At 63.7% G+C, this 56,303-nt stretch carries 54 protein-coding genes (2 of these 54 only partly in view); 24 read left to right on the plus strand and 30 right to left on the minus strand.

What is annotated here, in order from left to right:
- The 7 genes from N5A93_RS12675 to N5A93_RS12705 form a co-directional block, all read left to right on the plus strand.
- On the plus strand, positions 1–709 hold the 3' portion of the coding sequence (locus tag N5A93_RS12675; RefSeq protein ID WP_268955477.1) for an N-formylglutamate amidohydrolase. 71 nt of this gene lie to the left of the window's left edge; 709 of the gene's 780 nt are visible here — the last part of the coding sequence; the start codon falls outside the window, past its left edge; it ends in the stop codon at positions 707–709.
- Entirely contained in the window at positions 702–1,298 is a 597-nt protein-coding gene (locus N5A93_RS12680; protein WP_268955478.1) for a TRAP transporter small permease subunit, read from the plus strand. Before N5A93_RS12675 ends, N5A93_RS12680 begins: the two co-directional genes overlap by 8 nt.
- Positions 1,298–2,620, plus strand: coding sequence for a TRAP transporter large permease (locus N5A93_RS12685; protein WP_268955479.1), 1,323 nt, complete (start codon positions 1,298–1,300; stop codon positions 2,618–2,620). The genes N5A93_RS12680 and N5A93_RS12685 overlap by 1 nt, the downstream gene beginning before the upstream one ends.
- Before the next feature lie 55 nt (positions 2,621–2,675).
- Positions 2,676–3,713, plus strand: coding sequence for a TRAP transporter substrate-binding protein (locus tag N5A93_RS12690; protein WP_268955480.1), 1,038 nt, complete (start codon positions 2,676–2,678; stop codon positions 3,711–3,713).
- Positions 3,714–3,783: 70 nt separating this feature from the next.
- Positions 3,784–5,145, plus strand: a complete 1,362-nt coding sequence (locus N5A93_RS12695) for a glutamine synthetase family protein (RefSeq protein WP_268955481.1) — start codon at positions 3,784–3,786, stop codon at positions 5,143–5,145.
- 16 nt (positions 5,146–5,161) lie between these two features.
- Positions 5,162–6,541, plus strand: coding sequence for an aldehyde dehydrogenase family protein (locus N5A93_RS12700; RefSeq protein ID WP_268955482.1), 1,380 nt, complete (start codon positions 5,162–5,164; stop codon positions 6,539–6,541).
- Positions 6,538–7,683, plus strand: a complete 1,146-nt coding sequence (locus tag N5A93_RS12705; RefSeq protein WP_268955483.1) for an iron-containing alcohol dehydrogenase — start codon at positions 6,538–6,540, stop codon at positions 7,681–7,683. Before N5A93_RS12700 ends, N5A93_RS12705 begins: the two co-directional genes overlap by 4 nt.
- A gap of 52 nt (positions 7,684–7,735) precedes the next feature.
- On the opposite strand, the gene N5A93_RS12710 is transcribed toward N5A93_RS12705, so the two are convergent.
- The 5 genes from N5A93_RS12710 to N5A93_RS12730 form a co-directional block, all read right to left on the minus strand.
- A complete protein-coding gene (locus N5A93_RS12710) occupies positions 7,736–11,050 on the minus strand; it encodes an error-prone DNA polymerase (protein WP_268955484.1) in 3,315 nt (1,104 codons plus the stop codon).
- Positions 11,047–12,525: a Y-family DNA polymerase gene (locus N5A93_RS12715; protein WP_268955485.1), complete on the minus strand. Its 1,479-nt coding sequence runs from the start codon at positions 12,523–12,525 to the stop codon at positions 11,047–11,049. The genes N5A93_RS12710 and N5A93_RS12715 overlap by 4 nt, the downstream gene beginning before the upstream one ends.
- Positions 12,440–13,021, minus strand: coding sequence for an ImuA family protein (locus N5A93_RS12720; RefSeq protein ID WP_268955486.1), 582 nt, complete (start codon positions 13,019–13,021; stop codon positions 12,440–12,442). The genes N5A93_RS12715 and N5A93_RS12720 overlap by 86 nt, the downstream gene beginning before the upstream one ends.
- A 63-nt stretch (positions 13,022–13,084) precedes the next feature.
- Positions 13,085–14,125 (minus strand): YeiH family protein, encoded by a 1,041-nt coding sequence (locus tag N5A93_RS12725; protein WP_268955487.1) that lies wholly within the window; start codon positions 14,123–14,125, stop codon positions 13,085–13,087.
- A gap of 25 nt (positions 14,126–14,150) precedes the next feature.
- Positions 14,151–15,782, minus strand: coding sequence for a GMC family oxidoreductase (locus N5A93_RS12730; RefSeq protein ID WP_268955488.1), 1,632 nt, complete (start codon positions 15,780–15,782; stop codon positions 14,151–14,153).
- A gap of 116 nt (positions 15,783–15,898) precedes the next feature.
- Between N5A93_RS12730 and N5A93_RS12735 the strand changes: the two genes are divergently transcribed.
- The 6 genes from N5A93_RS12735 (at position 15,899) to N5A93_RS12760 (ending at position 22,265) form a co-directional block, all read left to right on the plus strand.
- Positions 15,899–17,134, plus strand: a complete 1,236-nt coding sequence (locus N5A93_RS12735; protein ID WP_268955489.1) for a TRAP transporter substrate-binding protein — start codon at positions 15,899–15,901, stop codon at positions 17,132–17,134.
- Positions 17,135–17,232: 98 nt separating this feature from the next.
- The gene (locus tag N5A93_RS12740; protein ID WP_268955490.1) at positions 17,233–17,901 is read left to right on the plus strand and encodes a TRAP transporter small permease; all 669 of its coding nucleotides are present in this window, start codon (positions 17,233–17,235) and stop codon (positions 17,899–17,901) included.
- Between the two features lies 1 nt (position 17,902).
- Positions 17,903–19,261, plus strand: a complete 1,359-nt coding sequence (locus N5A93_RS12745) for a TRAP transporter large permease (protein WP_268955491.1) — start codon at positions 17,903–17,905, stop codon at positions 19,259–19,261.
- 13 nt (positions 19,262–19,274) lie between these two features.
- Positions 19,275–20,060: an IclR family transcriptional regulator gene (locus tag N5A93_RS12750; RefSeq protein WP_268955492.1), complete on the plus strand. Its 786-nt coding sequence runs from the start codon at positions 19,275–19,277 to the stop codon at positions 20,058–20,060.
- A 31-nt stretch (positions 20,061–20,091) separates the two neighbouring features.
- The gene (locus N5A93_RS12755; RefSeq protein WP_268955493.1) at positions 20,092–20,814 is read left to right on the plus strand and encodes a sulfite exporter TauE/SafE family protein; all 723 of its coding nucleotides are present in this window, start codon (positions 20,092–20,094) and stop codon (positions 20,812–20,814) included.
- Between the two features lie 56 nt (positions 20,815–20,870).
- Positions 20,871–22,265, plus strand: coding sequence for a hypothetical protein (locus tag N5A93_RS12760; protein WP_268955494.1), 1,395 nt, complete (start codon positions 20,871–20,873; stop codon positions 22,263–22,265).
- 182 nt (positions 22,266–22,447) lie between these two features.
- Here the strand turns inward: N5A93_RS12760 and N5A93_RS12765 are convergent, their stop codons facing one another.
- The gene (locus tag N5A93_RS12765) at positions 22,448–23,275 is read right to left on the minus strand and encodes an SDH family Clp fold serine proteinase (RefSeq protein WP_268955495.1); all 828 of its coding nucleotides are present in this window, start codon (positions 23,273–23,275) and stop codon (positions 22,448–22,450) included.
- Between the two features lie 172 nt (positions 23,276–23,447).
- Between N5A93_RS12765 and N5A93_RS12770 the strand changes: the two genes are divergently transcribed.
- The gene (locus N5A93_RS12770) at positions 23,448–23,798 is read left to right on the plus strand and encodes a hypothetical protein (protein WP_268955496.1); all 351 of its coding nucleotides are present in this window, start codon (positions 23,448–23,450) and stop codon (positions 23,796–23,798) included.
- A 15-nt stretch (positions 23,799–23,813) separates the two neighbouring features.
- Here the strand turns inward: N5A93_RS12770 and N5A93_RS12775 are convergent, their stop codons facing one another.
- A complete protein-coding gene (locus N5A93_RS12775) occupies positions 23,814–24,617 on the minus strand; it encodes an ABC transporter permease (protein ID WP_268955497.1) in 804 nt (267 codons plus the stop codon).
- A gap of 126 nt (positions 24,618–24,743) precedes the next feature.
- On the opposite strand from N5A93_RS12775, the gene N5A93_RS12780 reads away from it, so the two are divergent.
- Positions 24,744–25,337, plus strand: a complete 594-nt coding sequence (locus tag N5A93_RS12780; RefSeq protein WP_268955498.1) for a GcrA family cell cycle regulator — start codon at positions 24,744–24,746, stop codon at positions 25,335–25,337.
- A gap of 68 nt (positions 25,338–25,405) precedes the next feature.
- Here the strand turns inward: N5A93_RS12780 and N5A93_RS12785 are convergent, their stop codons facing one another.
- Positions 25,406–27,436, minus strand: coding sequence for an AsmA family protein (locus tag N5A93_RS12785; RefSeq protein ID WP_268955499.1), 2,031 nt, complete (start codon positions 27,434–27,436; stop codon positions 25,406–25,408).
- Positions 27,437–27,539: 103 nt separating this feature from the next.
- Here N5A93_RS12785 and rimO point away from each other — a divergent pair, with 103 nt between their 5' ends.
- The 3 genes from rimO to cutA all read left to right on the plus strand — a co-directional run bounded on the left by rimO (position 27,540) and on the right by cutA (position 30,049).
- The gene (gene rimO / locus N5A93_RS12790) at positions 27,540–28,919 is read left to right on the plus strand and encodes a 30S ribosomal protein S12 methylthiotransferase RimO (protein ID WP_268955500.1); all 1,380 of its coding nucleotides are present in this window, start codon (positions 27,540–27,542) and stop codon (positions 28,917–28,919) included.
- Between the two features lie 82 nt (positions 28,920–29,001).
- Positions 29,002–29,652 (plus strand): PAQR family membrane homeostasis protein TrhA, encoded by a 651-nt coding sequence (trhA, locus tag N5A93_RS12795; protein ID WP_268955501.1) that lies wholly within the window; start codon positions 29,002–29,004, stop codon positions 29,650–29,652.
- 85 nt (positions 29,653–29,737) lie between these two features.
- Complete coding sequence (gene cutA, locus N5A93_RS12800) at positions 29,738–30,049, plus strand: divalent-cation tolerance protein CutA (RefSeq protein WP_268955502.1); 312 nt, start codon at positions 29,738–29,740, stop codon at positions 30,047–30,049.
- Positions 30,050–30,076: 27 nt separating this feature from the next.
- Here cutA and N5A93_RS12805 read toward each other — a convergent pair whose 3' ends face one another.
- From N5A93_RS12805 to N5A93_RS12820, 5 genes are all read right to left on the minus strand, one after another.
- Complete coding sequence (locus N5A93_RS12805; RefSeq protein WP_440590576.1) at positions 30,077–30,388, minus strand: DUF6455 family protein; 312 nt, start codon at positions 30,386–30,388, stop codon at positions 30,077–30,079.
- Positions 30,352–30,624 carry a DUF6455 family protein gene (locus N5A93_RS19570; protein WP_372920850.1) on the minus strand — a complete coding sequence of 91 codons (273 nt, stop codon included), beginning with the start codon at positions 30,622–30,624 and terminating at the stop codon, positions 30,352–30,354. Before N5A93_RS19570 ends, N5A93_RS12805 begins: the two co-directional genes overlap by 37 nt.
- A 1-nt stretch (position 30,625) precedes the next feature.
- Positions 30,626–30,892, minus strand: a complete 267-nt coding sequence (locus tag N5A93_RS12810) for a DUF6455 family protein (RefSeq protein ID WP_268955504.1) — start codon at positions 30,890–30,892, stop codon at positions 30,626–30,628.
- An 85-nt stretch (positions 30,893–30,977) separates the two neighbouring features.
- Positions 30,978–31,337 (minus strand): YigZ family protein, encoded by a 360-nt coding sequence (locus N5A93_RS12815; RefSeq protein ID WP_268955505.1) that lies wholly within the window; start codon positions 31,335–31,337, stop codon positions 30,978–30,980.
- The gene (locus tag N5A93_RS12820) at positions 31,337–32,047 is read right to left on the minus strand and encodes a M48 family metallopeptidase (protein WP_268955506.1); all 711 of its coding nucleotides are present in this window, start codon (positions 32,045–32,047) and stop codon (positions 31,337–31,339) included. The genes N5A93_RS12815 and N5A93_RS12820 overlap by 1 nt, the downstream gene beginning before the upstream one ends.
- A 120-nt stretch (positions 32,048–32,167) precedes the next feature.
- On the opposite strand from N5A93_RS12820, the gene N5A93_RS12825 reads away from it, so the two are divergent.
- A complete protein-coding gene (locus tag N5A93_RS12825; RefSeq protein WP_268955507.1) occupies positions 32,168–32,410 on the plus strand; it encodes a DUF8831 family protein in 243 nt (80 codons plus the stop codon).
- Here N5A93_RS12825 and N5A93_RS12830 read toward each other — a convergent pair.
- A complete protein-coding gene (locus tag N5A93_RS12830; RefSeq protein ID WP_268955508.1) occupies positions 32,407–32,676 on the minus strand; it encodes a DUF167 domain-containing protein in 270 nt (89 codons plus the stop codon). The genes N5A93_RS12825 and N5A93_RS12830 overlap by 4 nt on opposite strands.
- Before the next feature lie 112 nt (positions 32,677–32,788).
- On the opposite strand from N5A93_RS12830, the gene N5A93_RS12835 reads away from it, so the two are divergent.
- Positions 32,789–33,367, plus strand: coding sequence for a nitroreductase family protein (locus N5A93_RS12835; RefSeq protein ID WP_268955509.1), 579 nt, complete (start codon positions 32,789–32,791; stop codon positions 33,365–33,367).
- Positions 33,364–34,080, plus strand: coding sequence for an EI24 domain-containing protein (locus tag N5A93_RS12840; protein ID WP_268955510.1), 717 nt, complete (start codon positions 33,364–33,366; stop codon positions 34,078–34,080). The genes N5A93_RS12835 and N5A93_RS12840 overlap by 4 nt, the downstream gene beginning before the upstream one ends.
- 131 nt (positions 34,081–34,211) lie before the next feature.
- Here N5A93_RS12840 and N5A93_RS12845 read toward each other — a convergent pair whose 3' ends face one another.
- Positions 34,212–34,517 (minus strand): DUF1467 family protein, encoded by a 306-nt coding sequence (locus tag N5A93_RS12845; RefSeq protein WP_268955511.1) that lies wholly within the window; start codon positions 34,515–34,517, stop codon positions 34,212–34,214.
- The gene (gene mce, locus N5A93_RS12850; protein ID WP_268955512.1) at positions 34,517–34,921 is read right to left on the minus strand and encodes a methylmalonyl-CoA epimerase; all 405 of its coding nucleotides are present in this window, start codon (positions 34,919–34,921) and stop codon (positions 34,517–34,519) included. Before mce ends, N5A93_RS12845 begins: the two co-directional genes overlap by 1 nt.
- Positions 34,922–35,068: 147 nt before the next feature.
- Between mce and N5A93_RS12855 the strand changes: the two genes are divergently transcribed.
- On the plus strand, positions 35,069–35,803 hold the full coding sequence (locus N5A93_RS12855; RefSeq protein ID WP_268955513.1) for a response regulator: 735 nt from the start codon (positions 35,069–35,071) through the stop codon (positions 35,801–35,803).
- Between the two features lie 80 nt (positions 35,804–35,883).
- Here N5A93_RS12855 and N5A93_RS12860 read toward each other — a convergent pair whose 3' ends face one another.
- The gene (locus N5A93_RS12860; RefSeq protein ID WP_268955514.1) at positions 35,884–36,537 is read right to left on the minus strand and encodes a GNAT family N-acetyltransferase; all 654 of its coding nucleotides are present in this window, start codon (positions 36,535–36,537) and stop codon (positions 35,884–35,886) included.
- A gap of 105 nt (positions 36,538–36,642) precedes the next feature.
- Positions 36,643–38,421, minus strand: coding sequence for an aspartate--tRNA ligase (aspS, locus tag N5A93_RS12865; RefSeq protein WP_268955515.1), 1,779 nt, complete (start codon positions 38,419–38,421; stop codon positions 36,643–36,645).
- A 249-nt stretch (positions 38,422–38,670) separates the two neighbouring features.
- On the opposite strand from aspS, the gene N5A93_RS12870 reads away from it, so the two are divergent.
- Positions 38,671–39,900 carry an SAM-dependent methyltransferase gene (locus N5A93_RS12870; protein WP_268955516.1) on the plus strand — a complete coding sequence of 410 codons (1,230 nt, stop codon included), beginning with the start codon at positions 38,671–38,673 and terminating at the stop codon, positions 39,898–39,900.
- A 3-nt stretch (positions 39,901–39,903) separates the two neighbouring features.
- On the opposite strand, the gene N5A93_RS12875 is transcribed toward N5A93_RS12870, so the two are convergent.
- From N5A93_RS12875 to N5A93_RS12885, 3 genes are read right to left on the minus strand one after another with little or no spacing between them, the layout of a single operon-like run.
- On the minus strand, positions 39,904–40,545 hold the full coding sequence (locus N5A93_RS12875; protein ID WP_268955517.1) for an aminotransferase class IV family protein: 642 nt from the start codon (positions 40,543–40,545) through the stop codon (positions 39,904–39,906).
- Positions 40,500–41,624 (minus strand): aminodeoxychorismate synthase component I, encoded by a 1,125-nt coding sequence (locus N5A93_RS12880; RefSeq protein ID WP_268955518.1) that lies wholly within the window; start codon positions 41,622–41,624, stop codon positions 40,500–40,502. The genes N5A93_RS12875 and N5A93_RS12880 overlap by 46 nt, the downstream gene beginning before the upstream one ends.
- Positions 41,625–41,658: 34 nt before the next feature.
- Complete coding sequence (locus tag N5A93_RS12885; protein WP_268955545.1) at positions 41,659–41,850, minus strand: hypothetical protein; 192 nt, start codon at positions 41,848–41,850, stop codon at positions 41,659–41,661.
- On the opposite strand from N5A93_RS12885, the gene carB reads away from it, so the two are divergent.
- Positions 41,813–45,109, plus strand: a complete 3,297-nt coding sequence (carB, locus tag N5A93_RS12890) for a carbamoyl-phosphate synthase large subunit (RefSeq protein ID WP_268955544.1) — start codon at positions 41,813–41,815, stop codon at positions 45,107–45,109. The genes N5A93_RS12885 and carB overlap by 38 nt on opposite strands.
- A 447-nt stretch (positions 45,110–45,556) precedes the next feature.
- Here the strand turns inward: carB and N5A93_RS12895 are convergent, their stop codons facing one another.
- From N5A93_RS12895 to rpsK, 9 genes are all read right to left on the minus strand, one after another.
- Positions 45,557–47,239 (minus strand): ABC transporter ATP-binding protein, encoded by a 1,683-nt coding sequence (locus N5A93_RS12895; RefSeq protein WP_268955519.1) that lies wholly within the window; start codon positions 47,237–47,239, stop codon positions 45,557–45,559.
- Positions 47,240–47,241: 2 nt separating this feature from the next.
- Positions 47,242–48,483, minus strand: a complete 1,242-nt coding sequence (locus N5A93_RS12900) for an ABC transporter permease (protein WP_268955520.1) — start codon at positions 48,481–48,483, stop codon at positions 47,242–47,244.
- Positions 48,484–48,498: 15 nt separating this feature from the next.
- Complete coding sequence (locus N5A93_RS12905) at positions 48,499–49,455, minus strand: ABC transporter permease (protein ID WP_268955521.1); 957 nt, start codon at positions 49,453–49,455, stop codon at positions 48,499–48,501.
- Between the two features lie 206 nt (positions 49,456–49,661).
- A complete protein-coding gene (locus tag N5A93_RS12910; RefSeq protein ID WP_268955522.1) occupies positions 49,662–51,272 on the minus strand; it encodes an ABC transporter substrate-binding protein in 1,611 nt (536 codons plus the stop codon).
- Positions 51,273–51,567: 295 nt separating this feature from the next.
- A complete protein-coding gene (locus tag N5A93_RS12915; RefSeq protein ID WP_268955523.1) occupies positions 51,568–52,881 on the minus strand; it encodes a replication-associated recombination protein A in 1,314 nt (437 codons plus the stop codon).
- 4 nt (positions 52,882–52,885) lie between these two features.
- A complete protein-coding gene (locus N5A93_RS12920; RefSeq protein WP_268955524.1) occupies positions 52,886–54,265 on the minus strand; it encodes a trypsin-like peptidase domain-containing protein in 1,380 nt (459 codons plus the stop codon).
- Positions 54,266–54,426: 161 nt separating this feature from the next.
- Entirely contained in the window at positions 54,427–54,849 is a 423-nt protein-coding gene (rplQ, locus tag N5A93_RS12925) for a 50S ribosomal protein L17 (RefSeq protein WP_268955525.1), read from the minus strand.
- A gap of 193 nt (positions 54,850–55,042) precedes the next feature.
- Complete coding sequence (locus N5A93_RS12930; protein ID WP_268955526.1) at positions 55,043–56,059, minus strand: DNA-directed RNA polymerase subunit alpha; 1,017 nt, start codon at positions 56,057–56,059, stop codon at positions 55,043–55,045.
- 111 nt (positions 56,060–56,170) lie between these two features.
- A protein-coding gene (rpsK, locus tag N5A93_RS12935) for a 30S ribosomal protein S11 (RefSeq protein WP_007817184.1) crosses the window boundary here: on the minus strand, positions 56,171–56,303 show its final stretch. 257 nt of this gene lie beyond the right edge of the window; 133 of the gene's 390 nt are visible here — the last part of the coding sequence; its start codon lies off the right edge, out of view — the gene reads right to left on this strand; the stop codon is at positions 56,171–56,173.

A 56,303-nucleotide genomic window follows, 5' to 3' on the forward strand; every position in this document is an offset into this window, starting at 1 on the left:
CATCTGCGAACATGCCTCCAACCACATCCCCGCGCGTTACGACGGGCTGGGCCTCGATGACGCCGCCCGCGCCAGCCACGCCGCCTGGGATCCCGGCGCCGAAGCGGTGGCACGGCTGCTCGGCAAGGCGCTTGACGCGCCACTGATCGCGGGCCGGATCTCGCGGCTGGTCTATGACTGCAACCGCCCGCCCGACGCGCCCAGCGCCATGCCCGCGCAAAGCGAAACCATCGCCATCCCCGGCAACGCGGCCCTCTCCGAAGCTGACCGCGCCGAACGCGTCCGCACCGTCTATGCGCCCTTCACCCAGGCGGTCTCCGACCTGATCGCGCAGCGCAAGGCGCAGGGCACGCCTTTCGCGCTGATCACGATGCACAGCTTCACGCCGCTCTGGTTCGGAACGCCGCGCAGCGTCGAGATCGGCATCCTTCATGACGATGACAGCCGCCTTGCCGATTCCATGCTGGCCGAAGTCCACCGCCTGCCTCACCGCCAGATCGAGCGCAACGCGCCCTATGGCCCGGCCGACGGCGTGACCCACACGCTGCGCCTGCACGGCCTGCAAAATAACCTGCCCAACGTGATGATCGAACTGCGCAACGACCTGCTGACCACCCAGGCAGACGAACGCGCCATGGCGCAGGAGCTGGCCACCCTTCTGCGCCCCGCGCTCGCGCATCTCGGCCTTCAGGAGCAAAGCGATGCCTAAGGCGATGCTGGCCTATATCCGCATGATCGACGGGATGAACCGCTTCATCGGGCGGATCGCGATGTATCTGATCTTCGCGCTGATCGGCGTGCTGCTGTGGTCGTCGGTCTCCAAGACCTTTCTCTCGCCATCGCTCTGGACGCTGGAAACCGCGCAATTCGTGATGGTCGCCTATTACATCCTCGGCGGCCCCTATTCGATCCAGCTCGGCTCGAATGTGCGCATGGACCTTTTCTATGGCGAATGGTCACCCCGCACCAAGGCGTCGGTCGATGCTTTCACGATCTTCTTCCTGATCTTCTACCTTGGCATCCTGCTTTACGGCGCGATCAGTTCGACCGCCTATTCGCTGGGCTATTTCGGCATGGAGCCGTTTCAGTTCTTCTGGGATCTTCTCGTGACCTTCCTCACGCAGGGACAGACCGCCGCAGGTGACATGGTGGGTCATCTCGAGGTCAGTTCAACCGCCTGGCGGCCACAGATCTGGCCGATCAAGGTGCTGCTCTGCGTCGGGGTCTTCCTGATGATCCTGCAATGTCTGGCGGAATTCTTCCGCGATCTCGGCCGCATCCGGGGAGTGGAGGTCTGATGTCCCAGGAACTCATCGCCGTTGTCATGTTCTCCGGCATGATGCTGATGCTGATGACCGGACAGCGCGTGTTCGGTGCAATTGGTTTCGTCGGTGCGTTGGCCGGGCTGATGCTTTGGGGCACCGGCGGAGCGGAAATTCCGTTTTCCGCCGCCATGAAGCTGATGAAATGGTATCCGCTGCTGACGCTGCCGATGTTCATCTTCATGGGCTACGTTCTGTCCGAAAGCCGCATCGCGGACGACCTCTACAAGATGTTCCACGTCTGGATGGGGCCGGTGCGCGGCGGGCTTGCCATCGGCACGATCGGGTTGATGGTGCTGATCTCGGCGATGAACGGCCTCTCGGTGGCCGGCATGGCGATCGGCGCCACCATCGCCCTGCCCGAATTGTTGCGGCGCAATTACGACAAGCTGATGGTAACCGGCGTGATCCAGGCGGGGTCCTCACTGGGTATCCTCGTGCCGCCATCCGTGGTGCTGGTGCTCTATGCGATGATCGCGCGCCAGCCGGTCGGACAGCTTTGGCTGGCCGGGATCGTGCCGGGGCTGATGATGGCCACGCTCTTCATCGTTTACATCTGGCTGCGCTGCCGCATTCAGCCCGAACTGGGGCCGGTCCTGCCCAAGGAAGAGCGCAACGTTCCTATGTCTGAAAAACTGCGCCTCTTACGCGCGGGGCTGCTGCCGCTGTTGATCTTCGCCACCATGATGGTGCCTTTCGTCAAGGGCTGGACCTCGCTCGTGGAAAGCTCGGCCATCGGCGCGATGACGGCCTTTATGGCCGCGGTGCTCAAGGGGCGCATGACCCGCGCCGTGTTTGAAAAATCCGTGCGCAGCACGCTGGCGATCTCCTGCATGTTCATGTGGATCATCCTCGCCGCGCTCGGTTTCGGCGCGATCTTCGACGGGCTGGGCGCGGTGCGCGCCATCGAGGATCTCTTTACCGCGCAGCTTGGCCTTGGGCCCTGGGGCATCCTGATCCTGATGCAGCTCAGCTTCATCATCATGGGCACGTTTCTTGACGATACCGCCATGCTGGTCATCGTCGCCCCGCTCTATGTGCCGCTGGTGGGCGCATTGGGCTTCGATCTGATCTGGTATGGTGTGCTTTACACGATCACCACGCAGATCGCCTACATGACCCCGCCCTTCGGCTATAACCTCTTTCTGATGCGCGCCATGGCCCCGCCGGAAATCCGCCTGCGCGACATCTACCGCTCGATCATTCCCTTTGTGGCAATCATGGCCGGGGCGCTGGCGCTGGTGATGCTGTTTCCGCAGATCGCGCTCTGGCTGCCACACTACGTTTACGGCAAATAACCCCAAGAAGAAGCCTCGCCAAACGGGGCCGAAACATAACAAGGAGAGAAAGAAAATGACCACGACAAGACGCAAGTTCCTCAAAAGCGCCGGCATCGGCATCGCCGCAACGCCGCTGGCCGCCCCGGCCATCGCGCAATCCACCATCACATGGCGCATGCAGACCTATGCCGGCGCCGCCCTGGCCGAGCATGTGGTGAAACCCGCGATCGACACCTTCAACAAGATCGCCGGCGACCGCATGCAGATCGAACTCTATTTCGCCGATCAGCTGGTCCCCACCGGCGAGCTCTTTCGCGCTCTCCAGCGCGGCACAATCGACGCGGTGCAGTCGGATGACGATTCCATGGCCTCGCCCACCGAAGTCACCGTGTTCGGCGGCTACTTCCCGTTCGGCTCGCGCTATTCGCTCGATGTGCCGGTGCTGTTCAACCAGTATGGCCTCAAAGAGATCTGGGACGAGGAATATTCCAAGGTCGGCGTCAAACATATCAGCGCCGGGTCCTGGGACCCCTGCCATTTCGCGACCAAGGACCCGATCAACAGCCTCGAGGACCTCAAGGGCAAGCGGGTCTTCACCTTCCCCACCGCGGGCCGCTTCCTGTCGCAGTTCGGCGTCGTGCCGGTGACCCTGCCCTGGGAGGACATCGAAGTCGCCGTGCAGACCGGCGAGCTTGACGGCATCGCATGGTCGGGCATCACCGAGGACTATACCGTCGGCTGGGCCGACGTGACCGACTACTTCCTCACGAACAACATCTCGGGTGCCTGGGTCGGCCATTTCTTCGCCAATATGGGCCGCTGGGAAGAACTGCCCGAGGATCTGCAACTTCTGCTGGCGACCTGCATGGAGCAGTCGCATTACTATCGCCAGTGGTGGTATTGGGGCGGCGAGGCGCGGCTGCGCGTCAACGGCGAGAAAATGAAGCTCACCACGATCCCCGATGCCGAGTGGGCGACGGTCGAATCCGCCGCGCGCGAATTCTGGGACGAGATCGCGGCCGAGTCCGAAACCAAGGCGAAGGTCGTCGAGATCTTCAAGCAATACAATGCCGACATGGAGAAAGCGGGCCGCCCCTACCGCTACACCTGAACCGGCACCACACTGACCCGAGGGGGCCGCTTCATGGCCCCCTCCCCTTGTATGAACGGAGCGAATGCACATGGCTGCCCTGACCCTGGACGAGCTTAAAACCAAGGCCGCAAGCGGCGAAATCGACACGGTGCTGGTCTGCGCCGTCGACATGCAGGGCCGGCTGACCGGCAAGCGGTTCCATGTGTCGAATTTCCTCGAAACCGCGCATGAGGAAACCCATTGCTGCAACTATCTCCTCGCCACCGATCTCGAAATGGCGACGCCGGACGGTTATGCGGCGACAAGCTGGGCCTCGGGCTATGGCGACTATGTCATGAAACCCGACCTCTCGACGCTGTGCCCGGTCCCCTGGCTCGAAGGCACCGCGCTGGTGCTGTGCGACTATCTCGATCACCATCACCACGCGCCCGTCCCCCACTCGCCCCGCCAGGTGCTTCAGGCGCAGGTGGCGCGCGCAAAGGCCATGGGCTTCACCCCGATGATGGCGACCGAACTGGAATTCTTCCTGTTCATGAAAAGCTATGACGAGATCCGCGCCAGCGGCTATCGCGACCTCGAGACGCTGGTGAAATACAATCAGGATTACTCGATCCAGTTCACCAGCCGCGAAGAACATGTCATGCGCCCGGTGCGCAACGCGCTCTATGCCATGGGCATCCCGGTCGAGAACACCAAGGGCGAGGCCGAAATCGGCCAGGAAGAGCTGAATATCCGTTACGGCGATGCGCTCACCGCCTGCGACCAGCACATCCTGGCAAAACACGCGGTCAAGGAAATCGCCCACCAGCATGGCCATGCGGCGACCTTCCTGCCTAAATGGCGCGCCGACAAGGTCGGCAGCGCCGCCCATATCCACCAGTCGCTTTTCGCCGACGGGGCCAATGTCTTTCACGACCCGAAGGGCGCTCATGCCATGTCCGGGACCATGGGCCATTACGTCGCCGGCCTGCTCAAATACGCGCCCGACTGCATGTTGCTCATGGCGCCCTATATCAACAGCTACAAGCGCTTCGTGCCCGGTACCTTCGCCCCTACCAAATCCGCCTGGTCGGTGGATAACCGCACCGCCGGTTTCCGCCTTGTGGGCGAAAACACCAAGGGCGTGCGCATCGAATGCCGCATCCCCGGCTCGGACATGAACCCCTATCTCGCCTGCGCAGGCCAGCTCGCCGCCGGGCTTGCCGGCATCGAGGAGAAGCTCGAACTCCCCGCGCCGGTCCAGGGCGATCTCTACAGCATGGATGACGTGGCCGAGGTACCCTACACGCTGAGCGCCGCCACGGGGGCCTTCCGCAACTCCGCCATGCTGCGGCGCGCGCTTGGCGACGATGTCGTCGACCACTACACCCGCGCCGCCGAAGTCGAACAGGAAGACTTCGACCGCACCGTCACCGATTACGAAATCCAGCGCGGCTTTGAACGCGCCTGATCCCCAGAGGACTCGCATGACCACCCTGACCTGCACATCGCCGATCGACGGATCGGTCTTCGCCACCCGAGAGACCCTGACCGCGGACGCGGCCCGCGACGCCATCGCCAAGACCCGCGCCGCGCAGGCCGACTGGGCCGCGCACCCGCTTCAGGAACGCATCGACCTTGTGATGGCCGGTGTCGCCGCCATCGGAGAGATGAACGACGAAATCGTCCCCGAACTGGCCCGGATGATGGGCCGCCCCGTCCGCTATGGCGGCGAATTCGGCGGCTTCAACGAACGCGCGTCATACATGGCCGAAATCGCCCATGAGGGGCTGGCCGATATCGAAATCTCGGATGACGCGACGTTCCACCGCTATATCCGGCGCGTGCCGCATGGGGTGGTCTTCGTGGTTGCGCCCTGGAACTATCCTTACATGACGGCAATCAACACCGTCGCCCCGGCCCTGATCGCGGGCAACGCGGTGGTGCTGAAACACGCCACGCAAACCCTGCTGGTGGGCGAACGCATGGCGCGTGCCTTCCATGACGCGGGCGTGCCCGAAGACGTGTTCCGCAACGTCTTTCTTGATCACGACACCACCTCGCAACTGATCTCGGAAAGCTGCTTCGATTTCGTCAACTTCACCGGCTCGGTGGGCGGCGGCAAGGCGATGGAACGCGCCGCCGCAGGCACCTTCACCGGGCTCGGGCTGGAACTTGGTGGCAAGGATCCGGGCTATGTGATGGAGGATGCCGATCTCGACGCGGCGGTCGATACGCTGATCGACGGCGCGATGTTCAACTCGGGCCAGTGCTGCTGCGGGATCGAACGCATCTACGTCCATGAAAGCCTGTTCGACGCCTTCGTCGAAAAGGCCGTGGCCATCGTCAACGGCTACAGGCTCGGCGACCCGCTCGACCCCGAAACCACCATCGGCCCGATGGCCAATGCCCGTTTCGCCGCCGAAGTGCGCGCCCAGATATCCGAGGCCTGCGACGGTGGCGCAACCGCCCATATCGACACCTTCCCGCAGGATGACGGCGGCACATACCTGACGCCCCAGATCCTGACCGGCGTCACCCACGAGATGCGCGTCATGCGCGACGAAAGTTTCGGCCCCGTGGTCGGCATCATGCCGGTGCGCGACGACGCGCAGGCCATCGCGCTGATGAATGACAGCCCCTTCGGCCTCACCGCCTCGCTCTGGACCGCGGATGCGGCGCGCGCGGCGCGGATCGGCGACGCCATCGAGACCGGCACGATCTTCATGAACCGGGCCGATTACCTCGATCCGGCGCTCTGCTGGACCGGCTGCAAAAGCACCGGCCGGGGCGGCGCGCTCTCGGTCATCGGCTATCACAACCTCACCCGCCCGAAATCCTACCACCTCAAGAAGGTCACATCATGAGCCTCACCGCAAACTGGTCCTATCCGACCGCCATCCGCTTTGGCGCAGGCCGCATCGCGGAACTGCCCGACGCCTGCCGCCAGTCGTCGATCACCAAACCCCTGCTCGTGACCGACCGCGGGCTTGCCGGGCTGCCAATTACCGCACAGGCGCTCGACGTCCTGCGCGAGGCCGGGCTTGATGCCGGGCTGTTCGCCGATGTCGATCCCAACCCCAATGAAACCAACCTCGCCGCCGGTGTCGCCGCCTATAACGCGGGCGGCCATGACGGCGTGATCGCCTTTGGCGGCGGCTCGGGGCTCGATCTGGGCAAATGCGTGGCCTTCATGGCCGGCCAGACCCGCCCGGTCTGGGATTTCGAGGATATCGGCGATTGGTGGACCCGCGCCGATGCCGACGCCATCGCGCCCATCATCGCGGTGCCCACCACCGCCGGAACCGGCTCCGAAGTGGGCCGCGCGGGCGTGCTGACCAATTCCGAAACCCACGAGAAGAAAATCATCTTCCACCCCAAAATGCTGCCCGCCGTGGTGATCTGCGACCCCGAACTGACCGTCGGCATGCCGCGCGCCATCACTGCCGGGACCGGGCTTGACGCCTTCGCCCATTGCGTCGAGGCGTTCTCCTCGCCGCATTACCACCCGATGAGCCAGGGCATCGCGCTCGAAGGGATGCGGCTGGTGGTCGAATACCTGCCGCGCGCCTATGAGGACGGCACCGATATCGAGGCCCGCGCCCAGATGATGAGCGCCGCCGCCATGGGCGCCACCGCCTTTCAGAAGGGGCTTGGCGCGATCCATGCCATGAGCCACCCCATTGGCGCACATTTCAACACCCATCACGGCACCACCAACGCCGTCTGCATGCCCGCCGTTCTGGACCTCAACGAACCGATGATCGCCGCGCGCTTCGACCTTGCCGCGAGCTACCTGGGGATCGAAGGCGGCTACAAGGGCTTCCGCGCCTTTGTCGACAGCTTCAACGACCGCCTTGGCGTGCCCAAGGGGCTGGCCGCGCTTGGCGTGAACGAAGCCGCCATTCCCGATCTGGTCAAAGGCGCGATCAAGGACCCGTCCTGCGGCGGCAATCCGGTGAAACTGACCGAAGAGAACCTGACCGCGCTCTTCCGCGCGGCGATGTAAGCAGACCGGGGCGGGCAGGTGCTGTCCGCCCCCGCCCTTCCCCGGTTTCGCATCAATGGAAATCCCGGCTTGGAAACAGCCGCTTGGCCTGCTCGCGCGGATGGCGCGCGCGCGGCGGATAGCGCGCGGGGCGGGGCGCGTCGTCGGCCTCTGGCCGGGTGACGCCGACCGCCTCGTCCAGCGGATGCCCCAGTTCGGCGAGGCGCGGCGACAGGTCTTCGACCTGCTGCGCGATCACATGCACGATGATGCCCTCGCGCTGAAGATAACCGCGCACCCGCAACAGCCGCCCCCCCATGACGACCCGGCGGAATTGCTCGTATATCCTGGGCCAGACCACGATATTCGACACCCCGGTCTCATCTTCCAGCGTCAGGAATATCACCTCCGACGAGGTGCCGGGGCGCTGGCGCGTGATGACCAGCCCGCAGACGCTCACCTGTTTCAGCGGCGTTGTCGCCAACCGGTCATGCGGCGTCAGGTCAGGGATCGCCGGGCGCAGGATCTCCATCGGATGCGCCCGCAGGGTCAGCCGCGTCGAGACGTAATCCTCCACCACCTCCTCGCCCAGATGCATCGCCGGCAGCTCGACCACCGGCTCGCGGATCGCCTCGCCGTCGATCGGGTCGTTGAACAGCGGCAGCGGCGCCTGCCCGCGCACCGCCTTCACCTGCCAGAGCGCATCGCGCCGGGTCAGCCCCATATCGGCAAAGGCATCCGCCTCGGCCAGCCGCGCCAGCACCGCGGGCGCGATCCCCGCCCTCAGCCAGACCGCCTCGGGATCGCGATAGCCATTGCCGCGCGCCGCGACGATCCAGCCCGCATCCTCCTCGCGCAGACCCTTGATCTGGCGAAACCCCAGCCGCAAGGCCAGCCGCCCGTCGGCGCGCCGCTCCAGCAGATTGTCCCAGCCGCTCGCATTCACGCAGACCGGCCGCACCTCCACATGATGCTCGCGCAGATCGCGCACGATCTGGGCGGGCGCATAGAACCCCATCGGCTGCGCATTCAGCAGCGCACAGGCAAAGACCGCCGGATGATGGCATTTCAGCCAGGCCGAGACATAGGCCAGCATGGCAAACGCCGCCGCGTGGCTTTCGGGAAAACCGTAATCGGCAAAGCCCTCGATCTGGTCGAAACAGCGCTCCGCCACCGCCTGGCTGTAGCCATTGCCCAGCATCCCGGCGATGAACTTGTCCCTGAACGTGCCGATCGTGCCCATCCGCCGGAACGAGGCCAGCGAGCGGCGCAGATGGTCGGCCTCTTCGGCCGTGAACCCGGCCCCGACCACCGCGATCTGCATCGCCTGCTCCTGAAACAGCGGCACGCCAAGGGTACGCCGCGTCACCTCTGCCAGCGCATCGCCGAAGGGCTCAGGGCGCTCCAGCCCCTGGCGCCGCCTGATATAGGGCTGCACCATGCCACCCTGGATCGGACCGGGGCGCACGATGGCCACCTCGATCACCAGGTCATAGAAGGTCGCAGGCTTCATCCGGGGCAGGAAATTCATCTGCGCGCGGCTTTCCACCTGGAACACGCCCACCGCATCTGCCCGTTGCAGCATCTCATAGGTCGCCGGGTCCTCCTGCGGGACGCTCTCGATGGTCATGCGCTGGCCCTCATGCCGCTCCAGCAGGTCAAAGGCCTTGCGGATACAGGTCAGCATCCCCAGCGACAGGATATCGATCTTGAGAATGCCCAGCGTGTCGATATCGTCCTTGTCCCACTCGATGACGGTGCGATCCTCCATCGCCGCGTTCTCGATCGGGCACAGCTCATCCAGCCGCCCCCGCGTGATGACAAACCCGCCCACATGCTGCGACAGATGCCGCGGAAAGCCGATGATCTCGCCGATCAGGCGGATGGTCTGCGCCAGCCTGCGATCCTCGGGATCAAGCCCCAGCTCCCGGATCCGCTCGGGCTCCGCCCCGCCATTCGACATGCCCCAGATCTGCCCCGACAGGTTGGCCGTCACATCCTGGCTGAGGCCCATCACCTTGCCCACTTCCCGGATCGCCGCCCGGCTGCGGAAATGAATGACCGTGGCGCATAGCCCCGCCCGGTGGCGACCGTAGCGTTCATAGATCCACTGAATCACCTCCTCGCGCCGCTCATGCTCGAAATCCACGTCGATATCGGGCGGCTCGCCCCGGTATTTCGAGATGAACCGCTCGACCACCATGGCGATCTGGTCCGGCCCCACATCGGTGATCCCGAGCAGGTAACACAGGATAGAATTCGCCGCCGAGCCGCGCCCCTGGCACAGGATGCCCCGCGAACGCGCATAACAGACGATATCGTGAACGGTCAGGAAATAGGCCGCGAAACCCAGCTCCCCGACCAGCTTCAATTCCTTTTCCAACAGCGCATGCACCCGTTCGGGCGCGTCGCCGCGCGGATAACGCCGCTTCACCCCCTCGCGCGCCAGCCTGTCCAGCCGCGCCTGCGGGGTCTCGCCCCCGGACATCTCGTCGGGATATTCATAGCTCAGCTCGCTCAGGCAGAAACTGCACCGCGCGGCGATCTCCAGCGTGCGGCGCAACGCGGCGGGATGATCGCGAAACACCCGCGCCATGTCGTCATGCCCCTTCAGGCGCCGCTCGGCATTGGGCAGCGCGCGGGTGCCGATCTCGTCGATGGTGATATGTTCGCGCATGCAGGTCAGCACATCCGCCAGCTGGCGGCGCGCGGCCCGGTGCATCAGCACATCGCCCACCGCCACCATCGGCGCCGAGGCCCGGTGCGCCAGCCGCGCACAGGCCCGCAGATAGGCCTGATCCGACCCGTCATAGCGCGGCGCAGCGCCCAGAAACACATGCCCCGGAAACCGCCGCTGCATCTTTTGCAAAGGCCCCAGCACCCCCGACAGCCGCCCCTGCGGCAGCGCCACAAGGATCATCCCCGCGCAGCCCTCCAGCAGATCGGCAAGGTCCAGGTGGCATTCCCCCTTCCCGGCCCGCCGCTTGCCCAGGGTCAACAGCCGGGTCAGCCGCTGATACCCCGCCCTTTCGCAAGGCAGCGCAAGCCACTCCACCGGACTGTCGCGCAACACAAGACGACAGCCCGTGATCAGCCGCGGCAGGCGCGGCGCTTCGGGCCGTGCGATCGGCGCCGCCTGCCCCACCTCCTGACGCGAACAGGGGTCGATCCGGTGCTGCGAGCGTATCCGTATCGCCGCCTCGTCCGCCTCGCGCCGCAACGCCTTCAGCGCCGCATAAGCCCGCACCACACCGGCCAGCGAATTGCGGTCGGTGATGGCGATCGCCTCAAGCCCCAGCGCCGCCGCGCGCGTCACCATCTCTTCGGGATGCGACGCGCCGGTCAGAAAGGTGAAATTCGTGGTCACGCAAAGTTCCGCATAGCTCATGCGAATTCCCCCTGCACGAACCAGCCCGGCCTTTGGGGCGTATGAAACAGCCAGAGCCGCCGCCCCTGCCGGGTCTCCACATGCCAGTAATCGCGCAGGCCAGAACGCCAGTTGTCATCCTCCAGCCACCATTCCGGCGCGATCCTCTCCGGCCCCGTGGCCCGCGCCGTCACAAGCCGCATCCGCCGCCAGCGGAAATGCTGCGGCGGGCGCGGCCCGCTGCCCGCGATCGGCTCGGGCGCGAACAGGCGCAACGGACGCGGGCGCAAACTGACCCAAGACCCCTCCGGCCGGCTGTAAGCCGCCGGGGCGACGATGAAACCGCGCTCGGGGATATGGCTGTCGGCGGGCAGGAAACGGCGGATATTCTCCAGCCCGATCCGGGTGCCCAAACGGCTGACCAGATCGTCCAGCCGCGCGCGGCTGTCGGTGGAAACATGGCTCAGCTGCTGCACCGGCAAGGGCTCGACCCGCGTCGCCTCCAGCCGCATCTGGTCGATCCCGTAACCCGCTTCCACCTTGCCCACGCCGCGCTCGAACAGCGGCAGGATACGGGCCGGGTCGCGCAATGGGCGCGCCAGCCGCAATTCCACGCTCTGCGCCTCCTGATCGACCCGGCGCAGCGTCAGGCACAGCGCCCGCGCGCCCGCCTCCTGCGCCTTCAGCCTGTCGCAGACCCGCTCCAGAAGCCGCGCCGCGCCCGCCATCACATCGCCCTGCAAGCCAATCGGTTCGGGCAGGGTCATGCGCACGCCGTAATGGGGCGGCTCGGCCAGCGGGGTGATCTGCTCCGGCTGGCGGCCCAGCGCCTGATCCAGCCGCAACAGCGGCTCCGGCCCGAACCGGCGCGCCAGCGGCGCGCGCGCCGTGGCCTCCAACTCGGCAATGCTGCGCAATCCCAGCCGTTGCAGGGCGGTGACGGTGCCCTCGTCCAGCCGCAGCGCGGCGACCGGCAGCGCCCCCAGCGCCGCCATCGGCGCGCCCGGCGCGGCCAGCCCTTCGCCATGACGCGCCAGCGCCCAGGCCGCGCCGCGCGTATCCGCCAGCCCGATCCGCCCCGAGACCCCGCCCCGCGCAAGCTGTTGGCGCATATCCGACAGCATCATTGCCTCGCCGCCGAACAGATGCGCCGCCCCGGTGATATCCAGCACCAGCCCCGAATCGCCCTCAAGGCCCACCCAGGGGCAATAGCGCGTCGCCCAGCGTCGCAGCACATGCAGGAATCGCATGTCGCCCCGCGGCTCCGCCGGGCGGCTTTGCAAATCGGGGCAGAACGCCCGCGCATCCGACACCGACATGCCCCGGTGCAGCCCCAGCCGCTCAGCCTGCGCATTGAGGCAATATATGCGGTTGGCATTGTTCTGCTTCAGCGTCAGGGCAAACGGCCCGTCAACCGGATGCGCGCGCAGAACCCGGTCGCTCGCCAACCGGGGAAACCACATCGAGACGACGCGACGCCCTATCCCATCGAACATGCCAGACACCCAATGTTCCTGCTTTGTTCTTGATAATTTCCCATGCCATCAGAGTCGAGTCCTGCGCATCGAAAACCGGCGCGCAGCGCCAGCGGGTTTCGGCCGCGTTGCTGCCCATCTCCTCGGAAATCAGGCACAGCCCGGTCGTGTCCCCGTCCTTCGCCGCAAGCTGCAAGCGCCGCCCGGCGGTCAGGGTCAAGGGCTGGCTCAACTCGATCACCACCAGCGGGATCGCCCCGTCGCGCAAGGTTTCTTCCGCCACGCCAAGGGCTTCCAGCTGGGTCTTCACCTGCGCGACCAGCACTTTCGCAGGGTCGCAAAAAGCGCTCAGCCCGACCGGGTTGAGCACCTCGGGGCGCCAGGTCTCGTGGATCCACAACACATCCGACGCCGCCCGCGCGGCGGTGATCGCGGCAAAGCCGCTCGCCCCGGCCCCGCACGCCTCATGGACACGGGCCTTTCGCAAGGGAAACGAGTCGAAAAGATCGGACATCATGAATCCGAACATAACGTGAACATTTGGCATTTCAACGAGGCGATGCACACCCTGCGCCGCGCCTCAGCCCACCGCCAGCAGGTCCAGCCAGATCAGCGCCGCCAGCACCAGCCCGGCCAGGAAAAGCGTCTCGGCCACGATCAGCGCGATCGCGCCGCCCCCCACCTGGATCACGTTGCGCAGGTCGGTCTTCATCCCCACCGCCGCGATCGCCGCCAGCAGCGCCCAGGATGACAGCTTCGCCAGGAACACGCCCGCCGCCTGCGGAATGAGCCCGAATGAATTCAGCCCCGCCAGCACCAGGAACCCCAGCACGAATCCAGGTATGATCGGCGGGCGCTTTTCGCCCGCGCCGCTTTCGGGGTCGCGCCACCACAGCGCGATCAGCACCACCACCGGCGCCAGGAACGACACCCGGATCAGCTTGACCAGGGTCGAGGTCTCCCCGGCCGTGTCGGAAATCGAGAACCCCGCCCCGACCACCTGCGCCACGTCATGCACCGTCGCCCCGATAAAGGCCCCTGCCGTCAGCTCGTCAAAGCCCAGCGCATTGGTCAGGATCGGGTAAAGGATCATCGCCAGCGTCGACAGCACCGTCACCCCCAGCACCGTGAACAACAGGTTGCGCTCGGATCGCTCGTCCTTGGGCAGCACCGCCGCGATCGCCATCGCCGCCGAGGCCCCGCAGATCGCCACCGACCCGGCCGTCAGGATCGCAAAGCGCGGCCCCTGCCCGATCAGCCGCGCGAAAACCACGCCGAAAAGGATCGTCGCGACCACCCCGGCCACCAGCAGCGCTATCATCCCCCAGCCAAGCGAGGTCAGCATCTCGACGCTGATCCGCGCCCCCAGGATCGCCACACCGAAACGCAGCACCGTGCGCGCGGTGAACCCGATACCCTCCGCCGTCGGCCCCGGCTCGCTCAGGAAATTCAGCGCGATCCCGAACAGCAGCGCCATCAGCATCGCCGGCGCGCCGTAATGCTCGGCCACGAACTGCGCCGCCAGCGCCACCAGCAGCGCCACCATCATGCCGGGAAACAGCCCGCGCACCCGCGCGACCATGCGTTGCCCGGGGTCGGGGCCTTCAAACCAGGATTTCATCATGTCCTCGCAGCTTGCTTGGGTCTCACGCGATCCCCTGCACCCGGCCCGCCTTGCGGTCCTGCAGGATCATGTCCGAGGCCTTCTCGCCGATCATGATCGCCGGGGCGTTGGTGTTGCCCGAAACGATCTCGGGCATGATCGAGCAATCCGCCACCCGCAGCCCTTCGATCCCGTGGACCCGCAGCCGCGCATCCACCACCGCGCCTTCGCCCGGACCCATCCGGCAGGTGCCGGTCGGATGATAGATCGTCGTCGAATTGTTGCGCGCCCAATCCAGCGTGCCCTCGTAATCATCCATCTCCAACGAGTCATCGGGCCGGAACGCCTCGGAAATCTTGCTGTCCAGCGGCGCGACACGCGCGATCCTGCGGGCGATCCTGATCCCCTCCACGATGGTGCGGCAATCGGTTTCGCTCGACAGGTAGTTCGGATGGATCTTCGGGTAAACCCCCGCATCCCCGGATGCCAGGCGGATTTCACCCCGGCTTTCGGGACGCAGCTGGCAGACCGACATGGTAAAGGCGGAGAACGGATGCACCCCCTCGCCGGGGCTGTCCGCCGACCAGGGCTGCACGTGAAACTGGATATCGGGCGTCTCCACATGGTCGCCCGTGCGCAGGAACCCGGTGGCCAGACTTGCCGCCATCGCCATCGGACCAGAGCGGAACATCGCGTATTTCAGCGCGATCCGCGCCTGATTGTAAAGGCTGCGCACCTCGTCATTCAACGTCGGCTCATTGCACTTGAACACCAGCCGCGCCTGCAAATGGTCCTGCATGTTCTTGCCCACGGCGCTCAGGTCGCGCCGCACCTCGATCCCGTGCTCGCGCAACTGCTCCCCCTCGCCGATCCCCGACAGCATCAGCAGCTGTGGCGACCCGATCGCCCCCGATGACAGGATCACCTCGCCCTCGGCCCTGACCACCTGTTCGCGCCCCGCGCCATCGCGATAGGCCACGCCCGTCGCGCGCGCGCCATCGAACAGAATGCGCTGCGCCGCCGCCCGCGTCACGATGGTCAGGTTCGGGCGCGACCGCGCCGGATTGAGAAACGCCACCGCACTCGAACAGCGCCGCCCGTTGCGGGTGGTCAGCTGGAAATACCCGACGCCTTCCTGCGTCGCGCCGTTGTAATCGGGATTGAACGGATACCCGGCCTCCTGCGCCGCCGCCACCCAGGCATCGCAGATCGGCCTTTGCAGCCGCATGTTCGACACCGAAAGCGGCCCCTGGTCGCCATGGAAATCATCCGCCCCGCGCTCCTGGTTCTCGGATCGCTTGAACAGCGGCAGAACCTCGTCCCAGCCCCAGCCCGGATTGCCCATCTGCTGCCAGCGGTCGTAATCCTGCGGCTGGCCGCGCACGTAAAGCAGGCCATTGAGTGATGACGACCCCCCCAGAACCTTGCCGCGCGGCCAGTCAAGCTGGCGCCCGTTCAGCCCCGGATCGGGCTCGGTGCGGTAACACCAGTCCACCGAAGGGTTATGCATCGTCTTGAAATAACCGACCGGAATATGAATCCACGGGTTCCAGTCTCGCCCGCCCGCTTCCAGCAGCACCACCTTGACCGATGGGTCCGCCGACAGGCGATTCGCCAATACGCAGCCCGCAGAGCCCGCACCGACGATGACGTAATCCGCTGAAATCCCCGACATTTCCTGAAACCCTCCTCCCGGCGGCAAGACATTGAAAGATTTTTCTTGCCACATCGACCTTAGTTCGACCAATATTGAGACTGCAAGTATCAAAATTGCACAAATGGGAGGAAACCATGAAAGTTTCAAAAGCCCTCAGCGGCATCAGCCGCAGGGATCTGTTCCGCCTGTCAGGTCAGTTCGGCCTGTCGTCGGTCGTGCTGGGCGCGGGTGCGCTGACTGGCGCGGTCACGCTTCCGTCTTTGGCCAAAGCCGCCGAAAGCACCTATGACAAGCGATTCTCGAAAGAACCCAAGCACACGCTCAAACTGGGCGCATCGGGCTTCAACGCCCGCAACCTGCTGATCGAACGCGCCGGCGTTCTCGAATTCGCGCGCGATCTGGAGGAGCGCACCGAAGGCGAGATCCGCGTCGAATTCATCGGTGACAACCAGATTTGCGGACAGCTCAACTGCGTCGAGAAGACCCAGAACGGCGTCGTCGACATGTATGCCGCGTCGACCCAGAACTCGGCCGGCGGCGCGCCGTACCTTAACGTGCTGGATTACGCTTACATGTTCCCCAGCCGGGCCTCGCAGTATCACTTCCTCTACAGCCCGGAATCGCAGCGCATCCTGCGCGATCCCCTCGAAAAGCGCCATGGGCTCAAATTCCTGTTCAGCCATTGTGAGTTGCGCGGCATCCAGCTCGGTCAGTCCTTTGCGGACAAGCCGACCGTTACCAAGCTCGAGGAACTGTTCGGCACCAAGAACCGCGTCACAGGCACACAGCTGGGCCGTATCGCCATGCAGCAGCTCAACCTCAACCCGGTGCCCGTGGCATGGGAAGAAACGCTGGATGGTCTCAAGCAGGGCCTGATCGACGGCGCCGAAACATGGGCATCGGCCGTGGCATATGCCAACATGTCGCCGGTGGTCAGCCAGTCGGTCGACCTCAAGTTCTTCTGCGGGACCGAGCACACGTCGATGTCCTCGCGCGTCTTCGATGCCATGGAGCCGCATCTTCAGGATGCGATCATGGAATCGGCCTATCTCGCGCAGGTGCATGTTCAGGCCGCGAACGAAGCAGCGCTGGTCAAGACCGTGGGCTTCTCGGATCCGCAGTTGCCCGGCACGATCTTCGCCGAAAACAACGTGCGCCCGGCCTTCCTCGCCGAGGATCAGATCAAGATGGCCGAGGAAATGTGCTCGCCGGAATTCAACCCCGAGCCCTGGGCACAGTGGCGCGAGCGCATCAACAACTGGGCTGGCGGGATCGACACCTATCAGGAGATCTACGACGTTGCGCGTGAGATCCCGGTCGATATGCTGCCCGAGAACGTCGAGCCGCGGCGCTGGTGGCGCTCGGCCTGATCCGGACACGAGATGCCGGGCCGCCATCTGGCGGCCCGGTTCTCCATGCCGCGCGATAAGCGGCAAGAACATACGGCAACCCAAAGGGAGGAGTGGGCATGACCGGCTGGTTTCAGGGCGCAATGGATATACTGAGTGCTCTCGCCGCGGGCGATGCATGGATGTTGAGCGAGGCGATGCGGCACCCGGTCATATGGCCGCTCGGCCTGATCGCGATGCTCGTCGCGGCTGTCGCGTTTCTCATACTTTATCGCGTTGTGCCATGGTGCGAGCGCAATCTGGAACAATCCGTGATGGTGGTGTCCTACCTCGCCATCGGTGGAATCATCTTCGTCGAAGTGATCCGCCGCTTTGTCTTTTCGCTCCAGGTGCCGTGGTCGACGACGCTCCCGCCCTTCCTGTTCCTGATCATGACGTGGTTCGGCTGTTCGTTTAACGTGAAGCTGCGCACGCATCTGGCCTTTGCCGAATTCCGTACGAACATGCCGCGCGTCGGGCAGATGGGCTGTCTGATGCTGGATGCATTGCTGTGGATCGGGTTCTCCTGGGTGGTCATCGTCACGTCCCTGAAGCAGGTGGTCAATTCGGCGTCGAATTTTCAGATCATGCTGGGGACCGACAACCTGATGCAATGGTGGTTCCTGATTTCCATGCCGCTGGCCTTCACCACACTAGTTGCCCGCGTGCTCGAAAACGCGCTGACCGACATTTCCCGCTTCCGGAACGACGAGACCCTCATCCGGCAAGCCGTGATCGGAGGAGACTGACATGAGCGATCCCACACTCATCACGCTCATCTCCATTGGCGTGACCCTGTTTTTCATGATCGGAGTGCCGGTTTTTCTCGTGATCGGCTACTGGGTCATCGGCATCTCCTTCGTCATCGGCATGCCGCTTCAGAACATCGGCGGGGCGCTGTCCAACGTGTTCACCGACGGGTTCGCCCTTCTGGCGATGCCGCTTTTCATCCTGACCGGCGACCTGATCAACCGCTCCGGCATCGCCCGCCGGCTCAGCGATTTCGCCTATGCCTGTCTCGGCTGGATCCGGGGTGGCCTGTCGATGGCCGCGCTTGGCGCCTGCGGGCTGTTCGCCGCGATCTCGGGGTCGAACTCGGCCACCACGGCGACGATCGGCTCGATGCTCCATCCCGAGATGGTCAAGGGCGGCTATGACGAACGCTTCTCGGCCGCCACCGCCGCCGCGGGCGGCACGGTCGGGATCATCATCCCGCCCTCGATCATCTTCATCGTCTACGGCTTCCTGCTGAACCTGCCCATCTCGGAACTCTTCGTCGCCGGCATCATCCCCGGCACGCTGATGGTGCTGGGCATGATGTCCGCCGCCTTCCTGATCTGCTGGCGCAACAAATGGGGCTTCCTGATCCCGCTCAGCCCGCTGCGCGTGCTCAAGACGGCGATCGGCGCCTGGCTCGGGTTCTTCGCCATCGGCCTCGTGCTCTGGGGCATCTACACCGGCAAGTTCTCACCCACCGAGGCGGCCGGCGTCACCGTAGGTTTCTGCGTCATCGTCGGCTTCCTGAGCCTGCCGCTCTACAAACTGATGGGCGGCGCGAAGGGGCGCGACGTCAACGAAAAGAGCATCTCCGAAATGCTGGTGGTCGAAGGCTTCAGCCCGCTGGAACTGCCATCCATCACCATGCGCTCCGCACAGATCACCGGCATCCTGGCACCTCTCATCGCCATTTCGGTCGTGATGCAGCAGATCCTGTCGGTGCTTGGCGCGCAGACGGTGATCGGGGATTTCGTCATGTCGATGGGCGGCTACTATGCCGTACTGTTCACCTCGATGGCCATCGTGTTCGTCTGCGGCATGGTGCTTGAAAGCCTGCCGGTGACGATCATCCTTGCCCCCATCCTGGCCCCGATCGCCCACTCCGTCGGCGTCGATCCCGTGCAGTTCGCGGTGATCTTCCTGGTCGGCGCGTCCATCGGTTTCATCACCCCGCCCTACGGTCTCAACCTCTATGTGGCGTCCGGCGTGACCGGTGTTCCCTATTTCCGGCTGTTGCGCTACACGGTGTTCTACCTTGTTACATTGATCGCGGTATGGATGCTGGTCGCGCTGGTACCCAGTCTTTCAACAGTCCTGATCCCGCAAAGATAAGGACAGTGTTGCGATGACTGGTGACGGTGACAAATCCGGGTCGATTCCGTCGAACCTGCGGCTCCTTCTGGTGATCGAGGAAATCTCCAAGGCCGGGGTGCCCGTCACCCCGACCGAGGTGAACGCGGCACTCGGCCTGCCCAAGCCGACAATCCACCGCCTCTTCGCCACACTCGAGGAAGAAGGCTTCCTGCAACGCGACATGGACGGGCGCACCTATTCGCCCGGCCCCCGCCTGCGCACAATGTCGGGCGGGATCCTGTCATCCCTTCGCATCCGCACGGCGCGTCAGGCGATCCTGCGCCGCGTCAGCCGCGAGATCGGCGAGACCTGCAATATCGCCCTGCCCGACCGCGATGCGATGACCTATCTCGAACGGGTCGAAACCGAATGGCCGCTGCGCATCCAGCTGCCCATCGGCACGCGGGTGCCGTTCTATTGCACCGCGAGCGGCAAAATGTATCTCAGCTCGCTGACCCGCACCCATCTTCTGAAATACCTCTCCGCCACCGCGCTCGAACCCCGCACCCCCAATACCCTCACCGACCATGACGCGCTCTTCGCCGAACTGCGCGACATCCGCAGACAGGGCTACGCGCTCGACCGCGAGGAATTCATGGCCGACATGATCGCCCTCGCCGTGCCCGTGCCCGACATCAACGGACGGCTGATGGCGACCCTCTCCTTCCACGCTCCGACACAGCGCTTCACCATCGACAGGGCGCTCGATTACCTCGACGCCATGCGCCGCGCGGCGGACGACCTTGCCGCGCTGGTCTCGGACGGCGATCAGGTATGAGCGCCCCCGCAACATCACCCCGCCCCACCTGATGGAGATGCTGGCCGCCAGCGCGATCGTCATGTTCGCGGCGATCCTCCACGCCTGCACGGGATTTGGCTTTTCGGTGCTGGCGACGCCCTTCCTTCTGCTGGTCTTCGACACCGCCGAGGCGATCCAGATCAATATCGCCCTCTCGATCATGATCTCGGTGGTGCTGATGCCCCGGCTTCTGCCCGATATCGACAAGGCGCTGCTTTGGCGGCTGCTGGCGGGCGGGGTGCTGGGCGCACCGCTGGGGATTCTCACCTATGTTCATGCCGATCCCGATCACCTGCGCATGGGCATCGGCCTGCTGCTTCTGGTGTTCACCTTCTTCGTGCTGCGCAGGTTCCGCTTCCGGCGCAGCAACGGGCGCGACGTGCTGACGGGCGCCTTCTCGGGCGCGCTGACCAGCGGGCTTGGGATGCCGGGGCCGCCGCTCATGGTCTATTTCTCCGGCGCGCCGATCCCGCCGCGCGTGCTGCGCAGCACCACGCTCACCTGCTTCCTGATCACCTATTCCATCAGCCTCGCGCTCCAGATCGGCGTCGGCTCGGCCTCGGGCGAAGTCCTTCGCGCCTCGCTGATCCTGGCCCCTGCCACCGGCGCGGGCGTGATCCTGGGGCAGATGCTGTTCACCCGGATCGACACGGCGATCTTCATGCGGCTGATCTATGGTCTCCTGGTCCTGACGGGGCTCTACCTCGTGGTGGTCTCCGCCCTGGCGTTCTGATCAACCGCCATCATCGCCTTGCACTTTCCCTGCATCGCCGCTCATATGGCGCTGGCATGAAACCCTCGATACGCGTGAACCGAACGACCGGCACAATGCTGCTCACCATCACCGGGCTGGTGATCCTGCGCGAATGGACGCCAATCGCGCTGCCCAACCTGATCCTGCCCTGGCTGGTGATCGCGACCACCCTCCTTCTGGCCCTGCAGACAAGCGCCGGGCGCTATCTTTTCGCATTGGTCGCGCTGGCGCTGACAATCACCCTGGCGCTCGCCAATCCCGACTGGCAGGCGGTGACGCTCAACGCGCTTTATACCGCCGGTTTCATCTGCGCCTTCTTCACCGCTCTCGCCACCCTTCGCTTTGCCGCCGAAACCTCCGAGTCGATCCGCCGCGCGGGCCGCTTCCTGGCGCAGCAGCCGCCGGGGCGGCGCTACCTTGCGCTGACGCTGGGCGGGCAGATGTTCGCCCTTCTGCTGAATTACGGCTCCATCGCCCTCCTCGGCAGCCTCGCCACCGCCAGCGCCAACGAGGAACCCGACCCCGAGATCCGCCGCCACCGCACAAGGCGCATGTTGCTGGCGATCCAGCGGGCATTCACCTCGATGCTGCCCTGGTCGCCCCTCTCCTTCGCCGTCGCCATTTCGGTCGCGCTCATTCCCGGCGCGACATGGGCGCAGGCGGTGCTGCCCGGAATCGTCAGTTCGATTCTGCTGGCGGGGACCGGCTGGGCGCTCGATTCCATGTTTCGTCCGACCCTCTCGGGGCCGCGCCCCGTGGCCAGACCGCCCGAAGGCTCCTGGGCGTCGATCCTGCCGCTTCTTGTCTTGCTGGCGATCCTGGTCAGCAGCATCACCTTGCTGCATTATGTCACCGATGTGCGGGTGGTGGGGATGGTAATCCTGATCGTGCCGGTGATCGCGCTGGTCTGGACCGCCCTGCAAAGCCGCAACGCCGAACCCGAGCTGCGCATCCCCCGCAGGTTGACGGAATACAGCTTTTCCGAGCTGCCCGCTTACCGCAGCGAAATCCTGTTGCTGATGATGGCGGGCTATATCGGCACCGTCGGTGCGCCGCTGCTCGAACCGCTCCTCAGCGGCCTCGGCCTCGATCTCGCCGCACTGCCCACGCCGCTGGTCCTGATCGCTTTCGTGTGGATCATCCCGCTGGCCGGTCAGATCGCGATGAACCCGATTCTCGCAGTCACGCTGATCGCGCCGCTGGTGCCCCCGGCCGCCGAACTCGGCGTGTCGCCCACCGCGCTGATCGTGGCCATCACCGCCGGTTGGGCGCTCAGCGGCGTGACCTCGCCCTTCACCGCCACCACGCTGCTGATCGGCTCCTTCGCCCGCATCAGCGCGCGTCATGTCGGGCTGCGCTGGAACGGCGTCTATTTCCTGCTGACCGGCGCGATCCTTTCGGCCTGGGTGGTGATCCATGCCAGCCTCTGATCCGCGCCACGATGGTACGCCGTCGTACGAAACCGGGGGCCGATTTGTACGCATGTCATCGCACGCCGCGTTAATCCGGCGCCTTTACCGAAACGATACCGACGCGATACCGACGTGCTGCAGACGCAATGCCGAAGCGGTTTTTCGTTTTTAACCAATGCCTTGCACGGCGATTCGCAGGCTCAGCCCATTTTCTTCCCCGGCGGGTCGAACGGCAGGAACTCGACTGCGCTCTGTTTCACGGGGGCCGGGAAGAGTTTCATCAGGTTCAGGATCTCGGGCGGCATCCCCACCGTCACTTCCAACCCCAGATCATGTGCCTCCGCCGGGGTCAGCGCATAGTCATGGGTCCACGTCCCCGAGGCCAGCTTGCGCGCCAGCGCCTCGGCCTCATCGCGCTTCATGCGCGGCGTCATGATCTCCACCGCGCCCCGTGTCACCTGGTTGATCGCCTTGTCGCTCACATCCGCCAGCACAAGCGCCACATCCGACACATGCTCGATCGGCTTCGCATCCCGCGCCGCCACGATAGACGCCGCCGAAATCCCCATGATCTGCGGGTCGATCGGCCCCAGCATCGAGAACTCGCCCATCACGATTTCATCCGCCGCAAGCGCGATGAGCGTGCCCCCCGACATCGCATAAATAGGAACAAAAACAGTGACTTTCGCGGGATGGGCCTCGACCGCGCGGGCGATCTGCATCGCCGCGATGACCAGCCCGCCGGGGGTGTGCAACACCAGGTCGATGGGTTTGTCGTCCGGCGTCGCCTTGATCGCCGAGATGATCGATTGCGCATCCTCGAGGTCGATCATCCGCGAGACATTGACCCCGAACAGACTGCGCTTTTCCTGCCGGTGAATCATGGTGATCACCCGGCTGCCCCGCTTGCGCTCGATGTTGCGGATCGCCTGTTCCCGCCGGAACCCGAACACCCGTCCGGTCAGTATCGGTTGCAGGATCATCACTATGAAAACAATAAAGAAAAGGGTCGAAAGGTTGAATTCCATGGTCTCTCCGGATCGGATTTGCGCCGCGGGTCTCACAAACTGTCGCAGCAATGGCGCGGGTTGTGAATTGAAAAAACCGTTGATCTGGGGCAAACATCTGGACGGGCACACGGGTCCGGACCATCAAGGCGGGAACAAACCCGCACCGCACCCGGCAAAAGAGGCGTGTAAAATGAAACAGGCGATTATTCTTGGTTTGGTGGCACTTCTGGCAGGCTGCGGCGGCGGCGGTGACCGCTCGCGCAGCAGTGGCGGTTTTGCAGGGGCGAAGCCTTTTGCCGCGGGGCCGATCAGCCAGGCCTGCATGGTCTCAGGCCGCTCCGCGCGCTCAAGCGCGCTTTGTGGCTGCATCCAGGCGGCGGCCAACCAGACCCTCAGCACATCACAACAACGCCGCGCCGTGGCCTTCTATACCGACCCCCACAGCGCCCAGGAAATCCGCCAGTCGGACCGCTCCTCGGACCGTAGCTTCTGGCAGGCCTACAGGGCTTATGGCGACCGCGCCGAAAGGCTGTGCCGCTAGGGAAATGCGCCCGGCTCAGGACTTGAGCCGGTAGCCCCGTGCGAACATCCGCCACGCAATGAACGCGACCGCCAGAACCGAGCCGACCCCGACCGCCAGCCCCAGCCACGGCGAGCTGTCCGACACCCCGATCATGCCATAGCGCACCCCGTCGATCATGTAGAAGATCGGGTTGAAATGCGTGATCTCATTCAGGACCGGAGGCAGCGCCTGAACCGAATAGAAGGTGCCCGACAGGAAGGCCAGCGGCGTCACGATGAAGTTGGTGATCGCGGCCATCTGGTCGAATTTATTGGCAAAAACCCCCGCCACCATGCCGATCGCCGACAACAGCGCGGCGCCCAGCAGGATGAAGGTCAGCATCCATACCGGATGCGCGGGCACGATCCCCAGCACCACCAGCAGCCCCAGGGCCACGGCAAGCGCCACGATCAGGCCACGCCCGACTCCGCCTGCCATGTATCCCAGCACCATCTCGACGGGGCTGAGCGGCGGCATCAATGTGTCCACGATATTACCCTGCACCTTCGAGATCACGATCGAGGACGAGGTATTGGCGAAGGCGTTCTGGATCACCGTCATCATCAGGATCCCCGGCGCGATGAAGGTGGTGAAATCGACCCCCATCACATCGCCACGGCGCGGGCCGATCGCAATCGAGAAGATCAGCATGAACAGCCCCGCCGTGACCAGCGGCGCCAGTAGGGTCTGGGTCCAGACGGCCAGGAAACGCTGCACCTCGCGCGAGGCCAGAGTGTAGAGTCCCAGCCAGTTCACGTATCCGAAGCGACGTGTGCCCATATCGGTGATTTCGCTCATGCTGTTCCTCCGTTCGCGGGTGATTCGATGCCTTGTAACTTACCGGTGAGTGATTAGAATAGGGGCGACTACGGATAATGCAGGGCGGCGCGGGCAACCGGCCGCCTTTTGAGATAGGAAACAACCATGTCCTGGAGCGACGAACGCGTCGAACTGCTGAAGAAATTATGGGGCGAGGGCCAGTCCGCCAGCCAGATCGCCAAGGAACTTGGCGGCGTCACCCGCAACGCCGTGATCGGCAAGGTGCACAGGCTGGGCCTGTCGAACCGCAACGGCTCGGGTGCAAGCGGGACCGACAGCGCAGCAAAGGCCAAACCAGCGCCCAAGTCCGAACCCAAGGCCAAGCCCGCCAAGCCTGCAGCCAAACCCGCACCCAAGCCCGCGCCCGAAGCGAAAGAACCCGCAAGCCCCGCGCCCGCGGCGCCCCCCGTTTCGCGCGCCAAGCAGATCATCCCGGCGGGGCAGCCCCTGCCGCCACAACCTTCGGCAAACGAGATCGACCCGGCCGCATTGGCCAAGGTCAGCGAGATCGAAAAGAAAGCCAAGCGGTTGACACTGATGGAATTGACCGAGCGCACCTGCAAATGGCCCGTCGGCGACCCCGCGACCGAAGATTTCTGGTTCTGCGGTCTGCCGGTTCAGTCGGGCAAACCTTATTGCGAAGCCCATGTCGGCGTCGCCTTCCAGCCTATGAGCAGCCGGCGCGACCGCAAAAGATAACTCCCGCGCTGCTGACAACGCTATGATCCCGGAAAGCGTGCCCTGCCCTGCAGAGCACGCTTTTCCTTTTATTCGAACAGCTTGAACATTTCTTTCTTCAGCTCGTCCTCGACCTTGTCGCGGATCGCGTCCTCGGTCGACTGGCCCTCCTCAACGGAAAGCCCCAGTTCTTTCTCGAGCTTGCGGTCCAGTCTCCGTTTGGCCTTCGCCTTGAGCTCTTTCTTTTCTTCCTTGAAGTTGAGGTCGATCGCCGCTTCCAGATCGGGCTGGATGCGCGGGCTGGCCCATGGACCACGGATACGCACCGGAATCGCCAGGCCCTTTCGGTTCTCACCCTCCAGAAGGGCCGGCGTGAAGGTATAATCGATATCGCGCGCTCCAAGTCCGATGCGCCCCTCGCCACTGGCCTTGGCCAGCGGCAGGCTCATGGCCAGATCCTTGTTGAAGAGGTTGCCTTGTTTCATGGTGAAACTGGCGTTCAGGCTGTCAAAGACCGTCGTGCCGCCACTGACATCGCCCGAGCGCATGAGCCTGTCCAGGTCGATCCCCGAGATCACGCCCCGTCCTGTGCCAAGTGACCCTTTCCCCTCGAGGCTGTTCATGATGGCATGTAGCGACTGACCTACGCCCAGGAAATCGACCTTGCCGTCGGCCTTGGCCGAAAACCGAGATATATCAATGGCATCCGTCAGGAATGTTTCAAGATTGATGCCGTTAGCCTTCATGTTGCCACCCACCGAGAGGCCTGAACGGTTGTTCATGACGAACTCGCCCGTGACCAGCCCGTCATAGGCGCGCAATTCACGCAGCTCGAACACGAGGCGCGCATTGGTTAGGGTCATAAGCACACGGGTCTTGCCAAGCGCCAGATCGCCCATATCGACGCTGTTGGCCACAAGCGCCACCTCGGCATCCGCCAGCCCAAGCGCACTGGCGTCGATCTTGGTCTTCGGCCAGCCATCGCTTGGCGCGTTGCCCCCACCAGAGCCGCCACCGCCCTTGCCGGATGCGCCCGAACCGCCGCCCCCGGCCCCTGCATCATCACCTGCTGCCAGCGCCGAAAGATCCAGCGCGCCGGCGTTCAGCTGCATGTTGAGCCGTGGCTTGTCGCCCCCGAGGAACACGTCAGCCGCGCCGCTCAACCGGTTGTCGTCAAGCGTCAGGGACGTTTCACGCAACGAAAGGCGCATATCCTGCGAAACCGTAAGGTCCGTATCCAGCACGATGGCACGTCCCAGCCCGCGGGGAATATCGACACCCGATACTCCAAGCGCCGCCAGGAAACCGACCGTGTCGCCGATATCCGCGCGAAGCTTTCCACCCAGTTGCGGCTGTGTACTGGCGCGCCCGTCAAAGGACAGGCTGCCGCCCTTCGCCGCAAAATCCGCTTTGAGGCCAGACACACCGCCGTCGATGAAGGTGACCACCTGAGACAGTTGTCCCGAGACCCGGATGGTCTCGCTGGCATAGCGGGCGGATGCCTCGAATGTCGCGGCCCCCTCGTAGTCCGGCCAGCGCAGGTCAAGGTCGATATCCGAAAGGGCCACATCGTCGCTGGTGCCATGATCCACATAGCGCAGATTCGCCTTGGAGATCAGTGCCCGGTCCAGCGTCAGCGCAAGCCGCTCGGAGCGCGCGGGCTCAGTGGCGCCGCTAGAGCCACCGCCAGCGCCGCTTCCATTGCCACCCGATTGCCCCGAAGGTGCGACACCCTCGACACCCAACTCCCAGTTGACGCGCCCATCCGAGGCGCGTTCCAGCAGGATCCTGGGGTTTACCGCTTCCAGCCCGGTGATCCGGATCTCGCCGCCAAACAGCGCCGCAGGTTCCACCCCGATCTTGAGGCTTTCGGCCTCCAGCATCGGGCCGGACTTGGACCATCCCGCATTGGCGACGATCACCTCGCCGGTGCTCACCCCCAGAACCGGATACAAGCTTATCTTGGTTTCGCCGCTCATGGTCACGTCGCGACCGGTGGCATTGCTGATCTGCTCGGCGGCGATCTTTGCGATCCTGTCGCCCGGCAACATCAACAGCGACACCACCACAACCACGACCAGAACGATCACAAGTCCTGTCAGGCGCACCAACCACCGCATCACGAAACCCCTGTCTTGCCTGCTTGGAAATGTAATGGGCGGTACAGCTGCGAACAACCGCTTTTCCCTTCCCGCGAGGCGTGCGCTGAACTATATGCCCGCCATGAGCACCAATCCCCCCGACCTGCGGCCCGACCTGGCCCGCGCCCGCATCAGCGAAACCAACCGTGCCGGCCAGCCGACCATAGGCATGGTCTCGCTGGGATGTCCCAAGGCGCTGGTCGACAGCGAACGAATCCTCACACGGCTGCGGGCCGAGGGCTATGGAATCTCGCCCGACTATTCGGGGGCTGATGCGGTGATCGTGAATACCTGCGGTTTTCTTGATTCCGCCAAGGCCGAATCCCTCGAGGCGATCGGCGAAGCGTTGAATGAAAACGGCAAGGTCATCGTGACCGGCTGTCTGGGCGCTGACCCGGCCTATATCACAGGGACTCATCCCAAGGTTCTGGCGGTGACCGGCCCTCATCAATACGAACAGGTGCTCGACGCGGTGCATGCGGCGGTGCCGCCCGCACCCGACCCCTTTGTGGATTTGCTACCCGCAAGCGGCGTAAAACTGACCCCGCGCCATTACAGCTATCTCAAGATTTCCGAGGGCTGCAACCACAAGTGCCGGTTCTGCATCATCCCGGACATGCGCGGGCGACTGGCCAGCCGCCCGGCACATGCTGTGCTGCGCGAGGCCGAAAAGCTGGTCGAGAACGGTGTGCGCGAACTTCTGGTGATCAGTCAGGACACCAGCGCTTACGGCGTCGATATAAAGCACGCCGAGGCCAAGGGCCACCGCGCCCATATCACCGATCTTGCGCGCGATCTTGGCAGCCTGGGGGCCTGGGTGCGGCTGCACTATGTCTATCCCTACCCGCATGTGCGCCAGCTTGTGCCATTGATGGCCGAAGGGCTGATCCTGCCCTATCTGGACATCCCCTTTCAGCATGCCCATCCCGATACGCTCAAGCGCATGGCGCGCCCCGCGGCCGCCGCACGGACACTGGACGAGATCGAGGCCTGGCGGCGCGATTGCCCCGATATCACGCTGCGTTCCACCTTCATCGTCGGCTACCCCGGCGAAACCGAGGATGAGTTCCAGACCCTTCTGGACTGGCTTGACGAGGCACAGCTCGACCGGGTCGGCTGCTTCAAATACGAGAATGTCGCGGGCGCGCGTTCGAATGACCTGCCCGACCATGTGGACGACCATCTCAAGCAGGACCGTTGGGAGCGCTTCATGCAAAAGGCGCAGGCGATTTCCGAGGCGAAGCTGGCCGCCAAGCTCGGCACCTCCCAGCAGGTCATCGTGGACGATATTGACGAGGACGGGATCGCCACCTGCCGGACCAAGGGCGATGCGCCCGAGATCGACGGCTGCCTGTTCATCGACGAAAGCACCGAGCATCTGTCAGTGGGCGATATCGTGACCGTGGAGGTGGACGAGGCCGGGGAGTACGACCTCTGGGGGCGCCTTGTCGCGAAGGCTTGAGCGATGACGCAAGGTCAACGGGCATTTTCCGCGCCGGTCTGTTATCATTCTTTCGTTCACCTTTAAGTGTCACACCGGAGGCATGACCGACTTGTCCTATCCTGAATACAGCCGCGCCGAGCGCATTGCGGACGGTGTGGTCCATGTGGTCGGCATTTGCGCGGCCGTCACCGGCGTTGCGATGCTGTTCGCGCTTTGGGCCTTTCAGATGGACGGGCCGACACTGGCCGCGACAATCCTTTATTGCGCGGCGCTGATCGTCATGCTGACCGCCTCGGCCGCCTATCACATGGCGGCCTACACGCCCGCGCGCCCTATCCTGCGGCGGCTGGACCACGCCGCGATCTACGTCAAGATCGCAGGAACCTTCACGCCACTTGGCGTCATTCTGGGCAGCGCATTCGGTTATGTGGTGCTGACCGTCGTCTGGGTCTGCGCCCTTTTCGGCGCGGCGACGAAACTGATGGCGGCGCGCGGCGAGATGACGACCGGCTGGCTGCCCTATGTGGCGCTTGGATGGGCGGGGCTTGCGCTGCTGGTGCCGCTTGCCGGGGTGCTGCCGGTGCTCAGCATCGCCATGATCGTCGCCGGCGGGTTGCTTTACACCGGCGGGGTCACGTTCTATTGCTGGGAAAGCCTGCGCTTTGCCAATGCGATCTGGCACCTGTTCATCGTCGTGGCCTCGAGCTGTTTTTTCATCGGCATCTGGACTGCGCTCATCCAGGTCACTTAGGGCACTGAGCCAGGTTTCGCACCGGGCCTTAACAGCCCTGGCGCGCACGGTTAGGCTGTTCCTTGCCAAAACGAGGAGGCCCGCCATGATCCATGTGAGCACAACCTGCCCTGATCTCGACAGCGCGCGGATGCTGGCCTGCACCGCCTTGCAGGCCCGTCTTGCGGCATGCGCCAATATCACGCCGGGCATGCGCAGCCTGTTTCACTGGCGCGGCGCGATCGAGGAAAAAGAGGAAGTCGGCCTGACCCTCAAGACCCGCATCGCACACCGTCAAAGTCTTATGGACCTGATCGAAGACGAGCACCCCTGCGACTTGCCCGTCATCACATGGGAAGAGATTGGCGCAGGGTCTGACGCGGAAGCCTGGGTATCGGAGGAAACCGGCGGCGACTGATCATCGCGCCGACCCGACGCGCCCCGCTTAATTCTCCATCCGATCGGCCAGTGCATTGAGCGCTTGGGCATTCCGGCAATGATCGGGCGCAGCACCCGAGGTCTCGGCTGGCGTGGCCAACCATGCCTCACAGATTTCGACATGCGGGCATTTGCGGCATCGGGTCACCATTTCAGCATAATCCCGCGCAGTCAGATGCCCTTGCGTCATTGCCTCCGAAAGGTTCAGATTCATGGCCCGCGCGACCGATCGCGTCAGCCAGAAATGCAATGTCGGATCCCCGAGATATCTCACTTGAGCATTCATGAGAATTTTGCCTTCCGTTCGTCGCGCAACCATCTGAAATCCATCCGGTTCCGACAACCCGGCGGCGGCTCGCTGCCTGCTTCGCGGTTTCGCAGGCAATCTTCGCAGGCATCGACATTCCGGCAGGCGCGACAGGAGGCGACCATCGCCGCCCATGACCTGCTATCAAGCCGTCCATCGCGAAACGCCCTGACAAGATCAACGCCCGCCAGACGCGCCATGTCCAGAACCAGCCAATAATGCCGTCGCATATCGCCCAAGGGTGACATTTCAGGCCCGCTTTCCTGCTTTCAAACGCTCGAACATTTCCCGGTTCCGGCAAATCGGAGGCGGCGCATCAGCCCCGCCGGCGAATGCCTCCAACCATATTTCACAGGCACCAGAGCAACAGCAGCCCGTGCAGTTCAGCACCGCATCGCTGACGCCATTGAAATCCAACTGGCCTTCCATGACTTTCTCTTCGAGATCAATTCCGATGGTGCTGGCCATCCGGTCGACCAACGCCGCGTGGCGGCGGAATGTAGCGGTCTCTGGCATTGGGACCTCCCATATTGTCGGCGCATGTGAAAGCAGCGCCGACCAAAAGGCTATCGCACCTTCGCGGAAACGACCTTGACCTGAGTCAACCGCACGCGCGCGCCCCGAGATAGGCGCGCACGCAGTCCTGAACATGGCGAAACCGGTCGCCCCCAAGATGCTTTCCGCCATACCAGCGGGTCACGACGATCACGTGATCCATCAGGCCTTCGCGTTCCAGCATGCGCAGGATCACCATCCCGGCCCCGGATTCGCCGTCATCATTCTTGAGGGGCGTGCCATCCGACAGAAGCGCCGCCCAACTGTTATGCGTTGCCTTGGCGAATTTCTTGTCACGCTTGAGAGTCTTCAGGAAAGCGTCAATCCCTGACTTGTCTTCGACGGGTCCGCCGGAAACAGCGTATTTCGACCCCCGGTCGCTGATCACACCCGTCAGTTGCCGCATCAAAGCTGCGCGTTGACCCTGCGCACGGTCTCGATCCGCTGCGCATTTGGCGGGTGCGTTCCAAGGAACCGGTCGCCGGGATCAGGAATGCGCGTGAAGAACGCAGCGCCCCGGACCGGATCATAGCCCGCGCGCTTGGCGATGATGGTGCCAAGCGAGTCCGCCTCCAGTTCGTAGTTCTTCGAGTAGCTGCGCGCGCCGACCGTCGCCCCGAGATCCGAGGCAGTTCGCACCGCATCCGTCCCGACGCCTGAAAGCGTCGCAAGCCCGCCCAGCAGGATCGCACCTGCCGCGGCGTTCTGCTGCTGGCGGGGGATGTGTCCGGCGATGTGGTGGGCCGCTTCGTGGCTTAGAACAAAGGCCAGTTCATCGCGGTTTCGCGCCTCGGCGATCATGGCCAGCGTGAAGGCGATGATCGGCCGACCGTTGCGATCAAGCGTCTGGTAGGCGTTCACCGGCTGACCGGGCCGGTCATCGACGACAATGCGGAAATCGCAATTCGAGTTTGGCCCTGTCTGCGCGCGGCAAACCTGCTCGGCCACCGGCTCGACCGACTCGACGACCGCCACGAACTGAGCCACCTTGGCCCGCGTCGGCATGGCCGGGGCCGAAGCGGCTGCCTTGGCCGGTTGCCCAGATGGGCGTTGCGGCTCGACCGACGAGACACAACCGGCAAGAACAGTCATGAAGAAAAGGGCAATCCAGCGCATCGGGATCCTCGAAACAGACTTTCGAACCCATCATCTAGCAGGTTTCAGGTTTCCTGACAGCCCTGTTCGCGCCAAGATCGGTGCAGTTGCAAAGACCTGCCAACCCTATAGGGTGAAGAGATGTTTTCAATTGAGCATGAATTCGACTCAACCGTCATCACGCTGGTGGACGAGGGCGAGGCGCCGCTTCAGGAGGACGTGATCGTCAACGCCTTCGAAGAATGCGTCACGATCGAGCAATATGACGCCCGCACTGACCGGGTTCAGACCATCACCTTGTCGATGGTGCAGGTCCGCGACCTTGGCGCGGCGCTGAACCTGCCCGAAGGGGTCTATACGCTGCGCCCCGATCAGAAACCCTAGCGCGCCTGGCCTTCGGTGATCTCGAACAGCTTGTCGCGCGATTTATGGCCCCGCACCAGTATCAGCCGCGACTTGGAAAGGCCAAGCGCCTTGGCCAGCAGTTTCTGTACCGCCGCATTTGCCTTGCCATCCTCGGGGGGCACCGTCACGTAAATGCGGATCGCCCCGGCCTCTTCAACCAGACGCGCGCGCGATGCTTTGGGTATCACGCGGACGGCAATGCGGGCGCCGGGCTGAGCGAGGTGAAAAAGCGGCGATGCGGTCATGGCGATGGCATAGCGTGCATTGCGCGGTTGCGCCAGATACTCGGCCGGGGGTTGACCCGCTGCGCCGCTGCGCCGACATGTAAGCGCGACACTCCAGATGGACAGGACACTCATGGCCGATCAGACCCCACCCGCCCTCGCGTTTCTGCTGCGCCGCCGCTCATGTCCGGCCAAGACCCTGGGCCTGCCGGTGCCCGAAGGCGATGCCTTGCTGCAATTGCTGACCGCCGCCGCACGCTGCCCGGACCATGGAAAGCTAGAACCCTGGCGCTTTATTGTCCTTGAAAACAAGGCACTTGCGCGTCTTGGCGAACTGGCGGCGGCAAGGGGGCTGTCGCTGGGGCGCGACGAGGCCGAGATCACGAAAGGACGCCAGCAATTCGACGACAGCCACCTGGCGGTGGCGGTGATCGAGGTGCAGAAAGAGTCCGACAAGATCCCGCCGATCGAACAGACATATTCGGCCGGCGCGGTCTGCCTGTCGCTGCTCAATGCGGCATTGGCGGCGGGTTGGGGGGCCAATTGGCTGAGCGGCTGGCCCGCGCATGACCGCGCATTCGTCGAGACCGGCCTTGACCTGGAAAGCCATGAACGCGTGGTCGGCTTCATCCATATCGGCACCCCGAGAGCGACCCCGCCCGAGCGGCCAAGGCCCGATCCGGAACAGATCATAACATGGATGTCAGAATGATTTTAACGTCTTTTTTCAAAGCCTTGACACAGCTTGGCGATCCGCGTTTCCGGGCTGTTCTATGGCGTGGGATAGGGCTGACGCTCCTGTTGCTGGGGGCGCTGACGGCGGTGCTGGTCTGGGGGGTCGGATGGTTGGTCGGGGATGCGGTGACGCTGCCGTTGCTGGGCGAGGTGCAATGGGTGGACAACGTTCTGAGCTGGGCCTTTCTGGCGCTGATGATCGTTCTGTCGGTGTTCCTGATGGTGCCGGTCGCGTCGGGCGTGGTGTCGATGTTTCTTGACGAGGTCGCCGAGGCGGTGGAACACCGCCACTACCCAACCCTGCCCAAGGTCGCGGGCACGCCGCTGAAGGATGAGATCATCGACGGCCTCTCGGCCATGGGCGTGCTGATCGTGGCCAACATATTGGCAATTCTGCTGACCCTCATACTACCCATAGCGGGTTTGCCGGTATTCTTCGCGGTCAACGGATACCTCTTGGGGCGCGAGTATTTCACCGTCGCGGCGATGCGGCGGGTGGGGCGCAAGCGGGCGCTGGAGTTGCGGCGGCGTCACGGGGTCACGATCTGGCTGGCGGGTGTGCTGATGGCGGCGCCGCTGATGGTGCCGATCCTGAACCTAGTGGTGCCGATCCTGGGGGCGGCGACCTTTACCCATATTTTCCACCGCTTGCAGGCCAAGGCGGGCGAATCGGCCCAAGCCCCCGGTTAACAAGGAAAATCCGGCTTCGGCATCGTGTCGGCATGACGTCGGTATCACGTCGGTATCGCGCACCGCAGGGGCATGGCGTTAACAGCGCGTACGTACAAAACCACGCCCCATTTCGTACAAGGCGCGCGGCCCTATTCCTTGTCGCTTTCGCTATACCACATACTGCCGCCCGGCCCCATGCGTTCGAACATGTCGATATCGCGCACCGTGATGACACCCGACAGGATCGCACCGCCGATAACCCCCCAAAGCGCCGCAGCGATCGCGGTGGTGATCACGGCCTTCTTCTTGAGATTGTGATGTTCGGGGGACCCGGCATGCGTGCCCGGCACGATCTTTTTCAGATCGCCCTGCGTCTGGATGCGGATCGGGATCACGATGAGGAAGGTCAGGAACCAGAGCACCATGAAAAGGACAATGGCAGAGGCGATGCTCATCAGACCTGCTCCAGTTCGACCAGCGTGCCCTGGAAATCCTTGGGATGCAGGAACAGCACCGGCTTGCCATGGGCGCCGATCTTGGGCTCGCCATTGCCCAGAACCCGCGCGCCGCTGGCCTTGAGCTTGTCGCGGGCGGCGATGATGTCCTCGACCTCGTAGCAGACATGATGGATTCCGCCGGAAGGGTTCTTTTCGAGAAAGCCATTGATCGGGCTGTCATCGCCCAGCGGGTAAAGCAGTTCGATCTTGGTATTGGGCAATTCGATGAAGATGACGGTGACGCCGTGATCGGGCTCGTCCTGCGCCTCGCCGACATTGGCGCCGAGCGCATTGCGATAGAGATCCGCGGCGGCGTCGAGATCCGGCACGGCGATGGCGACATGGTTGAGGCGTCCGATCATGGTCCACTCCTGCTTGGCGTTTCGACCTGTTATGGGGGCGCGGGCCACGCGAGGCAAGCGACAGGGCGACGCAACCCGTCCATTAACCAATCGTTATCCCTGATCGGGCTAGCCTGATTCCACCTTCAGTCGCCAGAGGACGAATCCATGGACGATCGCCACTCAACTCCGCCTGCCCATGCGCCATACGGGCTGCCCACATCGAACCGCCCGCTGCTTGGCCTTACGATCCTCGTGGTCGAGGACAGCCGCTTTGCCAGCGAGGCGATCCGGCTGATGTGCCTGCATAGCGGCGCGCGGCTCAGGCGGGCCGATTGCATCGCCTCGGCGCGCCGGCACCTCAAGGTCTACCGCCCCTCGGCGATCATCGTGGATATCGGGCTGCCGGACGGATCGGGCCTTGACCTGATCCGGGAACTGGCGGCCACACGGCCACGGATCGGCGTGATCCTCGGGCTGAGCGCGGATGACCGCGCGCCCCAGTTGTCCGCGAAGGCGGGGGCCGATGGCTGCCTGCTCAAGCCGCTCGACAGTCTCGCGCTTTTCCAGCACGAGATCGTGGCGCATCTGCCCGCCGACCGGCAACCGGCCTTTCCGCGCGCGGTGCGCGACGAGCCGATCAGGCCGGACCGGCGCACCTATCACGAGGATATCACCCATGTTGCCGATCTGCTGGACGATGCGCCCGAAAGCCCGGTGCTAGATTATGTCGCGCAATTTCTGGGCGGGGTCGCCCTTTCGGCGCAGGACACGGCCCTGGCAGAAGCGGCGCGGGCCTTTGAGCAAACCCGCCGCAACGGTGCGCCGGGTGACGATCTGGCGGTTCTGGCGCAGCTCAGGGCCTTGGTGCGCGACCGGCTGCATGACCGGGCCGTGATTTGACGCGGTGCAGCCGCACGCTAAAGCCCCGCCGCCTCGGCCTCACCCGAAGCGACGATCGGCGCGGTCAGGTCACTGAGGCTTTAAATCTGTTCGCCCCCGGCATCGAAATTGCCGGGATCGAACCAGATTTCGTAAGCGGTGCGCAGCAAGGGCCAGTCGCGGTCGATCACCGCGAACCATGCCGTATCGCGGTTGCGCCCCTTGACGATAGTGGCCTGGCGGAACACGCCTTCGAAGACGAAGCCGAAGCGGCGCGCGGCACGGCGCGAAGGGGCGTTGAGCGCATCGCATTTCCATTCAAAGCGGCGATAGCCCGCGTCAAAAGCCCATTGCATCATGAGGTAAATCGCCTCGGTGGCGGCGCGGGTGCGTTGCAGTGCAGGCGACATGGCGATGAAGCCCACCTCGATCGACCCGGCAGCCGGGTCGATGCGCAGGAAGGACGCGAATCCCGTCCACGCGCCACTGTCGCCATCGCGGATCGCATAGAACATCGGATCATCGCGCGACGCCGCCGCAGAAAGCCATTCCTGGAATGTCTCAGGCGAAGCGAACGGGCCGACAGGCATGTAATCCCAGACCCAGTCATGCCCCGAAAAGGAGCTGAAAAGCGGTGCGGCGTGCTCAGGGGACAGCCGTTCCAAAAGGGCGTAGCGGCCTTCGATCCGTTCGGGGCCGGGGCGCGGCGGGGTCTGCCATTCCTTGACGGGCGGGCCGACGGGGCGGTCTGACATGGGGCATCCTTTCGCGCAGTATCCGCGCCGGATGTTAGGAGGCCCCAGGCCGAATGGAAAGAGCGCGCCGCATCGGCGCGCCCTGTCCCGATATCGGTCCCGGTGTCAGTCCTGCTGTTCGATCACCCGCAGGCTCAGTTCCATCAGCTGATCGCTGCTGGCCTCGGAGGGGGCGTTCATCATCAGGTCTTCGGCGCGCTGGTTCATCGGGAACATGATGACCTCGCGGATGTTCTGTTCATTGGCCAGAAGCATCACGATCCGGTCGATCCCCGCCGCGCAGCCACCATGGGGCGGCGCGCCATACTGGAAGGCGTTGACCAGCCCGCCGAACCGCTTGTGGACCTCGGCCTCGTCATAGCCCGCCAGTTCAAACGCCTTGATCATGACATCGAGCTGGTGGTTTCGGATCGCGCCCGAGACCAGTTCGTAGCCGTTGCAGGCAAGGTCATACTGATAGCCGAGAACCTGCAGCGGATCGCCATCGAGCGCCTCGATCCCGCCCTGGGGCATCGAGAACGGGTTATGCGAGAAATCCACCGCGCCGGTCTCGTCGTCCTTTTCATACATCGGGAAATCGACGACCCAGCAAAAGGCGAAGCGGTCTTTTTCGGTAAGGCCCAGTTCCTCGCCGATGACGTTGCGCGCGCGCCCGGCGACGGATTCGAAGGTCTGCGGCTTGCCGCCCAGGAAGAAGGCCGCATCGCCCTTGCCAAGGCCCAGCTGCAGGCGGATCGCCTCGGTGCGTTCGGGGCCGATATTCTTGGCCAGGGGGCCTGCGGCCTCGATGCCTTTCTCGCCGTCGCGCCAGAAGATGTAGCCCATGCCCGGCAGGCCCTCTTTCTGGGCGAAGGCGTTCATGCGGTCGCAGAATTTGCGGCTGCCGCCGGTGGGGGCGGGAATGGCGCGGATCTCGGTGCCGTCCTGTTCCAGCAGCTTGGCGAAGATGGCAAAGCCCGAGCCGCGGAAATGTTCGGAGACATCCTGCATCTTGATCGGGTTGCGCAGGTCGGGCTTGTCGGTGCCATACCAGAGCGCCGCATCGCGATAGGAGATATGCGGCCAGTGCTTGTCGACCTTGTGGCCGCCGCCGAACTCCTCGAACACCGATTCCAGCACCGGCTGGATCGTGTCGAACACGTCCTGTTGCTCGACAAAGCTCATTTCCATGTCGAGCTGGTAGAAATCGGTGGGCGAGCGGTCGGCGCGCGGGTCTTCATCGCGAAAGCACGGCGCGATCTGGAAATAGCGGTCAAAGCCCGAGACCATGATCAGCTGCTTGAAAAGCTGGGGCGCCTGGGGCAGCGCATAAAAGCGGCCCGGATGGAGGCGCGAAGGCACCAGGAAATCGCGCGCGCCCTCGGGGCTGGAGGCGGTGATGATGGGCGTCTGGTATTCGCGGAAACCCTTGTCCCACATGCGCCGGCGGATCGAGGCGACCACATCCGAGCGCAGGGCCATGTTGCGCTGCATCTCTTCGCGGCGAAGGTCGAGATATCTATAGCGAAGGCGGGTTTCCTCGGGATATTCCTGGTCACCAAACACCATAAGTGGCAGCTCCTTGGCGCTGCCAAGCACTTCGAGATCGCGGATATAGACCTCGATCTCGCCGGTGGGGATCTTGGGGTTGATCAGGCTGTCGGCGCGGGCCTTCACCTCGCCGTCGATGCGCACGCACCATTCCGAGCGCAGCGCCTCGACCTCAGCGAAAACCGGGCTGTCGGGATCGCACAGCACCTGCGTTATGCCATAGTGATCACGCAGGTCGATGAACAGGACGCCACCATGGTCGCGGATGCGGTGGACCCACCCGGAAAGGCGGGCGGTGTCGCCCACGTTCGATTTGTCGAGTTCGGCGCAGGTATGGCTGCGATAAGCGTGCATGGCGTCCTCTCTGGCCCCGGCGGGCTGCGTATCCTGGATTGCGCCGATACACCTTGGCAGCGGCGCAAAGTCAAGGGGCGGACGGGCGCCCAAGGTGCGCGGGGCGCGCAAAATCATTTACAGGCAGCGATTTGTCGGCAAAAATGCGTCTCATCGAGCAGGATCCGGCACGACCGAGAACAAGAACGGCAGGTTTCACTTTGAGATACGAGTGCGCCAATTTTGGCGAGCAACGATCAAGGGTGAGACATGTGGATCAAGATACTGGACAGGTTCCTTTCGCATCTGTTTCGCAGCGGGGACCTGAAATTGACCTTTCCGGACGGAAGCACCGGCCGTTATGGCGACGGAACCGGACCGCCGGTGGCGGTCAGGCTGCATGATGACACCCTGCCCCGCAAGATCGCGCTGTCGCCTGACATGGCCGTCGGCGAAGCCTATATGGACGGGCGGCTGACCATCGAGGATGACGATCTTTACGGCTTTCTGGGGCTGGCAATCCGCAATATCGCGCAGAATGGCCAGCCGTGGTTTCGCAAGCCGCTGGTGGCGGGGCGCCACCTTTTGCGCCACCTCGACCAGTTCAACCCGTTGAGCCGCGCAAGGCAGAACGTGGCGCATCATTACGACCTTTCGGGCGAGCTTTACGATCTGTTCCTCGATACCGACCGGCAATATTCCTGCGCCTATTTCCGCGATCCCGACATGACCCTGGAACAGGCGCAGGAGGCCAAGAAGCACCATATCGCGGGCAAGTTACTGATCGAGCCGGGGATGCGGGTGCTGGATATCGGCTGCGGCTGGGGCGGCATGGGGCTGACGCTGGCGCGCGATTACGGCGCCGAGGTTCTGGGTGTCACCCTTTCGCGCGAACAGCACGCGATGGCCAATGCACGTGCCAGGGAAGCGGGTCTTGCCGACAAGGCGAAATTCGAGCTGATGGATTACCGCAAGATCGAAGGAAAGTTCGACCGCATCGTTTCGGTCGGCATGTTCGAGCATGTGGGCGTGCCCCATTACAGCACCTATTTCCGCAATCTCGCAGAGCGCCTGACCCCGGATGGCGTGGCGCTGATCCACACGATCGGGCGGGCCGAGCCACCCGGCACCACAAGTCCCTGGATCGCCAAATACATCTTTCCCGGCGGTTATGTGCCGGCCCTGTCCGAGGTCACGAAGTCGATCGAGAAACAGGACCTTTTCACGACCGATATCGAGATTTGGCGGCTGCATTACGCCATGACCCTGAAACATTGGTATGATCGATTCATGGCCAATATCGACAAGGCCCGCGCGCTCTATGACGAGCGGTTCTGCCGGATGTGGCGCTATTACCTGGTGGCGTGCGAGCTGACCTTCAGGCTGAACCGGCAGGTGGTGTTCCAGTTCCAGCTTTCGCCGAAACAGGAGGCCGTGCCGCTGACACGCGAGTATCTTTATGGCGGCGATGACGCCGGGATGCGCCACGCCGCCGAATAAAGGTCAATCCAGCCGTGCGGCGATCAGGCCGCGCAGGGAATTGCCCACGAAGACGGATGCGGGCGCGCGCAGATCGGCAAGCGTCAGCGCCGCTTCGCGCGCGCGCCCGCTGTCGATCAGCTCTTCGCGCAAGATGCCGGGCAGGACGCCCGAGGAAAGCGGCGGCGTCAGCAACACCCCGGTTCCGGGATCGACAAACAGATTGGTGATCGTGCCCTCGCAAAGCTCGTCGCGTTCATTGAGGAAGATCAGCTCGTCGATCCCGTCGGGCATGTCGGCGCGCGCAGCCTCGTATAGCGCGCGCTCAGTGGTTTTGACCCCAAGCCAGGGATCGGCGGAGGACAGCCGCGCCCGCGCCAGCCCCAGGTGCCAGACGGTATCTGACGGGAGCGGTGTGAAGGGATAGACCGCGAGTTCCGCCTGCCCGTCGCGCGCGACCGTCAGGCGCAGGCGTTGCGGCGCATCGCTCCTGACCGCGTCAAGCGCGCGTTCCACCCCGCGTGGCGCGATCCCCAGGCGCGAAGCGCTGCGCGCCAGCCGCGCAAGGTGGCGGGCGCGGCGGCTGACGCCGCCATCGGGCGTCCAGAGCATGGTTTCGATCAGCCGGAAGTCATCGGCAGGCGGCGGGCGAAGCGGGCCTTCCATAGCGCCTCCTCGTATTCGGATTCGGCGGTGCTGTCATAAACGACGCCGCCGCCGACATTGAGCGTCACCTTTCCGTTTTCCACCAGCAGCGTCCGGATCGCCACGTTGAATTCCGAGCGCCCGTCCGGTGCGGCCCAGCCGATCGTGCCGCAATAGATGTCGCGCGCGCCGGGTTCGAGCGCGGCGAGGATCTCCATCGCGCGCAGCTTGGGCGCACCGGTGATCGAGCCGCAGGGAAACAGCGCATGGAAGATATCCGAAAGGCCGTGCCCCGATTGCATCCGTCCGGTGACGAGCGAGGTCATCTGGTGGACGGTCTCGTAGCTTTCCACCTTGAAGAGTTCCGGCACCCGCACGCTGCCGGGGGCGCAAATGCGGCTGAGATCGTTGCGCAACAGATCGACGATCATCAGGTTCTCGGCGCGGTTCTTTTCGTCGGTGGCCAGGAACATCTTGCGATGCACATCCTCGACGGGGTCGTCGCTGCGCGGCTGCGTGCCTTTCATCGGGCGGGTTTCGATACCGCCATCTGCATCGGTGCGAAAGAACAGCTCGGGCGAGCGCGACAGGATCGCGGGCAGATCGCCCGCGTCGATCAGCGCGCCGAAGCGCACCGGTTGCACGCCGCACAGGGCGGCGTAGAGCGCCTCGGGGGCGGTGCCGGTCCGCATTGTCAGGGGAAAGGTCAGGTTCGCCTGATAGATGTCACCCGCACAGATATAGTCATGCACGGTTTGAAAGGCCGCCGCGTAATCGGCCTCCGACCAGAGCGGGCGCATGTCGGACAATCCGGCAGGCGCGGGCGTCAGCGGCGGCGCGGAGTCGGGCGCGTTGTAAACCCCGAACTGCAAGAGCGGCAGGCGGCGGGTTTTCGGCATGAACGGCGCGAGGCGAGGTTCCAGCGCATAGCCCAGCTCATAGCTGGCGAAACCGGCAAGCCATGCGCCTTGGGCGCGCGCACAATCGAGATCGGCCATTGCATCCGGCACCTCATCGGGATGCGACGCGCTTATGATCCGCTGGGGGGCCGCGAAAAGGGCGGCGCTGCCCTCGGGTCCATGATCGAAGCGAATCTGCAACGGGTGCCCCCTGCCTTGCCGTGGTGGGTGGTATCTAAAGCCTGAGCGCCTGTTTGACACCCTCAAAAGCGGCCAATGACCCCGGTTTTGCGATCCCCCTTGCAAGCCTGCCTGTGATGGATATAACCGCCAACAATTTGAGCGCGGGCAGCAATCGCCTGCGCCCGATCAGCTGCCCGGGGATCACCATGCCGAAAAGAACCGACATCTCGTCCATCATGATCATCGGGGCGGGCCCGATCATTATCGGGCAGGCCTGCGAGTTCGACTATTCGGGCGCACAGGCCTGCAAGGCGCTGCGCGAGGAAGGATACCGGGTGATCCTGGTCAATTCGAACCCCGCCACGATCATGACCGATCCGGGGCTGGCCGACGCCACCTATATCGAGCCGATTACCCCCGAGATCGTCGCCAGGATCATCGAGAAGGAACGCCCCGACGCGCTGTTGCCCACGATGGGCGGGCAGACCGGGCTCAATACCGCGCTGGCGGTGGCCGATATGGGCGTGCTCGAGAAATTCGGCGTCGAGCTGATCGGCGCCAACCGCGAGGCCATCGAGATGGCCGAGGATCGCAAGCTGTTCCGCGAGGCGATGGACCGGCTGGGGATCGAGAATCCGGCAGCGACCATCGCCAACACGCTTGACGAGGCGATGGCGGCCATTGAAACGGTCGGTCTGCCGGCGATCATCCGGCCCGCCTACACGCTGGGCGGCACCGGCGGCGGCGTGGCGTATAACCGCGACGATTACGAACGGATCTGCAAATCGGGGCTCGATGCCTCGCCGGTCAGCCAGATCCTGATCGACGAATCCCTGCTGGGTTGGAAAGAGTTCGAGATGGAGGTCGTGCGCGACAAGGCGGATAACGCCATCATCGTCTGCGCCATCGAGAATATCGACCCGATGGGCGTGCATACAGGCGATTCGATCACCGTTGCCCCGGCGCTGACCCTGACCGACAAGGAATACCAGATCATGCGCAACGGCAGCATCGCCGTACTGCGCGAGATCGGCGTCGAAACCGGGGGGTCGAACGTGCAGTGGGCCATCGACCCCGAAAGCGGCCGGATGGTGGTGATCGAGATGAATCCGCGCGTGTCGCGTTCCTCGGCGCTGGCCTCGAAGGCGACGGGGTTCCCGATTGCCAAGATCGCGGCCAAGCTGGCGGTCGGCTACACGCTGGACGAGCTGGACAATGACATCACCAAGGTCACGCCCGCCAGCTTCGAGCCGACCATCGACTATGTCGTGACCAAGATCCCGCGCTTCGCCTTCGAGAAATTCCCCGGCTCCGAGCCGACCCTGACCACGGCGATGAAATCGGTGGGCGAGGGCATGGCGATCGGGCGCACGATCCACGAGTCGCTGCAAAAGGCGCTGGCCTCGATGGAAACCGGGCTGAGCGGTTTCGACGAGATCGAGATCGAGGGCGCCCCCGACAAGGCTCCCGTGATCAAGGCGCTGAGCCGTCAGACGCCCGACCGCCTGCGCACCATCGCCCAGGCCATGCGCCACGGGCTGAGCGACGACGAGATCCAGGCCGCCACGGCCTATGACCCCTGGTTCCTGGCCCGGATCCGCGAGATCGTGGATGCCGAGGAGCAGGTGCGCGCCGACGGGTTGCCGCAGGACGCGGCCGGGCTGCGCGCGCTCAAGATGCTGGGCTTCACCGATGCGCGGCTGGCGATGCTGACCGGGTTCACCGAAGCCGATGTGCGCCGCCGCCGCGTCGCCGAGGGCGTCACCGCCGTGTTCAAGCGCATCGACACCTGCGCTGCCGAATTCGAGGCGCAGACCCCCTATATGTATTCCACATACGAAGCCCCCATGATGGGCGAGGTGGAATGCGAGGCGCGCCCGAGCGAGCGCAAGAAGGTGGTCATCCTGGGCGGCGGCCCCAACCGGATCGGCCAGGGGATCGAGTTCGATTACTGCTGCTGTCATGCCTGTTTCGCGCTGAGCGATGCGGGCTACGAGACCATCATGATCAACTGCAACCCCGAGACGGTCTCGACCGATTACGATACCTCGGACCGCTTGTATTTCGAGCCGCTGACCTTCGAGCATGTGATGGAAATACTGCGTATCGAGCAGGAAAACGGCACGCTGCACGGCGTGATCGTGCAGTTCGGCGGGCAGACCCCGCTGAAGCTGGCCAATGCGCTGGAGGCCGAGGGCATCCCGATCCTGGGCACCTCGCCAGACATGATCGACCTGGCCGAGGACCGCGAGCGGTTCCAGGCGCTGGTCAACCAGCTCAAGCTGAAGCAACCCAAGAACGGCATCGCGCATTCCGATGCCGAAGCCCTTGAAATCGCTGAAAGTATCGGCTTTCCGCTGGTAATCCGCCCGTCCTATGTTCTGGGCGGGCGCGCGATGGAGATCGTGCGCGACATGGCCCATCTGGAGCGCTACATCGCCGAGGCGGTGGTGGTGTCGGGCAAGAGCCCGGTGCTGCTGGATGGTTATCTGTCGGGCGCGATCGAATGCGATGTGGACGCGCTTTGCGATGGCGAGGCGGTGCATGTGGCCGGTATCATGCAGCATATCGAAGAGGCCGGGGTGCATTCGGGCGACAGTGCCTGTTCGCTGCCCCCCTATTCGCTGAGCGACGAGACGATTGCCGAAATTCACCGCCAGACCAAGGCATTGGCCAAGGGACTTAATGTGCGCGGGCTGATGAACGTGCAATTCGCGGTCAAGGGTGACGACATCTACCTGATCGAGGTGAACCCGCGTGCCAGCCGCACGGTGCCCTTCGTCGCAAAGGCGACGGACTCGGCCATTGCCTCGATTGCCGCCCGGCTGATGGCGGGTGAGCCGCTGTCGAATTTTCCGCATCGCGGCCCCTACCCCGCCGACACCAAACCGGGCACCCTGCCGATGGCCGACCAGATGACGCTGGCCGATCCGGCGATGCCATGGTTCTCGGTCAAGGAGGCGGTGATGCCCTTCGCGCGCTTCCCCGGCGTGGATACGATTCTTGGCCCCGAGATGCGCTCGACCGGCGAGGTGATGGGCTGGGACGTGTCCTTCGCGCGCGCCTTCCTCAAGGCGCAGATGGGCGCGGGCGCCGACCTGCCCGAGGGCGGCACGGTGTTCTTCTCGATCAAGGACTCGGACAAGACCCCGCAACTGGTCGAAACCGCGCAATTGCTGGTCGACCTGGGCTTTTCGCTGATCGCCACGCGCGGCACCGCCGGTTTCCTGGGCGAGCACAATATCGCCTGCGAGGTGGTCAACAAGGTCTATGAGGGGCGGCCCAACATCGTGGACATGCTCAAGGACGGGCAGATCGCGCTGGTGATGAATACGACCGAAGGGGCGCAGGCGGTCGAGGACAGCCGCGAGATTCGCTCGGTTGCGCTTTATGACAAGATCCCTTACTTCACCACCGCAGCCGGGGCCCATGCCGCAGCGCAGGCGATGAAGGCGCGACAGGACGGTGAATTGAAGGTGATGCCGCTTCAGGGGCCATCCTGATCCAGTTCAGGGTGCTTCAAGCAAGGCGTTGATTTAGTTGAATTTAATTCGGCATGGCATCACATCGCGACGAGCTATGCTGTGCGACCGGGGCAGCATTGCAGGAATTTCATCGCTTTTTGTGCGTTTTTGTATTGCGCAATCCGAATTTTCGATTATCTGCGAATTACGGACGCTCTGGCGCCCGCTAAAACCGCAAACTCGAATTTTCAGGAGGCCACTATGACACGCGATGAACTGAACCGCGAATTGCGTATGCACAGTGCTTCCTGGCCGGCGGTCCTCATCGTATATGGCGTCATCTTCGGAACGATGGTGCTTACGGCGATGTCCATCACCTGATCCAGGGCAGCACGAACCGGGCGCTACGATCAAGCCCCGGTCGCGTATTCAAGACATAGTCACGGCGGATGGCACAAGCCATCCGCCGTTTTTCGTCGTCCCCCGTCACTTGCTGATACGCGAATCCTCTGGGTCGATCCGTGCCGATGCCGCGTCGCCGATATTGTCGACGCCGCGCTCCTCCAGAAGGGTGGTCAGCCAGTCCGGGTCCATCTCGGGCACCGAGCTGAGCAACAGGTCGGTATAGGGATGGTGGGGTGGCGTGAACATCTCTTCCTTGGGTCCCTGTTCAACCACCTTGCCATGCTGCATCACGACCACCTCGTCGGCGATGGCCCGCACGGTCGCAAGGTCATGGGTGATGAACATGTAGGCCAAGTTCAGCTCTTTCTGAAGGCGGTTCAGCAGTTTGAGGATTCCTTCGGCCACCAGCTGATCGAGCGCCGAGGTCACCTCGTCGCAGATGATGAAGGTCGGGTCCGCCGCCAATGCGCGCGCGATCCCGATCCGCTGCTTCTGCCCGCCCGACAGTTCGGGGGGATAGCGGTTGTAATACTGCGAGGGCTCCAGTTCGATCAGGTCGAGCAGTTCATCGACGCGGTTCTTGAGCTTGCCGCCCTTGAGCCCGTGATAGAACTGCGCCGGGCGACCGATGATCTCGGCGATCTTGACCTTGGGATTGAGCGCGGTATCGGCCATCTGATAGATCATCTGGCACTGCCTGAGCTGTTCCCTGCTTCGGTTGTGATAATCCGGCGGAAAAGGTTCGCCCTTGAACAGCACCTCGCCTTCCATCGGCGGCAGCAGCCCGGTGATGACGCGCGCGGTGGTCGATTTGCCCGAGCCCGATTCGCCCACCACGGCGACGGTCATGCCCTCGTAGATATCAAAGCTGACATCATCCAGCACCTTGACCCCACCGGTATAGGCTGCATCCACGTTCTTGACCGAGATCAGCGGCGTGGCGCCTTCGGGGCGCGATTTCTGCTCGCGCTTGAGACTGCGCACCGCCCAGAGGCTCTTGGTGTAATCCTCCTTGGGATTGTCGAGCATCTCTTTGGTGGGCGCTTCCTCGACCTCTTCGCCCTTGAGCAGCACCTTGATCGTGTCTGCCATCTGCGCCACCACCGCAAGGTCATGGGTGATGTAGATCGCGGCGGTGTTGAACTGATCCACGATATCGCGGATTGCCGCCAGAACCTCGATCTGGGTGGTCACGTCAAGCGCGGTCGTGGGCTCGTCGAAGATGATGAGGTCAGGCCGGCATGACATGGCCATCGCGGTCATTGCGCGCTGCAACTGACCGCCCGACACCTGGTGAGGATAGCGAAAGCCGATCTCCTCGGGATTGGGAAGGCGCAGACGGTTGTAAAGCTCGATCGCGTCCTCCTGCGCCTCGAGCCGCTTCTTGAGGCGATACTGAAGCGGTGCCTCGGTGTGCTGGTCGATGATCTTGTGCGCCGGATTGAAGGACGCCGCCGCCGATTGCGCCACATAGGCGATGCGCGAGCCGCGCAGGCTGCGCCGTTCGGCTTCGGTGGCGGTGGTCAGTTCCATGCCGTCGAATTCGATCGACCCGCCCGAAATGCGCGTGCCGTCGCGGGCATAGCCCATGGCGGCTGCGCCGATGGTCGACTTGCCCGCGCCGGATTCGCCGATCAGGCCCAGAACCTCCCCGCGGTGGAGCGTCAGGTCGACACCCTTGATGATGTCGACCCATTGCTCGTCGGAATAGCCCTGTATCTGGAGATCCCTGATCTCGAGCAGGACATCTTTTGATTTGACCATGATTATTGCTCCTTCAGACCGGAGGACCGGTGCAGCATCCAGTCGACCACGAAATTGACCGCAACGGTCAACAGCGCGATCGCCGCCGCCGGTATCAGCGGGGTGATGTCACCGAACGAGATGAGCGTCGCGTTCTCACGCACCATCGAGCCCCAGTCCGCCGTGGGCGGCTGGATGCCGAGGCCGAGGAACGACAGGCCCGCGACCAACAGGAACACGAAGCAGAACTCCAGACCGAATTCGGCCACGAGGGGCGCAGTCGAGTTGGGAAGGATTTCGCGGCGTATAAGATACCACTTGCCCTCGCCCCGAAGTTTCGCCGCTTCGATATAATCCATCACAACGACATTGCCCGCGACCGCCCGCGTCAGGCGGAAGACCCGCGGCGCGTAGATGACGCCGACGACCATGATCAGGATCACCTCGGAAGGGTTGAACAGGATCAGCATCCCCGTCGAGAAACCGGCCGCGGCGGCCACCAGGACCGCGAGACCGATCACCCAACTCATGATGTTGCTTTCGGCCCTCGCGATCACGACCAGAAGCCCGGTCACCATCGCGAAGACGAAGAGCAGCGCGAAACTGGTGGTATCGGTGGCCAGCGCACCGCCGAAGATCGACAGCATGAGCAGCGCAAAGATCAGCGACGGGATCGACATGATCACGTCCGACACCCGCCCGAGCACCTGGTCGAACCAGCCCCCCGTCGTGGCCGCCAGAAGCCCGGCAAGTGCGCCGAGGATAAAGGCCATCAAGGTGCCCGACAGCGCCAGAGACACGGTATTGCGCGTGCCGTAGATGATCCTGCTGAAGATGTCGCGACCCAACTGGTCGGCGCCAAGCAGCATGCTGTCATCAGGTGGCGCAAAGGCGGTCGAGATCACCTCTGCCTCGCCATGCGGCGCGATCCAGGGCGCGAAGATGCCCGCGACCGCATAGGTGAAGATGACGAACAGGCCAAAGGCGGCCGTCAGGGGCGCCGTGCGCAGTTCCTTGGCCATGTTGTTCGAGGCGATGGCCACCAGGAACTCGCGAAAGGCGTAGGACACCATCGCGGCCAGTGCCAGCAACCCAGCGAGCAACGTCACGGTCTGAAGCGTCGAGGTGCCCCCGACGATCCCCAGCACGAAGGAAACCAGCGTGAAGGCAAAGATTGTCAGGAACCACGTGCGCTTGTCGAAATAGGCCGCAAGACAGGACGCCGTAAGCAGAAGGGCGTAAAAGCCGAATACGAAGTAGCTCATTATTCCACCCTCCTCTTACTTCGGATGCCGCAAGCGCGGATTTGTCAGGATTGCGCCCACATCAGCTGCAAGATTGAGCAGGATGAAGGTCGCGGCGAAGATCAGGCATGCTGCCTGAACCACGGGGAAATCCCGTTTCGACACGTTGTCGACCAGCGCCTGGCCGATGCCGGGATAGACGAACACCACCTCGACCAGCACGACGCCGGTGATGAGGTAGGCAAGGTTCAATGCGACCACGTTGATGATCGGTGCCCAGGCGTTCGGCAGGGCATGCCTGACGATCACCTTCCAGGGCGGCGTGCCCTTGAGCCGCGCCATCTCGATATAGGGCGAGGCCATCAGGTTGATGATCGCGGCCCGCGTCATCCGCATCATGTGGGCCGTCACCACCAGAACCAGCGTCAGCGCAGGCAGGAAGGTGCGGTGCAGCAGATCCCATAAGCTCATGTTCTGGCTCAGGCTCGCGATCGCAGGGAACATGCCCCAGTTCACCGAGAAGTAGAGGATCAGGATATAGCCCAGGAAGAATTCGGGCGACGAAATCGAGGTCAGGGTCAACACATTGGCCACCCGGTCGAAGACCGTGTTGCGCAGCAGCGCGACCACGATCCCGAGGATGATCGCCAGCGGCACCGCGATGGCGGCGGCGTAGGTGGCAAGGAAAAGCGTGTTTCTGAACCGTTCGCCGATCAGCACGGAAACGCGCTCACCGGTCACGATGGAATTGCCGAAATCGAAGGTGACTGCACCTCCGAGCCACTCAAAGTATCGGACGATCGCTGGTTTATCGAGCCCCATCTCTCTGCGGAGCGCGGCAAGGTTCTCGTCGGTCGCGCCCTGGCCGAGCACCGCTTGCGCGATATCGCCGGGAAGAAGTTCGACCATGAAAAAGATGATTGCCGAGATCACCAGCAAAATAACGAGTCCGAGACCGAGCCGTTTGCCTATCAGCCCTAGAATGTCCCCCATCTGTCCCTCCTGCTGTCGTACTGACGGTGGCGTTGCATCAAAGCATCAAGCCGGCCAGCCGATCAATTTGTTCTTGTGCCTTTGCGATACGGCCCTCACGAGACCATGCCGAATGAGGCAGTTGGCCTGAACGCGGTGCTTTTTCTGAATTATGCCGCCCCAGGCAGTGAAAGACCCGGCGCGATGCGCCGGGTCGGTCGTCTTGTTCAGCTTTCAAACCACCAGCGGCTGCATGCGCGGGCGCCGTCCATCTGCCAGCTTGGGGCAAGATCGGGGCCATGCTGCACGTTCTTGCGGCGCGCATAGACGAAGTTGGGGAACATCGGAATGAGCGTGCCGCCATCGTTGCGCGCCAGCAATGCCATTTCGGCATACATCTCGGCGCGGCGGTCGTTGTCCAGTTCCGCCTTGGCTTGCAGCAGCAGTTCATTGAACCGATCGTTCTGCCAATGGCTTTCGTTCCAGGACGCGTCGCTCTTGTAGGCGAGCGAATACATCACGTCCGGCGTCGGGCGCGCGCCCCACTGCACGACGCACCAGGGTTCCTTGAGCCAGACATCCGAATAATAACCGTCGCTCGGCACGCGGTTGACCGTGATATCAATCCCCGATGCCTTGGCATGCTCGGCATAAAGCACGCACATGTCGACCGCCCCCGAGAAGACCGAGTCCGCGACCTTGATCTCGACCGAGAGCCCTTCGGCGCCGGCTTTCTGGAGCAGGGACTTGGCCTCATCCGGGTCGTATTCACGCTGCGGGATGTCTTCGGGCCAGTAGGGCATCGCCGGGGAATGGTGAAAATCATTGCCCGCGGTGGCGGTGCCGAAGGCGATCTTGTCGATGATTTCCTGACGGTTCATCGACAGTTTCAGCGCGTTGCGCACATCGGGATTGTCGAAGGGCGCCTGATCGCAGAACATCGGCATGGTGATCGCCGCCGCGGAAGGCACGTTGTCGATCTCGATATTCGGATCGCGCTGCAACAGCGAAAGCGTCTTGAGTTCGAGCTGCGTGATCGCGTCCACGTCGCCGGTGACAAGTGCCGTCTGGCGCGCGTTCGGGTCGTTGAGGACGGTAATGACCACCTCGTCGAAATAGGCCCCCTCCAGGTGCCAGTCATCATGGCGCACAAAGTTGTAGCCGACACCGAATTCGGCATTGGTCAGCTTGTAGGGGCCACAGCCATCGCCGGATTTCCAGTCGATGCTGCCGTCCTCGTTGGCCGGACAGATCGCCAGGTGATAATCGGTCAGCAGCCAGGGCAGATCGGCATTGCCCGCCTCAAGCGTGACCGTGATCGACCCGTCGCCATTGTCGGTCATGTCCACGACATCCGACACCAGCGCCTTGGCCGCCGAGGTCGACTCTTCGCCGCGGTGATGGTTGAGCGAGGCGATCACGTCATTGGCGGTGACCTTGCGACCGCTGTGGAACGTGGCCTTGTCGTTCAGCTTGAAGGTCCATTCCTTGGCATCGGGCGTTGCCGACCATTCGCTGGCCACGTCCGGGCCAAGCGACCCGTCGGGCTCGATCAGGGTCAGGTAGCTGCGGAAGGTGTGCGCAACCTGAATCATCGAGAAGGTCACGTAGCTGCCCGGATCGTGCGTGTCGGAGGTGTTGCCGTCATGCGCGCCGAGGCGAAAGGTGCCGCCCATGCTGGGCGCGGCCTGCGCCTTGCTGGTCCATAGCCCGGTGGCGGCAGAGGCGCTCAGCCCCGCAGCCATCGAATAGTTCATGAAGGAACGACGCGAAATGCTGCCCTCGCGGGCGGCCTCCGCAAGCCGGTCCATCAGAATCTGATCTTTGACGTTTGTCATGTTTTCTCCCCGTAAATTTTATTCTGTTCTTTATGGAGCCGCCCGGAGACGACATCCATCAAAGCTTCCTCTTCCTACGTCCGGTCAAGTAGCCCAAAAACGACATAGTTCCAGCAAAACACGAAATTATCCGATCATCCAGCTTTTACATGTAAAGCGGTCCGATTTTTTAATCTTGACAGATAGATAGCGCCCTAAAGTAGCCGATATCGCGCAAGAGCACGCCTTGTGGTGCCCGGGAACTATTCTGAAAACGACGTATTCCGCAGCGCTGCTGCGCGGCATGAGCGCGCGTTCAGTCAGAATCACGGCGCGCACGCAGGCGCGCGAAATAATCCAGCCGCTTCTTCAATTCGCGCTCGAACCCGCGCTCGACAGGTTGATAAAGCACCGGGCGTTTCACGCCTTCGGGGAAATAGTTCTGCCCCGAGAACCCGTCTTCGGCGTCGTGGTCATAGGCGTAGCCTTCGCCATAGCCCTGATCCTTCATCAGGCCTGTGGGCGCGTTCAGGATATGCTTGGGGGGAGGTGCGCTTCCGGTCTTCTTGGCCTCGCGCATGGCGGCCTTGTAGGCGCCGTAGACGGCGTTGGATTTGGGCGCCAGCGCCAGATACGTGACCGCCTGCGCCAGCGCCAGTTCACCCTCGGGGCTGCCAAGGCGCTCGTAGATTTCCCAGGCATGGAGGCACACATTCTGCGCCTGCGGGTCGGCCAGCCCGATATCCTCGATCGCCATGCGGGTGATGCGCCGCGCCAGGTAACGGGGGTCCTCGCCGCCGGTCAGCATCCGCGCCAGCCAGTAGAGCGCCGCATCCGGGTCCGAGCCGCGCACCGATTTGTGCAGCGCCGAGATCAGGTTGAAATGCTCGTCGCCCGACTTGTCGTATTTCGCCGCCCGCCGCATCAGCCGCACGCCAAGCCCCTGCGTGTCGAGCTTGCCATCGACCTTCCAGGCGGCGACCTGTTCGATCAGGTTCAGAAGGGCGCGCCCGTCGCCATCGGCCATTTCAAGCAGCGCCTCGCGCGCCGGGCCGTCCAGCGGCAAGGCGCGGTCCAGCTCGGCCTCGGCCCGTTGCGCCAGCCGCTCGAGATCGGCCAGGCCAAGCCGCTCCAGCACCAGCACCTGCGAGCGGCTCAGAAGCGCGGCATTGAGCTCGAAACTGGGGTTCTCGGTGGTGGCCCCCACCAGAAGGATCGTGCCATCCTCCATATGCGGCAGGAAGCTGTCCTGCTGGGCCTTGTTGAAGCGGTGTATCTCGTCGACGAACAGTAAGGTACCCTGCCCGTTCGCGCGGCGGTGGCGTGCTTCCTCGAACACCTTTTTCAGTTCGGCGACACCGCTGAAAATGGCGCTGATCTGCACGAAATGAAGATCGGTCTCATCCGCCAGAAGCCGCGCGATGGTGGTCTTGCCCACGCCCGGCGGCCCCCAGAACACCAGCGACGAGAGGCTCCCCGAGGCCAGCATCACGCCAAGCGGCGCCTCGGGGCCAAGCACCTGCGGCTGCCCGATCACATCCGAAAGCTTGCGCGGGCGCAGCCTGTCGGCGAGCGGGCGCGGGGCGCTGTCGGGGATCGCGTCGGGGTTCTTGTCAAAGAGATCCGCCATCGTCCTAAAGCCTGAACCGCATGACGACGCGCCGTGTGCCGCGCTGCACCTCGAGCGACAGTCGGCCCCGCGCGTTCAACAAAAGGTCTTCAGCCTCGGTCGTGTCGGCAATATCGACCCCGTCGATGGAGCGCAGGATATCGCCCGCGCGCAGGCCCGCACGCGCGCCGATCTGGCCGGGGTCATCGACCAAGACGCCTTTGGCACCAAGCGGCAAGTCAAATTCCGCCAGAACGGCGGGGTTGATGGTGGACAGGGTCACGCCGGGAATGGCCGCGCCGTCCGGCGTGATCGTTTGCGCGCGCGGCGGCGTGTCGGGGGCGGCGGCCAGCGCAAGCGTGACCTCCTGCACCTCGCCATCGCGCACCCGCGTGAGCGTTATATCGGCCCCTAAGCCGGCAACCGACATGCGAAACAGCATCTCGGCCGGGGTGTTCACCGGCTGCCCGTCGACCGTGGTGATCACGTCACCCGGGCGGATATCACCGGCAAAGCCGCTTTGCGGATGCACCTGCGAGATGATCAGCCCGCCGGGGCGAGAAAGGCCCAGACCCTCGACCATGTCCGCCGTGACCGGCTGACCGGCAAGCCCCGCCCAGGGGCGCTCGAACGTGGTATTCCCCGCCTCGGCCTGTTGCAGGAACTGCGCCACCAGCGCCGAGGGAATGGCGAAGCCGATCCCGTTCGATCCGCCCGAACGGCTGAGGATCGCGGTGTTCACGCCGACCAGCCGACCGTTGATATCCACCAACGCGCCGCCGGAATTCCCCGGATTGATCGGCGCATCGGTCTGGATGAAATAGCCGCGTGCGTTGCCGGTCGCGGTGCCCGAACGCGCAAGGCCCGACACGATGCCGCTGGAGACGGTCTGGCCGACGCCGAAGGGGTTGCCGATGGCCAGCACCAGCTCGCCGACCTCGACCGTGTCGCTGTCGCGCAGCTTGAGCGCGGGCATCTCGGGCGCGTCCTCGAGCCGCAGCACGGCAAGGTCGCTTTCCTCGTCCGCCAGAAGCACGGAGGCGGAATATTCGCGCCGGTCATTGAGCACCACGCGGATATCGGTGGCCTCGGCGACGACATGGTAGTTCGACACGACGATCCCGTCCTCGCTGAGGATCACGCCCGAGCCAAGAGAGTTCTCGACCCTTTGACGAGGCACGCCGAAATCCCTGAAAAGGTTCTGGAAAAACGGGTCGTCGCTGAACGGGCTGGAGCGCGTATTGACGATGCGGCGCGCGTAGATGTTGACCACGGCAGGGGCCGCGCGCTTGACCACGGGGGTGAAACTGAGCGAAATCTCGGCGGGGCTTTGGGGCACGCGGGTTTCATCGGCCCAGGCCGGGCCGGTCAGCACAAGTCCAAGAATGCAGAGCGCACGGATCACGTCGTTCCCCTCTTGCTGCTGTCCAGACCATATGCGGAGATGCGCCCGGCATTGCAACCGCTGGCGGCGAAATCGGCACAAATTACCCTTGCCAGAACGCAAAGACCCCCGCCGTTCCGGGCGGGGGTCTGCATGAAAACCTTTTGGTTTTCAATCGCTTCTTATTCGTCGGCAGCCGCTTCTTCAGCTTCGGTGCGGGCACGGTCGCCGGCGCCCTTGGCATCCACATCGCGGTCGACGAATTCGATGATCGCCATCGGTGCCATGTCGCCATAGCGGAAACCGGCCTTCAGGACGCGCACGTAACCGCCCTGGCGGTCCTTGTAGCGCGGCCCCAGAACGTCAAACAGTTTCGCGACATACTGGTCCTGCTTGAGCTGCGACGCGGCCTGGCGACGGGCGTGAAGATCGCCGCGTTTTCCGAGGGTTACAAGTTTCTCGATCACCCGGCGCAGTTCTTTGGCCTTGGGCAGCGTGGTCTTGATCTGCTCATGTTCAATGAGCGAGCCAGCCATATTGGCCCACAAAGCCTTGCGGTGTTCGTGGGTCCGGTTGAGGCGGCGGTAGCCTTTTGCGTGACGCATGGTTTTGTCTCCGTTTTGCCCTCTACGGGCGATTTTGCTTTGTCTGGCCGGCGATGCGTGTCACCGGCTCTCCTTGGGGCGGATGCCCGGGGTGGAAACGGTACGAAACGCGCGTTTTGTACGCTGGTTTTGTACCAAATTCCGTGGTTGCGCGGGGCGGTCCGTACAAAAGCCGGACCGCCCCGCGAAATCTTCAGAACTGGTCTTCGTATTTCTTGGCCAGGTCTTCGATATTGTCGGGCGGCCAGTCTTCGACATCCATGCCAAGGTGCAGACCCATGCCCGAGAGAACTTCCTTGATCTCGTTGAGCGACTTGCGGCCGAAGTTCGGGGTGCGCAGCATCTCGGCTTCGGTCTTCTGGATCAGATCGCCGATATAGACGATGTTGTCGTTCTTGAGGCAGTTCGCGGAGCGCACCGAGAGTTCCAGCTCGTCCACCTTCTTGAGAAGGAGCGGGTTGAATTCCAGCCCCTCGTCCTCGGACTCGCGGCCAGCGGCCTCGGGCTCCTCGAAGTTGACGAAGATCGACAGCTGGTCCTGCAGGATGCGTGCGGCGAAGGCCACGGCATCATCCGGCGTCAGCGAGCCGTCGGTGTCAACCTTCATGGTCAGCTTGTCATAGTCCAGAACCTGCCCTTCGCGGGTCGGCTGCACGTCATAGCTGACCTTGCGGACCGGCGAATAGATCGCGTCGATCGGGATCAGGCCGATGGGTGCGTCCTCGGGCTTGTTCTTGTCGGCGGCGACATAGCCCTTGCCGGTGTTGACGGTCAGTTCCATGAACAGATCCGCGCCCTCGTCGAGGTGGCAGATCACATGTTCCTTGTTCAGGATTTCGATCCCGGCGCTGTCGGCGATATCGGCGGCGGTCACGACCGACGGCCCTTTCGCCGAGATCGACAGGCGCTTGGGCCCTTCGACTTCCATGCGCAGGGCAACGCCCTTGAGGTTCAGAACGATGTCGGTGACATCCTCGCGCACGCCTGCAACCGAAGAGAATTCGTGCAGGACGTTGTCGATCTGAACGCTGGTGATGGCGGCCCCCTGAAGCGAGGACAACAGGACGCGGCGCAGCGCGTTGCCAAGCGTGAGACCGAAGCCGCGTTCCAGCGGTTCGGCCACGACGGTCGCCTGGCGAAGCGGGTCATTGCCCGGTTTCACGTCCAGCTGTGTCGGCTTGATCAGTTCAGCCCAGTTCTTATGGATCATGCGTTCCCTCCATTCCTGTCCCGGCTCCATGTCCAAAAGCAGGGGACGCCCGAGGTTCAATATGACGGAATGGGGCCGTGCATCGCACGCGGCCCCACCTTTGAAAAATGCTCAGACCCGGCGGCGTTTCGGCGGGCGGCAGCCATTGTGCGCGATCGGCGTCACGTCACGGATCGACGTGATGTTGAAGCCGACGGCGGCCAGCGCGCGCAGCGCCGATTCACGACCCGAACCGGGGCCTTGA

Source organism: Roseovarius salincola, from assembly GCF_026891095.1.
Classification (GTDB): domain Bacteria; phylum Pseudomonadota; class Alphaproteobacteria; order Rhodobacterales; family Rhodobacteraceae; genus Roseovarius; species Roseovarius salincola.

Excerpts from the sequence above, each read along its gene's own strand:
- N5A93_RS12680 (WP_268955478.1), top strand. The coding sequence starts at position 702 with ATGCCTAAGGCGATGCTGGCCTATATCCGCATGATCGACGGGATGAAC.
- N5A93_RS12685 (WP_268955479.1), top strand. The coding sequence starts at position 1,298 with ATGTCCCAGGAACTCATCGCCGTTGTCATGTTCTCCGGCATGATGCTG.
- N5A93_RS12690 (WP_268955480.1), top strand. The coding sequence starts at position 2,676 with ATGACCACGACAAGACGCAAGTTCCTCAAAAGCGCCGGCATCGGCATC.
- N5A93_RS12695 (WP_268955481.1), top strand. The coding sequence starts at position 3,784 with ATGGCTGCCCTGACCCTGGACGAGCTTAAAACCAAGGCCGCAAGCGGC.
- N5A93_RS12700 (WP_268955482.1), top strand. The coding sequence starts at position 5,162 with ATGACCACCCTGACCTGCACATCGCCGATCGACGGATCGGTCTTCGCC.
- N5A93_RS12705 (WP_268955483.1), top strand. The coding sequence starts at position 6,538 with ATGAGCCTCACCGCAAACTGGTCCTATCCGACCGCCATCCGCTTTGGC.
- N5A93_RS12710 (WP_268955484.1), bottom strand. The coding sequence starts at position 11,050 with ATGAGCTATGCGGAACTTTGCGTGACCACGAATTTCACCTTTCTGACC.
- N5A93_RS12715 (WP_268955485.1), bottom strand. The coding sequence starts at position 12,525 with ATGTTCGATGGGATAGGGCGTCGCGTCGTCTCGATGTGGTTTCCCCGG.
- N5A93_RS12720 (WP_268955486.1), bottom strand. The coding sequence starts at position 13,021 with ATGATGTCCGATCTTTTCGACTCGTTTCCCTTGCGAAAGGCCCGTGTC.
- N5A93_RS12725 (WP_268955487.1), bottom strand. The coding sequence starts at position 14,125 with ATGAAATCCTGGTTTGAAGGCCCCGACCCCGGGCAACGCATGGTCGCG.
- N5A93_RS12730 (WP_268955488.1), bottom strand. The coding sequence starts at position 15,782 with ATGTCGGGGATTTCAGCGGATTACGTCATCGTCGGTGCGGGCTCTGCG.
- N5A93_RS12735 (WP_268955489.1), top strand. The coding sequence starts at position 15,899 with ATGAAAGTTTCAAAAGCCCTCAGCGGCATCAGCCGCAGGGATCTGTTC.
- N5A93_RS12740 (WP_268955490.1), top strand. The coding sequence starts at position 17,233 with ATGACCGGCTGGTTTCAGGGCGCAATGGATATACTGAGTGCTCTCGCC.
- N5A93_RS12745 (WP_268955491.1), top strand. The coding sequence starts at position 17,903 with ATGAGCGATCCCACACTCATCACGCTCATCTCCATTGGCGTGACCCTG.
- N5A93_RS12750 (WP_268955492.1), top strand. The coding sequence starts at position 19,275 with ATGACTGGTGACGGTGACAAATCCGGGTCGATTCCGTCGAACCTGCGG.
- N5A93_RS12755 (WP_268955493.1), top strand. The coding sequence starts at position 20,092 with ATGGAGATGCTGGCCGCCAGCGCGATCGTCATGTTCGCGGCGATCCTC.
- N5A93_RS12760 (WP_268955494.1), top strand. The coding sequence starts at position 20,871 with ATGAAACCCTCGATACGCGTGAACCGAACGACCGGCACAATGCTGCTC.
- N5A93_RS12765 (WP_268955495.1), bottom strand. The coding sequence starts at position 23,275 with ATGGAATTCAACCTTTCGACCCTTTTCTTTATTGTTTTCATAGTGATG.
- N5A93_RS12770 (WP_268955496.1), top strand. The coding sequence starts at position 23,448 with ATGAAACAGGCGATTATTCTTGGTTTGGTGGCACTTCTGGCAGGCTGC.
- N5A93_RS12775 (WP_268955497.1), bottom strand. The coding sequence starts at position 24,617 with ATGAGCGAAATCACCGATATGGGCACACGTCGCTTCGGATACGTGAAC.
- N5A93_RS12780 (WP_268955498.1), top strand. The coding sequence starts at position 24,744 with ATGTCCTGGAGCGACGAACGCGTCGAACTGCTGAAGAAATTATGGGGC.
- N5A93_RS12785 (WP_268955499.1), bottom strand. The coding sequence starts at position 27,436 with ATGCGGTGGTTGGTGCGCCTGACAGGACTTGTGATCGTTCTGGTCGTG.
- rimO (WP_268955500.1), top strand. The coding sequence starts at position 27,540 with ATGAGCACCAATCCCCCCGACCTGCGGCCCGACCTGGCCCGCGCCCGC.
- trhA (WP_268955501.1), top strand. The coding sequence starts at position 29,002 with ATGACCGACTTGTCCTATCCTGAATACAGCCGCGCCGAGCGCATTGCG.
- cutA (WP_268955502.1), top strand. The coding sequence starts at position 29,738 with ATGATCCATGTGAGCACAACCTGCCCTGATCTCGACAGCGCGCGGATG.
- N5A93_RS12805 (WP_440590576.1), bottom strand. The coding sequence starts at position 30,388 with ATGGTTGCGCGACGAACGGAAGGCAAAATTCTCATGAATGCTCAAGTG.
- N5A93_RS19570 (WP_372920850.1), bottom strand. The coding sequence starts at position 30,624 with ATGTCACCCTTGGGCGATATGCGACGGCATTATTGGCTGGTTCTGGAC.
- N5A93_RS12810 (WP_268955504.1), bottom strand. The coding sequence starts at position 30,892 with ATGCCAGAGACCGCTACATTCCGCCGCCACGCGGCGTTGGTCGACCGG.
- N5A93_RS12815 (WP_268955505.1), bottom strand. The coding sequence starts at position 31,337 with ATGCGGCAACTGACGGGTGTGATCAGCGACCGGGGGTCGAAATACGCT.
- N5A93_RS12820 (WP_268955506.1), bottom strand. The coding sequence starts at position 32,047 with ATGCGCTGGATTGCCCTTTTCTTCATGACTGTTCTTGCCGGTTGTGTC.
- N5A93_RS12825 (WP_268955507.1), top strand. The coding sequence starts at position 32,168 with ATGTTTTCAATTGAGCATGAATTCGACTCAACCGTCATCACGCTGGTG.
- N5A93_RS12830 (WP_268955508.1), bottom strand. The coding sequence starts at position 32,676 with ATGACCGCATCGCCGCTTTTTCACCTCGCTCAGCCCGGCGCCCGCATT.
- N5A93_RS12835 (WP_268955509.1), top strand. The coding sequence starts at position 32,789 with ATGGCCGATCAGACCCCACCCGCCCTCGCGTTTCTGCTGCGCCGCCGC.
- N5A93_RS12840 (WP_268955510.1), top strand. The coding sequence starts at position 33,364 with ATGATTTTAACGTCTTTTTTCAAAGCCTTGACACAGCTTGGCGATCCG.
- N5A93_RS12845 (WP_268955511.1), bottom strand. The coding sequence starts at position 34,517 with ATGAGCATCGCCTCTGCCATTGTCCTTTTCATGGTGCTCTGGTTCCTG.
- mce (WP_268955512.1), bottom strand. The coding sequence starts at position 34,921 with ATGATCGGACGCCTCAACCATGTCGCCATCGCCGTGCCGGATCTCGAC.
- N5A93_RS12855 (WP_268955513.1), top strand. The coding sequence starts at position 35,069 with ATGGACGATCGCCACTCAACTCCGCCTGCCCATGCGCCATACGGGCTG.
- N5A93_RS12860 (WP_268955514.1), bottom strand. The coding sequence starts at position 36,537 with ATGTCAGACCGCCCCGTCGGCCCGCCCGTCAAGGAATGGCAGACCCCG.
- aspS (WP_268955515.1), bottom strand. The coding sequence starts at position 38,421 with ATGCACGCTTATCGCAGCCATACCTGCGCCGAACTCGACAAATCGAAC.
- N5A93_RS12870 (WP_268955516.1), top strand. The coding sequence starts at position 38,671 with ATGTGGATCAAGATACTGGACAGGTTCCTTTCGCATCTGTTTCGCAGC.
- N5A93_RS12875 (WP_268955517.1), bottom strand. The coding sequence starts at position 40,545 with ATGGAAGGCCCGCTTCGCCCGCCGCCTGCCGATGACTTCCGGCTGATC.
- carB (WP_268955544.1), top strand. The coding sequence starts at position 41,813 with ATGCCGAAAAGAACCGACATCTCGTCCATCATGATCATCGGGGCGGGC.
- N5A93_RS12885 (WP_268955545.1), bottom strand. The coding sequence starts at position 41,850 with ATGATCATGATGGACGAGATGTCGGTTCTTTTCGGCATGGTGATCCCC.
- N5A93_RS12895 (WP_268955519.1), bottom strand. The coding sequence starts at position 47,239 with ATGGTCAAATCAAAAGATGTCCTGCTCGAGATCAGGGATCTCCAGATA.
- N5A93_RS12900 (WP_268955520.1), bottom strand. The coding sequence starts at position 48,483 with ATGAGCTACTTCGTATTCGGCTTTTACGCCCTTCTGCTTACGGCGTCC.
- N5A93_RS12905 (WP_268955521.1), bottom strand. The coding sequence starts at position 49,455 with ATGGGGGACATTCTAGGGCTGATAGGCAAACGGCTCGGTCTCGGACTC.
- N5A93_RS12910 (WP_268955522.1), bottom strand. The coding sequence starts at position 51,272 with ATGACAAACGTCAAAGATCAGATTCTGATGGACCGGCTTGCGGAGGCC.
- N5A93_RS12915 (WP_268955523.1), bottom strand. The coding sequence starts at position 52,881 with ATGGCGGATCTCTTTGACAAGAACCCCGACGCGATCCCCGACAGCGCC.
- rplQ (WP_268955525.1), bottom strand. The coding sequence starts at position 54,849 with ATGCGTCACGCAAAAGGCTACCGCCGCCTCAACCGGACCCACGAACAC.
- N5A93_RS12930 (WP_268955526.1), bottom strand. The coding sequence starts at position 56,059 with ATGATCCATAAGAACTGGGCTGAACTGATCAAGCCGACACAGCTGGAC.